The sequence below is a fragment of the Cupriavidus sp. UYPR2.512 genome, from assembly GCF_000379565.1.
GTDB lineage: Bacteria > Pseudomonadota > Gammaproteobacteria > Burkholderiales > Burkholderiaceae > Cupriavidus.
Genome location: NZ_KB903158.1, coordinates 1 through 45,982 on the forward strand (window position 1 = coordinate 1; position 45,982 = coordinate 45,982).

Annotated in this window: 36 protein-coding genes and 4 pseudogenes; 16 read left to right on the forward strand and 24 right to left on the reverse strand. The window is 65.9% G+C overall.

The window, feature by feature from the left end:
* Positions 1 to 259, forward strand: a pseudogene (locus A3A5_RS45130) (transposase); the annotation flags it as partial.
* Positions 260 to 329: 70 nt separating this feature from the next.
* Positions 330 to 1,649, forward strand: coding sequence for an oxalate/formate MFS antiporter (gene oxlT, locus A3A5_RS0127160; RefSeq protein ID WP_018313619.1), 1,320 nt, complete (start codon positions 330 to 332; stop codon positions 1,647 to 1,649).
* Positions 1,650 to 1,764: 115 nt separating this feature from the next.
* Here oxlT and A3A5_RS0127165 read toward each other — a convergent pair whose 3' ends face one another.
* From A3A5_RS0127165 to A3A5_RS40400, 4 genes and pseudogenes are all read right to left on the reverse strand, one after another.
* Positions 1,765 to 2,982, reverse strand: coding sequence for a polysaccharide pyruvyl transferase family protein (locus A3A5_RS0127165; protein ID WP_018313620.1), 1,218 nt, complete (start codon positions 2,980 to 2,982; stop codon positions 1,765 to 1,767).
* Between the two features lie 10 nt (positions 2,983 to 2,992).
* Positions 2,993 to 6,397, reverse strand: coding sequence for an adenylate/guanylate cyclase domain-containing protein (locus A3A5_RS0127170; RefSeq protein WP_026201180.1), 3,405 nt, complete (start codon positions 6,395 to 6,397; stop codon positions 2,993 to 2,995).
* Between the two features lie 131 nt (positions 6,398 to 6,528).
* Positions 6,529 to 7,142, reverse strand: a pseudogene (locus A3A5_RS40600) (chromate transporter).
* Between the two features lie 24 nt (positions 7,143 to 7,166).
* Positions 7,167 to 7,391, reverse strand: a pseudogene (locus A3A5_RS40400) (chromate resistance protein ChrB domain-containing protein); the annotation flags it as partial.
* A gap of 94 nt (positions 7,392 to 7,485) precedes the next feature.
* Between A3A5_RS40400 and A3A5_RS45135 the strand changes: the two are divergent.
* From A3A5_RS45135 to A3A5_RS0127210, 6 genes are all read left to right on the forward strand, one after another.
* Positions 7,486 to 7,638 carry a hypothetical protein gene (locus A3A5_RS45135; protein ID WP_232431474.1) on the forward strand — a complete coding sequence of 51 codons (153 nt, stop codon included), beginning with the start codon at positions 7,486 to 7,488 and terminating at the stop codon, positions 7,636 to 7,638.
* A gap of 154 nt (positions 7,639 to 7,792) precedes the next feature.
* Positions 7,793 to 10,117, forward strand: coding sequence for an FdhF/YdeP family oxidoreductase (locus A3A5_RS0127190; RefSeq protein WP_026201181.1), 2,325 nt, complete (start codon positions 7,793 to 7,795; stop codon positions 10,115 to 10,117).
* Between the two features lie 139 nt (positions 10,118 to 10,256).
* Positions 10,257 to 11,102 (forward strand): formate dehydrogenase accessory sulfurtransferase FdhD, encoded by an 846-nt coding sequence (gene fdhD / locus A3A5_RS0127195; RefSeq protein WP_018313626.1) that lies wholly within the window; start codon positions 10,257 to 10,259, stop codon positions 11,100 to 11,102.
* Entirely contained in the window at positions 11,096 to 12,307 is a 1,212-nt protein-coding gene (locus tag A3A5_RS0127200) for a molybdopterin molybdotransferase MoeA (RefSeq protein WP_018313627.1), read from the forward strand. Before fdhD ends, A3A5_RS0127200 begins: the two co-directional genes overlap by 7 nt.
* Before the next feature lie 63 nt (positions 12,308 to 12,370).
* A complete protein-coding gene (locus tag A3A5_RS0127205) occupies positions 12,371 to 13,816 on the forward strand; it encodes a PLP-dependent aminotransferase family protein (RefSeq protein WP_018313628.1) in 1,446 nt (481 codons plus the stop codon).
* 1 nt (position 13,817) lies between these two features.
* Entirely contained in the window at positions 13,818 to 14,084 is a 267-nt protein-coding gene (locus A3A5_RS0127210; RefSeq protein ID WP_018313629.1) for an Rrf2 family transcriptional regulator, read from the forward strand.
* 24 nt (positions 14,085 to 14,108) lie between these two features.
* Here the strand turns inward: A3A5_RS0127210 and moaA are convergent, their stop codons facing one another.
* The 9 genes from moaA to A3A5_RS0127255 form a co-directional block, all read right to left on the reverse strand.
* Positions 14,109 to 15,209, reverse strand: a complete 1,101-nt coding sequence (gene moaA / locus A3A5_RS0127215; protein WP_018313630.1) for a GTP 3',8-cyclase MoaA — start codon at positions 15,207 to 15,209, stop codon at positions 14,109 to 14,111.
* 148 nt (positions 15,210 to 15,357) lie between these two features.
* A complete protein-coding gene (locus A3A5_RS0127220; protein ID WP_018313631.1) occupies positions 15,358 to 16,191 on the reverse strand; it encodes an HlyD family secretion protein in 834 nt (277 codons plus the stop codon).
* Positions 16,188 to 16,400: a DUF1656 domain-containing protein gene (locus tag A3A5_RS0127225; protein ID WP_018313632.1), complete on the reverse strand. Its 213-nt coding sequence runs from the start codon at positions 16,398 to 16,400 to the stop codon at positions 16,188 to 16,190. Before A3A5_RS0127225 ends, A3A5_RS0127220 begins: the two co-directional genes overlap by 4 nt.
* Positions 16,387 to 18,477, reverse strand: coding sequence for an FUSC family protein (locus A3A5_RS0127230; RefSeq protein ID WP_018313633.1), 2,091 nt, complete (start codon positions 18,475 to 18,477; stop codon positions 16,387 to 16,389). The genes A3A5_RS0127225 and A3A5_RS0127230 overlap by 14 nt, the downstream gene beginning before the upstream one ends.
* Before the next feature lie 4 nt (positions 18,478 to 18,481).
* The gene (locus tag A3A5_RS42250; protein ID WP_018313634.1) at positions 18,482 to 18,619 is read right to left on the reverse strand and encodes a DUF2474 family protein; all 138 of its coding nucleotides are present in this window, start codon (positions 18,617 to 18,619) and stop codon (positions 18,482 to 18,484) included.
* Positions 18,619 to 19,626 carry a cytochrome d ubiquinol oxidase subunit II gene (gene cydB / locus A3A5_RS0127240; protein WP_018313635.1) on the reverse strand — a complete coding sequence of 336 codons (1,008 nt, stop codon included), beginning with the start codon at positions 19,624 to 19,626 and terminating at the stop codon, positions 18,619 to 18,621. The genes A3A5_RS42250 and cydB overlap by 1 nt, the downstream gene beginning before the upstream one ends.
* Before the next feature lie 13 nt (positions 19,627 to 19,639).
* Complete coding sequence (locus A3A5_RS0127245; protein WP_018313636.1) at positions 19,640 to 21,079, reverse strand: cytochrome ubiquinol oxidase subunit I; 1,440 nt, start codon at positions 21,077 to 21,079, stop codon at positions 19,640 to 19,642.
* A gap of 302 nt (positions 21,080 to 21,381) precedes the next feature.
* Positions 21,382 to 21,504, reverse strand: coding sequence for a hypothetical protein (locus A3A5_RS45435; RefSeq protein WP_010809255.1), 123 nt, complete (start codon positions 21,502 to 21,504; stop codon positions 21,382 to 21,384).
* Positions 21,505 to 21,547: 43 nt separating this feature from the next.
* On the reverse strand, positions 21,548 to 22,978 hold the full coding sequence (locus A3A5_RS0127255) for an OFA family MFS transporter (RefSeq protein WP_018313637.1): 1,431 nt from the start codon (positions 22,976 to 22,978) through the stop codon (positions 21,548 to 21,550).
* A 300-nt stretch (positions 22,979 to 23,278) separates the two neighbouring features.
* On the opposite strand from A3A5_RS0127255, the gene A3A5_RS0127260 reads away from it, so the two are divergent.
* Both A3A5_RS0127260 and A3A5_RS0127265 read left to right on the forward strand, forming a co-directional pair.
* Positions 23,279 to 24,682: a sigma-54 dependent transcriptional regulator gene (locus tag A3A5_RS0127260; RefSeq protein ID WP_018313638.1), complete on the forward strand. Its 1,404-nt coding sequence runs from the start codon at positions 23,279 to 23,281 to the stop codon at positions 24,680 to 24,682.
* Positions 24,655 to 26,718, forward strand: a complete 2,064-nt coding sequence (locus tag A3A5_RS0127265) for a cache domain-containing protein (RefSeq protein ID WP_026201182.1) — start codon at positions 24,655 to 24,657, stop codon at positions 26,716 to 26,718. Before A3A5_RS0127260 ends, A3A5_RS0127265 begins: the two co-directional genes overlap by 28 nt.
* Before the next feature lie 32 nt (positions 26,719 to 26,750).
* On the opposite strand, the gene A3A5_RS0127270 is transcribed toward A3A5_RS0127265, so the two are convergent.
* Positions 26,751 to 27,545, reverse strand: coding sequence for an alpha/beta fold hydrolase (locus A3A5_RS0127270; RefSeq protein WP_018313640.1), 795 nt, complete (start codon positions 27,543 to 27,545; stop codon positions 26,751 to 26,753).
* Between the two features lie 97 nt (positions 27,546 to 27,642).
* Positions 27,643 to 29,148, reverse strand: a complete 1,506-nt coding sequence (locus A3A5_RS0127275; protein ID WP_018313641.1) for a DASS family sodium-coupled anion symporter — start codon at positions 29,146 to 29,148, stop codon at positions 27,643 to 27,645.
* A gap of 194 nt (positions 29,149 to 29,342) precedes the next feature.
* Here A3A5_RS0127275 and A3A5_RS0127280 point away from each other — a divergent pair, with 194 nt between their 5' ends.
* The 4 genes from A3A5_RS0127280 to A3A5_RS0127295 all read left to right on the forward strand — a co-directional run bounded on the left by A3A5_RS0127280 (position 29,343) and on the right by A3A5_RS0127295 (position 33,457).
* On the forward strand, positions 29,343 to 29,981 hold the full coding sequence (locus A3A5_RS0127280; RefSeq protein WP_026201183.1) for a 2Fe-2S iron-sulfur cluster-binding protein: 639 nt from the start codon (positions 29,343 to 29,345) through the stop codon (positions 29,979 to 29,981).
* A gap of 14 nt (positions 29,982 to 29,995) precedes the next feature.
* Positions 29,996 to 31,645 carry an FAD-binding protein gene (locus A3A5_RS0127285; protein WP_018313643.1) on the forward strand — a complete coding sequence of 550 codons (1,650 nt, stop codon included), beginning with the start codon at positions 29,996 to 29,998 and terminating at the stop codon, positions 31,643 to 31,645.
* Between the two features lie 19 nt (positions 31,646 to 31,664).
* On the forward strand, positions 31,665 to 32,909 hold the full coding sequence (locus tag A3A5_RS0127290; RefSeq protein ID WP_018313644.1) for an NADH-quinone oxidoreductase subunit F: 1,245 nt from the start codon (positions 31,665 to 31,667) through the stop codon (positions 32,907 to 32,909).
* A 146-nt stretch (positions 32,910 to 33,055) separates the two neighbouring features.
* Positions 33,056 to 33,457, forward strand: coding sequence for a hypothetical protein (locus A3A5_RS0127295; protein ID WP_026201184.1), 402 nt, complete (start codon positions 33,056 to 33,058; stop codon positions 33,455 to 33,457).
* Positions 33,458 to 33,495: 38 nt separating this feature from the next.
* On the opposite strand, the gene cax is transcribed toward A3A5_RS0127295, so the two are convergent.
* Both cax and A3A5_RS0127305 read right to left on the reverse strand, forming a co-directional pair.
* Positions 33,496 to 34,569 carry a calcium/proton exchanger gene (gene cax / locus A3A5_RS0127300; RefSeq protein WP_018313646.1) on the reverse strand — a complete coding sequence of 358 codons (1,074 nt, stop codon included), beginning with the start codon at positions 34,567 to 34,569 and terminating at the stop codon, positions 33,496 to 33,498.
* 126 nt (positions 34,570 to 34,695) lie between these two features.
* Positions 34,696 to 35,100: a VOC family protein gene (locus tag A3A5_RS0127305; RefSeq protein WP_018313647.1), complete on the reverse strand. Its 405-nt coding sequence runs from the start codon at positions 35,098 to 35,100 to the stop codon at positions 34,696 to 34,698.
* A gap of 89 nt (positions 35,101 to 35,189) precedes the next feature.
* Here A3A5_RS0127305 and A3A5_RS0127310 point away from each other — a divergent pair, with 89 nt between their 5' ends.
* Complete coding sequence (locus tag A3A5_RS0127310) at positions 35,190 to 35,768, forward strand: NnrU family protein (protein WP_026201185.1); 579 nt, start codon at positions 35,190 to 35,192, stop codon at positions 35,766 to 35,768.
* A 45-nt stretch (positions 35,769 to 35,813) separates the two neighbouring features.
* Here the strand turns inward: A3A5_RS0127310 and fdhE are convergent, their stop codons facing one another.
* Genes fdhE through fdnG form a run of 4 tightly spaced genes read right to left on the reverse strand, consistent with a single transcriptional unit; the run spans position 35,814 to position 41,338 of the window.
* On the reverse strand, positions 35,814 to 36,677 hold the full coding sequence (gene fdhE / locus A3A5_RS0127315; RefSeq protein ID WP_026201186.1) for a formate dehydrogenase accessory protein FdhE: 864 nt from the start codon (positions 36,675 to 36,677) through the stop codon (positions 35,814 to 35,816).
* Positions 36,674 to 37,348: a formate dehydrogenase subunit gamma gene (locus A3A5_RS0127320; RefSeq protein ID WP_018313650.1), complete on the reverse strand. Its 675-nt coding sequence runs from the start codon at positions 37,346 to 37,348 to the stop codon at positions 36,674 to 36,676. Before A3A5_RS0127320 ends, fdhE begins: the two co-directional genes overlap by 4 nt.
* Positions 37,349 to 37,361: 13 nt before the next feature.
* A complete protein-coding gene (gene fdxH / locus A3A5_RS0127325) occupies positions 37,362 to 38,252 on the reverse strand; it encodes a formate dehydrogenase subunit beta (RefSeq protein WP_018313651.1) in 891 nt (296 codons plus the stop codon).
* Positions 38,249 to 41,338 carry a formate dehydrogenase-N subunit alpha gene (gene fdnG / locus A3A5_RS0127330; protein ID WP_018313652.1) on the reverse strand — a complete coding sequence of 1,030 codons (3,090 nt, stop codon included), beginning with the start codon at positions 41,336 to 41,338 and terminating at the stop codon, positions 38,249 to 38,251. The genes fdxH and fdnG overlap by 4 nt, the downstream gene beginning before the upstream one ends.
* 786 nt (positions 41,339 to 42,124) lie before the next feature.
* Here fdnG and A3A5_RS0127335 point away from each other — a divergent pair.
* On the forward strand, positions 42,125 to 42,448 hold the full coding sequence (locus A3A5_RS0127335) for a hypothetical protein (protein WP_018313653.1): 324 nt from the start codon (positions 42,125 to 42,127) through the stop codon (positions 42,446 to 42,448).
* Positions 42,449 to 42,603: 155 nt separating this feature from the next.
* Here the strand turns inward: A3A5_RS0127335 and A3A5_RS0127340 are convergent, their stop codons facing one another.
* From A3A5_RS0127340 to A3A5_RS43635, 3 genes and pseudogenes are all read right to left on the reverse strand, one after another.
* Positions 42,604 to 44,187 carry an MFS transporter gene (locus A3A5_RS0127340; RefSeq protein WP_018313654.1) on the reverse strand — a complete coding sequence of 528 codons (1,584 nt, stop codon included), beginning with the start codon at positions 44,185 to 44,187 and terminating at the stop codon, positions 42,604 to 42,606.
* 58 nt (positions 44,188 to 44,245) lie between these two features.
* Complete coding sequence (locus A3A5_RS0127345; protein ID WP_018313655.1) at positions 44,246 to 45,094, reverse strand: class I SAM-dependent methyltransferase; 849 nt, start codon at positions 45,092 to 45,094, stop codon at positions 44,246 to 44,248.
* Between the two features lie 686 nt (positions 45,095 to 45,780).
* Positions 45,781 to 45,982: pseudogene (locus A3A5_RS43635) on the reverse strand (IS5/IS1182 family transposase); the annotation flags it as partial.

Genomic DNA, 45,982 nt, shown 5'->3' on the forward strand with positions numbered 1-45,982 from the left:
CCTGCACGCTCTATGCTGCTTCAGCGCCGTGCAGGAACATGAGATTGACTCGAACTATCGGATCATCCGAACCTACGCCATCACCGCTCTCAAACCTGTCCTGCCAGCGGCGCTACTGGGACTGCGCTGGGCCAAGGCTGCGCTGAATGAGACCTTGGCCTTGATCGCAACACGTACCCATCGCGTGCGACCGGATCGCGCTAAACCACGTCCGCCTCGCCAGAAACCTCATCGACATGCCGCCTATAAGGCTTGCTGATGTCCTTATCTTGGGTGGATTGGCCCGCACCCCCGCAATTGAATGGCCAAATGATTCAAGGAGCGCGCAAATGAGTAATCCATCGGCAGCGCTGGGCGCTAATCGCCAGATCCCGGAAGGCACCCGCTGGCTGCAATTGATTGTCGGTGTGGTCTGCATGATCGCCACCGCCAATATCCAGTACGCCTGGACCTTGTTCGTCCCTGAAATCCAGGGCACCTACGGCTGGTCGCGCGCCAGCATCCAGATCGCCTTCACGGTTTTCGTCCTTGTGCAGACCTGGCTGGCGCCGATCGAAGGCTATTTCATCGACAGGTTCGGCCCGCGCATGATGGTCGCCTTTGGCGCGGTCTTTATCGGCGCGGCGTGGTGCATCAACTCCCAGGCCACTACCCTGATGGGTTTCTACGTCGGCGCAGCCGTTGGCGGCCTTGGCGTGGGCTCGATCTACGCCACCTGCATCAACAACGCGCTCAAGTGGTTCCCGGACCGCCGCGGCCTTGCGGTGGGCCTGACCGCGGGCGGTTATGGCGCCGGTTCTGCGGCGACTATCCTGCCGATCGCGGCCATGATCGAGTCGCAGGGCTTCCAGCACACCTTCCTGTTCTTTGGCCTGCTGCAGGGTGGACTCGCCTTTGTCGCGGCGTGGTTCCTGCGCGCACCAAAGGGTACCGAGGTGCGGGCTTCGCAGAAGCTGGTCCAGGCCACGCGCGACTACACGCTCAAGGAAGCGATGTTCACCAGGCTGTTCTGGCTGATGTTTGTGATGTTCATCCTGGTCGTCACCGGCGGCATGATGGCCGTGGCCCAGCTTGGCGTCATCGCCAAGGACCTGGGCGTGAAGGAGTTCAAGGTCGACCTGCACTTCTTCGTAATGGCCGCACTGCCGCTCGCGCTGATGCTCGACCGGATCATGAACGGCATCTCGCGTCCGTTGTTCGGCTGGATCTCGGACAACATCGGCCGTGAGAAGACCATGGTCATCGCCTTCACCCTGGAAGGCCTTGGCATCATCGCGCTCGGGTATTTCGGCAGCAACCCGTACGCCTTCCTGATCCTGTCGGGCGTGGTGTTCCTGGCCTGGGGCGAGGTCTACTCGCTGTTCTCGGCACTGGCCGGCGATGCCTTCGGCACCAAGCACATCGGCAAGATCTACGGCGTGCTCTACACGGCCAAGGGCATCGGCGCACTGTTCGTGCCGGTCGGCAACCTGATGATGGAGGCGACCGGCACCTGGTCGACGGTCCTCTACACGGTGGCGGGCATGGACCTGACCGCGGCCTTCCTGGCGATCATGGTCTTGCGGCCAGTGCTGGCCAACCATGTTGCTACCTCCAGGAGTCTTTTCTCGAAGGAGACGGCGGCGGCGGGGACGCAGGTGCCAGCCTGACCGGCCGATACACAGGCGTTTAGTAGCAAACCGGGCGGGCTTCTTCGGAAGCCCGCTTTTTTCGTATAGCAGCCGCCATGCCTCGCTGGAGGACTCGGCCGCGCTAGTTCTCCCGCTAGTTCTCCTGAACCAGCTGGAATGCGGTCCTGCATGCCTTGGCCCATTCCCGGGCCAATTCCCTGCGCTGCGCGGTCCGGGTTGCCATCGCTTCGTCCAGGCCGGCCGCCAGATTCTGAACGGTCACCGCGGCCGGCGCCCCGGCCGCGCCCCAGGCCGCGGCGAAGGCGACTTGCTTGCTGGTGCCCGGAAGTTGTGCGGGCCGGAGCAGGCCAAGCCATGGCAGGAAAAACGCGCCGGCGACTATGCCGCCGTGCAGGCTGCTGCCGACAAAGCCCTGGCTGTGCGCAATCAGCGCACAGATATCCCACAGATTGAGCGAGTCGAACAGGACCACAGGCGTGCCGCGCAGTCGTGCCGCCAGGCGCTGGTAGCAAGCCAGGTCGTCGTGCCAGGGTGCGGCGCCGGCGCGAAACAGCACCACGCCCAGGGTCCTGGCCCGGGCGATACGTTCGAGCTGGGCCGCCAGCTCTGAAAGGGTATCGTCATCGCCAAAATCCGCGCTGAACTGCACGGCCAGGTATCCGCCGGAGAACCCTGACACGATGCGGGCGCACTCGCCCTGGCGGGCGCGGCGGCGGATGCAGGCGCCGAACAGCTCGGCCACCAGCACGGCCGGATCGGGCTCCAGGCGGCAGGCAATGCCGTTCTCAGCGAGCATGGCCCGGGTCTGATGGTCTCGTACTCCGACACTGGTGGCGGCACCGAGCTTGGCTGCCACCTCGGCCCGCATGGCAGGCTCAACCGATCCAAGTTCAATGCCGCCGACGGCGTGGACAATGACATGCCGGACGTTGGCAAGGATGCCGGCCGGCATCAGGTAGGGGATCAGGTCCCGCACGCCCAACTGCGCCTGGGCCCAGACCGTCCGCTCGTGCGGCCGGGCATCGAGCAGCGACACCACCGCCCGGGCCTGCTCGGGAGGCTGCAGCATCACGGCCGCCTCCCAGAGCGAGCAGGTCAGGGTTTCGCCACCCACATGGATGACATCGACGGCGCTGTCGCCCACGGTGGCTGCCAGCCGCGCCAGGGTGTGGACCCGATGGCCGCCATGGATGCTCAGGTTGCGCTCGGCCAGGCCCCCGTAGAATGGGTTGGCCTGCCCGCTCAGGCTTCGCATCACATGCGGCAGCAGCAGGTCGCCGAAGTTGTGGCGATCGAAAGCGCCAAACAGGATCGTGGGGAAGCCGGTGGTTCCTGACCGGGATACTGGCATGGCGTCAGCGTCAGGCAAGCACCAGGTCCCGCATGTCGGCGCTGTCGAAGCCTTCGGTGAACCCCGCCTTGATGCCGGCCAACAACTGTGTGGCGGGTTCCACCTTGCCTTGCTGCCGCCACAGGTGTGCGAGGTTCAAGGCAGCCCGCAATTCGAACGACCTGGCGTGTTGCTGACGCGCGATGTCGATCGCCTTGTGGAAGCAAGCTTCTGCTTCCGCTTCCGCTTCCGCATTACCATCAGGCCTGAGACCCGGCGAGCTTTGTCCTTGCAGTATCAATTCACCCTTGATGCGGTGCCACTCAGCTTCGCAATAGTGTTCCCCGGTCTTGTCCACCGCGTCTTTTGCCTCGGCAAGCGCGCTCAGGGCTGACTGTAATTGTCCCTGGCGTCCATAGGCATGGGCGAGGAGACACTGGAAATGCGAATGCCCCAACGCTGCCCCCGTAGCGTGGTAGGCCGCCAGCCCCTCGCGCATCTGCGCGATGCCTGGCTCAGGCTGCCCCTGTTCGGCCAGCGCCCAACCGCGAAGGATGGTCGTCCACGCAAGCCAGAGCGGGAAACCTTGCTCGGTCGAGAGCGTGATGACTGCCTCGGCGTATTCTTGCGTGCGTTGGGGCTCGCGGCGGAAGTGGTGCAGTTCTGCCGTCTGGCACAAGGCATGCGCTAGGCTGAATGGGTGGGACAGCTCCCGTGCCAGCGCAACCGCGTCCTGCGCGCTCTTGCTGGCCTGGTCAGGATAGCCAAGACTCCAGAGGACCAGGGCCGAAGTCGACAGGGCGCGTACCTCCGGATCCACGCCATGGACATTCAGGTGGGTGTGATGCGATCCTGCGCCGTAGAGCGCAAGCGCTTCACGCAAGTGGGCATGCGCCATACTGAATCTTCCCAGGTAATACGAGGTCGTCGCAATCGAGACATGCGCCTCGCCCAACAACTCCGGATCCTTCTTTTGCTCGGCCAGGTGCAGCAGTTGCTCCCCTAGTTCGTAGGCCTTCGCATGCTCTGCACGCAGGGAGAAGTAGGTGCGCAACCCGACCTGCGTCGGAAAGAGCTCTGGTGTGTCCCTGGCCGGACCGCACAGTGCCAGGGCGCGGCGGTAGGTCGCTTCCACCTCGGATGAGGCAAAGCCCCTGGCGGCAATCAAGGCCGGCCCGATAGCAAGCCGCAGCGCGAGCTCCTGGCGGGCACGTTCCGGGGTGTCGGGCTGCCGGCCAAGCAGTACCAGCGCGGCATTCAGGTGGCTGATCGCCTCATGATAGGCAGACCGCTGCACGGCCTGCTGTCCTGTGTATTGCAGGTACTCCACTGCCTTCGGATCGTTGCCGCCCAGGCTGTAGTGCCGGGCCAGTTCACTGTAGTGGTCTTTCAACTGATTCTGGAAGAGCGCTTCGATCGCCTGGGCCGTGCGTTGGTGCAACGTTGTGCGTTGCTCCGTGAGCAGGCTGTTGCCGGCCACCTCCTGGGTCAGTGCATGCTTGAACGTGTATTCGATATCGGGGAATGCTGGCCGCTCATAAATGAACTCCCCCAACTCCAGTTGGGCGAGGAGTGGGCGCAACTGGTCATCCGGCAGCGCGACAACCCGCTGGACCAGGCTCAGGGAAAATTCCTTCCCGATCACGGCCAGGGTTTGCAACAAGTCCTTCCCGGCACGGGACAGCCGATCGATGCGCGCGGCCAGTACGCCCTGTACCGTAGTCGGGATATGCAGCGCGGCGGGCGTCTTCTCGATGCGGTAATGGCCGGGCTCACCCAGCAAGGCTTTCTCCTCGCACAGGGTCTGCACCACCTCTTCCATAAAGAAGGGATTGCCCTCGGTCTTTTCCAGAATGAGGCTCTTGAGGGGCATCAGCGCGGGATCGTCGCCAAGGAGGGCGGCGAGCAGTTGCTGGGCCTCGGCCTGGCCCAATGGATCCAGCCGCAGCGGAATGTATAAGTCCTTCCGGCCCTGGCCATGCTGGTACTCGGGCCGATAGTTCAGCAGCAGCAGGATCCTGGCGCCAGGAAGGCGCTCGATGAGGACATCCAGAAAGGCCTCGGTTTCACTGTCCAGCCATTGCAGGTCCTCGAACAACAGAACAAGCGGCTGATTCCGGCTCTCGCGGCACAGCAGGCTCGTGATCGCCTCGAACGTGCGCTGGCGTCGGATTCTGGCATCCATGTTCGGCAATGCCGAACCGGGCTCGCTGATGCCCAGCAGGTGAAGCAGGTATGGCAGCACGTCCTCCAGTGCCCGGTCGAGCATCACGACCCGGCCTGCAACCTTTTCCCGGTACCTCCGTTCATCGTCGTGGGCTTCGATCTGGAAATAATTCTTCACCAGTTCGATCAGCGGGAGGTAGGCAAAGGCCTTGCCGTGGGACACCGAGAACGTTTCCAGCGTCAGGCAACTGCCGAGCGAGCGCGCCTTGAACTCGTGGAATAGCCGCGACTTGCCGACCCCGGCTTCGCCAACCACTGCGACGATCTGGCCCCGGCCGGCCGCGGACAGTTCCAGTGCCCGTTGCAGCGTCTCCAGTTCGGCCTCACGCCCCACGAAGCGCGCCAGGCCGCGATGCGCCGCCACCTGCAGGCGTGTGCGCAGCGGGCCGGTTCCGGTCAGTTCATAGACAGCCAGCGGCATGGGAATGCCCTTGACCTGGGCAACGCCCAGCGGCTTGAACGCGAAGTATCCTTGCGCAAGCCTGTGGGTGGATTCGCTGACAAAAATGGACGAGAGCGCGGCCATGGTCTCCATCCTCGAGGCGATGTGGATGGTGTGGCCGACCGGGTCATAGTCCGTGTGCAGGTCGTCCTTGCGGATCGAGCGAACGACCACCTCGCCGGTGTGGATGCCGACCCGGATCTGCAGCGAGATGCCTTGCTCCAGCCTGAGCCGGTCGCTGTGCCGCTGCATCGCCTTCTGCATGCGCAGCGCGGCGTAAAGCGCACGCTGGGGGTGGTCCTCATGGGCGATCGGTGCGCCGAACAGCGCCAGGATGCCGTCGCCCAGCGACTTGGCGACATAGCCTTCGTAGTAGTGCACCGCCTCCATCATCAGTTCGATCACCGGCGTGATCAGGCGGTGTGCTTCCTCCGGATCCAGGTCATGGATCAGTGCGGTCGAGCCCGCCATGTCCGCGAACAGGACAGTGATGGTCTTGCGTTCGCCAGCGGGCTCGCCGCGGGCTTCAAGCGCTGCCTGCTCGCTCCGGATGCGCTCGGCCAGATGGGGCGGCGTGTAGGAGACAGGCGAGGTGGGGGCAACTGGTGCCGGATCGCTGCAGGGTTCGCCGCAGGAACTGCAGAAGCGTGCCCCCGGGGGCACGGCGTTGCCGCAGCGCCGGCATTGGCGGATGAGGGATCTGCCGCATTGCTGGCAAAAATTGGCGCTTGCGGGGTTCTCAAATCCGCATTTTGTGCATTGCGCCATGGGACCCTCCTTGGGAACGCCTCCTCCGTAGGATTAGATTCCCCAAAACCGCCCATCGCAAGTGGCTTCGGCCACCAGGGCAGTGGGCCGGCTGTGCGCCAAAGATCGTAAAGCGATTCACGGCGCTCCCGTCAACGATGCATGAGCGGATAGGCCACCAGACCGATCAGCGCCCCGCCGGCCACGATCACGGGTTCAGGCAGCTTCTTGAACCTGAGCAGCAGCGCCACCGTGCAAAGCGCCAGCAGCACCGTAGGCACATCCACGATCGAACGCCTGGCCAGCACGATCACCGCGCCGGTGATGGCTCCCACTGCGGCAGCGGTCACCCCGTCGACAAAGGCCAGGATGGCGGGCAGCTTGCCGTATTTCTTGAAGTAGGGGGCCGGCAGGACGGTGAACAGGTAGCACGGCAGGAGCCATCAGGAATGACGGCAGCACGAACGCGATCCCGGCCAGCGTCGCGCCCGCGATCCGGTAGTGGACATAGCCCAGATAGATGGCCAACTGCGCGGCCAGCGGGCCGGGTGCCAACTGTGCCAGGGCCAGCCCCTCCTTGTAGTCGGCGTCAGTGATCCACTGGCGCCGGTCCACCAGGTCGCGATGCATATAGCCTGCCAGCGCCACCGGACCGCCGAAGCCGAGCGTACCCAGGCGCAGCATATAGCCGACCAGCTGCCAGAGGGTGTAGCGGCCGTTCCGTGAGCGCGGCCGGACGGGTTAGGGCCTGCGAGACGTTGCTCATATGGTGGACCTCAGGGGCATGGTGCTATCGCTTTCCGGAAAAATACACATAAGGGGAATCGAGGGTACGGCCGATTTCGGCCAGCAGCGCGTCGTCATCCGCCAGGCGCTCGCGCGCGCCGGCAAGCACGGCTTCGAACCCGCCGGCTTCGGGCATCTGGGCCCCGCCTATATCCAGGGCGTGGACCATGTTGGCCAGGCGGGTCAGTCCGCGGTCGGCGTCCAGTCCGAAGCTGCCCAGCAGCACCTCCGACCGGCTCGCGGCATTGGGCTACATCTGCTTTGCCGCGGACGTGTACGGCAAGGGCGTCCGTGGTGACGAGCTGGGAGACAACGCATATCTCATGGGCCCTATGACGGCGGATCGCCGCTTGTTGCGCCGGCGCCTGCTGGCCGGGTTCGATGCGGCCACCAGGTTTCCCGGGGTCGATGCGCACCGGATGGCCGTGGCCGACAGCTTGCTGCGCCACGTGGTGAAGGCGTTCCCGCTGGTCTGAAGCAACTGTGCTCCCCGGGCAAGCGCCTGTTTGTATGTACCCGGGGGCACCCGTGAAATCTAATCTGGTGACACCGCAACGATCCGGTCCCCGCCCGTCAGCAGCACTGGCAGGCGGCCGGACAGCGCCCCCGTCGTTACAGGACACCACGCCAATGAGCTCCCCGACCCCTGAAAAAGGCCACATCGCCCCCTACACCCACCCCGCCGCCGGCTGGGGTGCGTTGAAGTACGTTGCCATCAACCTGATCAAGGAGAAGGTTGCCGGAGGCAAGTACAAGATGCTGTTCAAGCAGAACCAGGCGGATGGCTTCGACTGCCCCGGCTGTGCCTGGCCGGACCGCCAGCACGCCTCCACCTTTGAGTTCTGCGAGAACGGCGTCAAGGCCGTGGCTGCCGAGTCCACCAGCATGCGCGTGACCCCCGAGTTCTTTGCGCAGCACACGGTGACGTCGCTGATGGCGCAGACGGATTATGAGCTGGAGCAGCACGGGCGGCTGACGCACCCCATGGTCTATGACGCGCAGACCGACAAGTACCGTGCGATTGCCTGGGCCGAGGCCTTTGCGCTGATCGGGCGCCACCTGCGCGCGCTGCCGGATCCGAACCAGGCCGCATTCTATACGTCGGGACGCGCCAGCAACGAGGCCGCATTCCTCTACCAGCTGTTCGTGCGTGCCTATGGCACCAACAACTTCCCCGACTGCTCGAACATGTGCCACGAGGCCACCAGTCGGGGCCTGCCGCCGACCATCGGCGTGGGCAAGGCCACCGTGGTGCTGGATGATTTCGAGCATGCCGACACCATCCTGCTGTTCGGCCACAACGCGGCCACCAACCATCCGCGCATGCTGGGCGAGCTGCGCGAGTGCGCGCGGCGCGGTGCCACCATTGTCTCGATCAACCCGCTGCGCGAACGCGGGGTGGAACGCTTTACCAGCCCGCAGCATCCGGTGGAGATGCTGACCGGCTCCAGCACCAAGATTGCCTCGATGTTCGTGCAACCCAAGCTCGGCGGCGACTTTGCATTGATCAAGGGCATGGCCAAGCGCCTGGACGAACTCGACGAAGAGGCCATCCGGCACGGCCGCGAGCGCCTGATCGACGTCGATTTCGTGCGCGAGCACACCATCGGCTTCGGCGACTTCATCGAAGACCTGCGCGCGCAGAGCTGGGCCGACATCGTCGCCGAGTCGGGCGTGTCGCAGGAGGATATCGATGCGCTGACCCAGGTCTACGCCAGGGGCAAGCGCGTGATTGCCTGCTGGGGCATGGGCCTGACGCAGCATAAGCATTCCGTGCCGACGGTGCAGATCCTGTCGAACCTGATGATGATGCGCGGGAACATCGGGCGCCCCGGTGCCGGGCTGCTGCCGGTGCGCGGGCATTCGAATGTGCAGGGCGACCGCACGGTGGGTATCGAAGAGAAGCCTGAGCAGGAATTCCTGGACCGCCTGCAGGCCGCCTTCGGCTTCGAGCCGCCGCGCAAGCACGGGTATGACGTGGTCCACACCATCTCGGCGATGCTCGAGGGCAAGGTCAAGGTCTTTGTCGGCCTGGGCGGAAATTTCTCGACCGCCACGCCGGATACGCCGCGCACCTTCGAGGCGCTGCGCCAGTGCGACCTGACCGTGAATATCGCCACCAAGCTCAACCGCAGCCACCTGGTGCACGGCAAGGAGTCGCTGATCCTGCCGACGCTGGGCCGCACCGAGATCGACCAGCAGGACGGCGTGGCGCAGGGCGTGACGGTCGAGGACTCGGTCTGCATGGTCCATATCTCCTTTGGCATGAACGCGCCGGCGTCGCCGCACCTGCTGTCGGAGATTGCCATCGTCGCGCGCATGGCGGCCGCCACGCTGGGCTCGGAGAAGATCGACTGGCTCTGGTATGCGCAGGACTATGCCCGCATCCGCGACGCCATCGAGCAGGTGATCGACGGCTTCGAGCGCTACAACGAGCGCGTGGCGGTGCCGGGCGGGTTCCACCTGACGCCGGCGGCATGCAACCGGGTCTGGCATACGCCGTCGGGCAAGGCGCAGTTTCTGGTCAACCGCATCGACAAGGACACCCCCATCAGCCGGGCGCGCCAGAAGTATGGCGACAAGCTGATGGTGATGATGACCACGCGCTCGCACGACCAGTACAACACCACCATCTATGGACTGGACGACCGCTACCGTGGCGTGTTCGGCCTGCGCCGGGTGGTCTTCATCAGCCCCGCTGACCTGGCGCGGCTTGGCCTGAAGGCGGGCCAGCACGTGGACATCACCAGTGTCTGGGACGACGGCGTGCAGCGCCAGGTCGAGGACTTCGTGCTGGTCGAATACGACATTCCGCAAGGCTGCCTGGGGGCGTACTACCCCGAGACCAATCCGCTGGTGCCGCTGGAAAGCACTGGCGATGGCTGCGGCACGCCCACGTCGAAGTCGGTGCCGGTGTTGCTAACCCCGTCCCGTCTCCAGCCCGCGGCGGCGTGATGATCCTGCGCTAACCGAAATACCGCTTGCCAAGCGACTGACAGCCCTGGTGAACGCTCCCCGCTCCCGCAAGCGGGAGAGGGGGGCCACCGACTGTGTGCAAGCAGGCGCTGAATTCATTTTCTTCAAAAGACCCACCATGGAATGCACTGAACTGGTTGAACACTCAGGCTATGAAGCGCGCGGCATCGTGCGGCACAAGAACTGCGTGGTGCAGCCGGCCACGGACAACGTGGCGGAAGAGCTCCCGGTAGCGCTGGTGTACAACGGCATCTCGCACGCCGTGATGATGGCCACGCCGCTGGACCTCGAGGCGTTCGCGGTCGGCTTCTCGCTGACCGAAGGCATCGTCGGGCGCAATGCGGAAATCCACGACCTGGAAGTGCGCGTGCACCCGTACAGCGCCGAGGTGCAGATGGAGATCAGCGAGCACGCCTTCGCCACCATGCGGGCCCGCCGGCGCGCGCTGGCGGGGCGCACCGGCTGCGGCGTCTGCGGCATCGAGAGCATCGAGTTGCTCGACCTGGAGCCCGCGCGCATGCCCGAGCCGGCCAGCCGGCTGACGCCGTCGCGCGAGATGATCGAGCGCGCCGTCGCGGCGCTGCCGTCGCACCAGCGGCTGATGCAGGCCACCGGGGGCGTCCACGCCGCGGCCTGGTGCGACGCGGGCGGCGAGATCCTGCATGTGTTCGAGGATGTGGGCCGCCACAACGGCCTGGACAAGCTGATCGGCCACCTGGCGATGCAGCGCGTGGCGATGGACGACGGCTTCGTGCTGCTGTCCAGCCGCGCCAGCTATGAACTGGTGCGCAAGGTGGCGCGCATGAATATCCAGATGCTGGCGACGATCTCGGCGCCGACCTCGCTGGCGATACGCATAGCCGAGCAGGCCGGTCTGCGCCTGCTCAGCTTCTGCCGCCAGGATGGTTATGTCGACTATACCGGCGCCACATTGGACACCAACCGCGCAGGCGCAACATGCTGAACTTTGACGAGGCGCAGGCGGTCTTCGCGATGTGCGCGCAGCCTGTGCGCCAGACCGAAACCGTGTGGCTGGGCCTGCTGACCGGCCGCGTGCTGGCCGGCGACGTGGCCGCGGTCATGGACACGCCCGCGGCGGACCGCAGCGCCATGGACGGCTATGCGGTGCGCTGCGAAGACTGCCGCGAGGGCGCCTGCCTGCCGCTGCAGCAGGTTGTCTACGCCGGCACGCAGCCGCAGCCGCTGTTGCCCGGCCGGGCGATCCGCATCTACACCGGCGGCGTGATCCCGCCAGGCGCCGATGCCGTGGTCGCGCTGGAGGATGCCGAAGAGAGCTACCGGGGCGTCGTCTGCGCGCGGGCACCCGTGGCGGGCCAGCATATCCGGCGCAAGGGCGAGGACGCCCGCCGGGGCGATCTGCTGCTGTCGGCAGGAACCCTGCTGCATGCGGGGCATATTGCCGCCCTGGCGTCGCAGGGGCTGACGCAGGCCACGGTCTGCCGGCTGGTGGAGGTGGCCATCTTGACCTCGGGCGATGAGGTGGCGGCGCACGACGAGCCGCGCGATGTGTACCAGGTGCATGATGTCAATGGCCCGATGCTCGAGTCGCTGGTGCAGTCGATGGGCGCCGTGGTCAGTTGCCACCGCCACGTGCAGGACGACGAGCGCGCCTTGCACGACATGCTGCGGGAACTTGCTGCCGACGCCGACCTGGTGCTGGTTACCGGCGGTGCCTCGGTCGGCCAGCGCGACCTGGTGGCGGCGGCGCTGGCTTCGGCGGGCGGCGAGCTGCTTTGCCGTGGCGTCAACATGAAGCCCGGCAAGCCGGTCACGGTGGGGCGCCTGCGCGGCAAGCCCGTGGTGTGCCTGCCCGGCAATCCGGCGGCAGCCTATGCCACCTTCGCGCTGCTGGTGACGCCGCTGCTGCGCCGCCTGCAGGGGCGCGCGGAGCTGTTCCCGCCGGTAGGCCGGGTCAGGGCGGCGCTGGCGGGCACGCGCCCGCACCGTGGCGATGCCTTCTGGCGCGTGGGCGAAATCGGCAATCTCGGCGGCCGCGAGAGTTTCGTGCAGGTCAATGCACAGCAGGGCGCCGCCTCGGTGTCGGCGCTCGGCCAGGCCAGCGGCTTTGTGCGGGTGGAACCCCAATGCGCCGGACAGCTCCAAAATGTGCCCCTGCCGTACTATGATCTCCATCGTTGGCTCAGCTGACGGCGGCCCGGCGCGGTGGCCGGTTCAGGCACCGGCGGGGCGCAAGGGAAAGGGGAGCGCAGCGTGAAACTGTATGAAAAGCTGGCTGCGGACATCGAGGCATTGGTGCAACAGGGCGTGCTGCTGCCCGGCGAGCGGATTCCTTCGGTGCGGCAGACCAGCCAGCACCACCGCATGAGCATCACCACGGTGATCCGGGCCTACGTCATGCTGGAGAGCCGCGGCATCATTGAAAGCCGGCCGCAGTCCGGCTACTTTGTGCGCGCGCGGCCGGGCGAGCCGGTGGTTGAGCTGCGCCCGTCCAGGCCCAGTGCCAAGCCCTCGGCGGTGGATGTCAGCGCGCTGGTGCTTTCCACGCTGCGTTCGATCCGTTCCGACGATGCCGTGCCCCTCGGTTCGCCCTATCCGGACCCTTCGCTGTTTCCGTGGCAGCGCATCAACCAGTACGCCAACAACATTGCGCGCCGCCATGCCAAGTGGACCATGCTCGACGACCTGCCGCCAGGCAGCCCCGAGCTGATCCGGCAGATTTCGCGCCGCTACCTGGAGAACGGCTACGCCATCGATCCGAACGAGGTGATCGTCACCATCGGCGCGACCGAGGCCATCAACCTCTGCCTGCAGGCCGTGGCCAGGCCCGGCGATACCATCGCGGTGGAGTCACCGACCTACTACGCCATGCTCCATGCCATCGAACGGCTGGGCATGCGCGCCATCGAGGTGGCGACCGATCCGGCGGAGGGCATCGACATCGGTGCGCTCGCGCGGCTGATCGATGAAAAGGGCGTGGCCGCCTGCATGGTGATGCCCAATTTCCAGAACCCGCTCGGCTTCCAGATGCCCGACGAGAAGAAGCGCGCGCTGGTGGCCATGCTGACTGGGAAGGACATCCCCGTCATCGAAAACGACGTCTATGGCGAGCTCTATTACGGCGAGGCCCATCCCAGTTCATTGAAGGCGTTTGACAAGGCCGGCATCGTGCTCCATTGCTCCTCGTTCTCCAAGACGCTGACCAATGCCTACCGGATCGGCTGGGCGCTGCCGGGCCGTTACCGCGAGGCGGTGGAACGGCTCAAGTTCCTCAACACGCTGACCACGCCGGCGATTCCGCAACTGGCGATTGCCGAGTTCCTGAAGAACGACGGCTACGACTTCCACCTGCGGCGGGTGCGCAAGGCCTATGCGCAGCAGGCCAGCATCATGGCCGCCGCGGTGCGCAGGTTCTTCCCGGATGGCACCACCACGTCGCGCCCTGCGGGAGGCTATGTGCTGTGGGTGCAACTGCCGGAGGGCATCGATGCGATGGAGATGTACCACGCCGCGCTGGAGCACCGCATCACGGTTGCGCCGGGGCATATGTTTGCGCCCGGGGCCACTTACCGCCATTGCATCCGGCTGAACTACAGCGGGGAATGGTCGCCCGGCATCGAGTCCGCCGTGCAGACGCTGGGCAAGATTGCGCAGCACCTGCTGGCACGCAGCCGGGAACCCGGCGAGGAAGCGCACTAGCATGCCAGACGCTGACATCGATCCCGCCATGGTCGCGGCGCTCCAGGTCCTGTGGCAGGCCGGGCGCGAGGGTGGCACCAGCCCGTGGTCGCTCGCCAGGATCGCGAAGCGGGCACAGCTGCCGATGAGCGTGCTGCGGCGCGTGTTGACGCAGCTGCAAGCCGCCGGACTGGCTGACGTGGCGATCAACGAGGATGGCCGCGGTCACGCGAGCCTGACCCCAGCCGGCGCGGAGCTTGCCGCGCAGGCTTTCCCGAATCCTGACTGAGTGACCGGGCGCCGCGCGCGCGGCTCAGCCCCCGACCAGCGACATGCGCACCGTCGGGTACTGCCGCTCGCCGCTGGCCAGCCGGTCCGCGCGCAGCTCGGAGTAGCGGTCGCCGCGGGCCTGCCACGCTTGCCGTACTGCATCCGCCACGGCTTCATCAGGGCGGGCGGTGCCCAGGTGCTGGCGCAGGTCGACGGAGCTGGTGGCGAACAGGCACAGGTGCAGCCGGCCGTCGACCGAAACGCGTGCGCGGGTGCAATCGCCGCAGAATGGGTGCGAAACGCTGGAGATAAAGCCCAGCTTCAGGCTGCCATCCGCCAGCAGATAGTTACTGGCGGTTTCGCCGTCGCGCCTGGTGACCGGCAGCAGCGCATGCGCACGTTCGACCATGCCGCGGATCTCGTCGGAGGGGACGACGCGTGACTGCGACCACGCGCTCGGGCCTTCCACATCCATATATTCGATAAAGCGCAGCGTGATGTCGCTGCCGCGGAAGTGTTCGACCAGCGGCAGCACCTGGCCGTCATTGGTGCCGCGCTCGACCACGCAGTTGACCTTGACCGGTGCCAGTCCCGCGGCGCAGGCTGCGTCGATGCCCTCCAGCACGCGGCCGACCGGGAAATCCACATCGTTCATGGCGCGGAAGATGCCGTCATCCAGGCTGTCGAGGCTGACCGTGACCCGGCCCAGGCCCGCGTCGCGCAGCGCACGCGCCTTGCGCGCCAGCAGGCTGCCGTTGGTGGTCATGGCCACTTCCACCTGCCGGCCGTCCAGGGTACGCATGGCGGCAATGCGTTCGACCAGAGACTCGATGCCCTTGCGCAGCAGTGGTTCGCCGCCGGTCAGGCGCACCTTCTCCGCGCCCAGGCTGACAAAGGCGCGCACGATGCGCAGCAGCTCCGCATCGGACAGGCGCTGCTCAGGCGCCAGGAACGGATAGCCGCGCCCGAAGCGCTCCTTGGGCATGCAGTAAGTGCAGCGGAAGTTGCACTGGTCGATCACCGAGAGGCGCAGGTCGCGCAGCGGACGGCCCAGCTGGTCCCGGCAGGCGGGTGATGCGTGGTCCGGCTCGGGCGCCTCAGAACCGCGGGCGGCGGGCATTTCTTGCACAAGCGCTGCTTGCATGGCGAATCTCCCGGGGGCAATGGGGTTAGGGCATGGCGCATGCCATACCGTCCATGGTAGGGACCGATGGCCGCCCGGCAGGCGCACAAATCGGCAGGAGCGAAAGCAGAACAGTTCTGGCGGGGCCGGTGTGGCGTCATTGGGAGCCTCATTCGCGCGGCGCCCGGATGCGCACCGTCGCGGTCTGGCCGGCGATCAGGTGGACCCCGGCCGGCACCTGGTCCAGCGCGATGCGCACCGGTATGCGCTGCGCCAGGCGCACCCAGTTGAAGGTCGGGTTGACGCTGGGGAGCATGTTCGGCCCGATGGCGCGGTCCTGGTCCTCGATGCCGGGCGCAATGCTCTGCACATGTCCGCGCAAGGGGGTGCGCTGGCCCATGATGTGCACTTCGGCGGCGCTGCCGACGCGGATCGCGGGCAGCTTGGTTTCCTCGAAATAGCCCTCCACGTACTGCGAGCCGCTGGCCACCACGGACAGGGCCGGCTTGCCGCGCGTGGCAAAGTCGCCGGCGCGCGGCAGGCGGTCGCTGACATGGCCGTCGGCCGGGCTGGTCACGCGGCAGCGGGCCAGGTTCAGCCTGGCCACGTCCACCGCGGCATCGGCTTCCTCGATGCGCGCCTGCGCGGCGGCCAGGGCGGCCACGGCGGCCGCGTTCGCCGCCTGGCGCCGGCCCAGTGCCAGCGCGGCGCGCGCCGAAGCGGCCTCGGCCTGCGCCTGTTTCAGGGCCAGGCTGAAGCGGTCCTGGTCCACCACGAACAGGACCTGGCCGCGTTGCACCCGGGCGTTGTCGCCGACGAGCACGGTCGTAACCAGGCCGGAGACATCCGGCGCGACCTGGATCACTTCTGCGCGCACATGGCCGTCGCGGGTCCAGGGCGCCTCGGTGTAGTACTGCCACAAATGCCAGGCGGCCAGCGCCGCGGCGACCATGGCCGCCAGGGTCACCGCAACGGGGCCGAGCAGCGAAAGCTTGCGAATCATGATGGGGCCTGCCAGACGAGCGCGACGATCGCGCCCAGTACGAGGATATAGAGCGAGAAATTGAACAAGGACCGGTGCCAGACGATGCGGTAGAAGCCGATCCGGGCGAGCACGGCGCGCACGCCGGCGGTGACGGCGAAGGCGGCCAGCATCCACACCACGGTGGCCGGCACGAAGACGCCGTACAGGTCGAACTCAGTGGCGTGCATGGTGGTCTCCTTCATGCGGATGCAGAGCAAGCCGCAGGGTGGCCAGTGCCGCCAGCGCGGTGCGCGGGCTGCCATGCGCCGTCGTGGCCAGCGCCGCGAAGGCCGCGTCGATGTGCGCGGCCAGCGCCGCAGCGGGCGGGCTGGCATGGCCGGTGCGCGCGCACTGGCGGTAGTGGCGTGCGACCCCTGCCAGCACGCGCTCCACGGCACGGCGGTGCGGCGCGGGCACGCCAGCCGGGGCGCGCCGCAGCGCGAGCGCGGCGGATTCGACCAGGAAGTCGGCAACGGCGCTGCCGGCCGGCTTGCCGCTGGCATTGTTGCCGCGGGTCAGCGGCGGCCACTGGCGCAGCAGCCGGTCCAGCATGCGGCCGCGCAGCCGCGCGCTGTTGACCGGCGCGCGCGGGTGCGCCGCCAGCGCGATCTCGTTCCAGTTGGCCCTGGCCAGCCGGTACGCCACCAGCTGCTGGCCGAAGGGCTGCATCAGGACTGCCCACAAGGCCGCGAACACCAGCGCGGCCAGGCTTGCCAGGCTGCTGTTGAAGATGCCGGCGAAACTGGCGGCGCTCAGGTGCTGCGGGCCCGGGAACGACGCCGCCGTGACCGCCAGCAAGACGCCGAACAGCGCATTGCGCGGCTGCGTCGTCATGGCGCCGATGACCAGGTAGGGGCCGGACAGCAGGGCGGCAAGCGAGCCAAAGTCATGGGCCAGCTGCAGCACCACGAACTGGTAGTACCAGGACAGCAACGCACAGCCGATGCTCCATGCAATCACCCGGCCGGCCATCAGCCGCGGCTCCGCGGTGGTGGCGATAAAGCAGCTGGCGAGCGCGGCCAGGCCGACCGGGCCGGCGCCGTCGACCCAGCCCGACACCATCCACAGCAGGCCCGCGACGAAGGTGGCCGAACCGGCAGTGGCGCCGCGGAACAACAGCTGCGCGTGATCATGGTGCCGGGCCTGCCCGGCGGGTTCCACGCGGTACCGCAGCGCGGTGGGCTCGCTCCCGCCCTGGCGCAGGCTGGCCTGCAGCAGGCGGCAGTCTTGCCAGAGGTCGGCCAGTTCATCCAGATAAGTGCAGGTCGCCGCGACCAGCCTTGCATGCCAGTCCGCGGGTGCGGCCGGGGTGGTGCCTGCCGGGTACCAGGAAGGCGGGGGCCGGGACGCGCCGGCGTCGCCGGCGATCCAGGCCAGCGTAGCGCGCATGCGCTGCGCGACGGTGTCAGGCATGCCCGCCGGATGCCGGCGCAAGCCGCTGGCTGCATCGGCAAGCGCGAGCACCAGCGGCAGCAGGGCCGTCATGCGCTGGTGCAGGGCACGTGCGCGCCGCAGGGTCAGGGCGCCGTCGGATTCATAGGTCAGCTGGGCCAGCTGGGTTTCCATTGCCAGGATATCGGCGGCCAGCAGGCTGAAGCTGTCATGGCGCTGGCATGCGCTGGCACCGGCGGCCAGTACGTCGGTGATCCAGCGCGAGGCGTGGTCCAGCCACGCCGACGCGCGTGCGGCCAGCGCCGGCGTGGTGCGCGAGGGAAAGACCACCGCGCTGACCACGCTGGCGCAGACGATGCCGATGATGATTTCCTCGATGCGGGTGAGGGCCACGTCGAAGACCGTGGCCGGGCTGGTGACCGTCGGCAGTGCCACGATCGGCAGCGTATAGGCGGCCAGCAGGCAGATGTAGTTGCGTGGCGCCGGTTCCAGCAGGGACAGGTAGAGCAGGGTGCCGGTCCAGCACGCGATCGCGGCCATCAGCAGCACGGGCTCGTCGACCAGCCAGGGCACCAGCGCCACCGCGCACACGGCGCCCAGCAGCGTGCCGAAGACGCGGTAGGTGCCCTTGGCATAGGTAGCGCCGGCCAGCGGGCTGGACACCAGGTAGACGGTGGCCATGGCCCAGTAGGGCCGCGGCAGCCCGAGCGCCAGCGCCACGTAGAGCGCCAGCATCGCCGCGCCGAACACCTTCAGCGAATGCAGCCAGGGTGCAAAGTCGGCGCGTCCGGCCCAGGCAGCCGCGAGCGTGTCGGGCACGCTGGCGGTGCGCGCGGGCAGCGCGGGGCGGGAGAGCGGGCTTGAGGGCGGCATGGCTTCAGTTGGCAAGCCCGGCAGCGCGCATCAGCAGCTTCATCAGGCTGGCGCAGACGAAGACCATGCCGACCCCTGCCAGCCACAGGGCCAGCAGCCAGCCCAGGCGGGCCGCCAGCCGCGAATGCAGGATCCTGGCCATCAGTGGTACCCCTCCCCGCGCTTGACCTTGCCGCGGAACACGTAATAGGACCAGGAGGTGTAGGCCAGGATGATCGGCACGATGAACAGGGTGCCCACCAGCGCGAAGCCCTGGCTTTGCGGGGGCGACGACGCATCGAAGATCGAGATCGACGGCGGGATGATATTGGGCCAGATGCTGATGGCAAGCCCGGTATAACCCATGAAGATCATCAGCAGCGCATACAGGAACGGCGACACGTTCGGGTGGTTGCGCAGGGACCGGTAGATGCCCAAGGCCGAGAACAGCACCAGCAGCGGCACCGGCAGGAAGAAGAACAGGTTGGGCAGCGCGAACCAGCGTTGCGCGATCTCCGGGTGGGTCAGCGGCGTCCACACGCTCACCGCGGCGACCATCGCCAGCATCACGCCGGTCAGCACGTTGGTCACGCGCAGCATGGTCCATTGCAGGCGGCCCTCGGTCTTCATGATGAGCCAGGTGACCCCGAGGAAGGCATAGGTGATCACCACGCCCGCGCCGCAGAAGATTGGGAACGGCGCCAGCCAGTCGAGTGCGCCGCCGGTGAAGGTGGTGCCTTCCATGGTGATGCCGTCGATATAGGCGCCCAGCGTCACGCCCTGGAAGAAGGCCGCGAGCACCGATCCCCACGTGAACGCGGCATCCCAGTAAGGGCGGCTGCGGTCGCTGGCCTTGAAGCGGAATTCAAAGGCCACGCCGCGGAAGATCAGCCCCATCAGCATGAACATCAGCGGCAGGTAGAAGGCGCTGAGCAGCACCGAGTAGGCCAGCGGGAAGGCACCCAGCAGCGCCGCGCCGCCCAGCACCAGCCAGGTTTCGTTGCCGTCCCAGACCGGCGCCACCGTGTTCATCATGACGTCGCGGTCATGGCGATCGCCGACGAAGGGGAAGAGAATGCCGATGCCAAGATCGAATCCGTCCATGATGACGTACATCATCACGCCGAAGAAGATCAGGGCGGCCCAGATAACGGGAAGGTTGATACCCATGTTGATCACCTGTTCAGGATTCGCGCTGGCCGTGCGGGGCCATCGGGTTGGGTGTGGAAGCCGCGGCGATGGCGGCGGGAATGACGCTGCCGGGGCCGTAGGACGGCTCATCGTGCGGGTGTGCGTCGGGGGCGGGGCCGGCGCTGGCCAGCTTGAGCATGTAGCGGATGCCCACGCCGAAGCAGACGAAGTAGATCACCACGAACAGCGCCAGCGACAGCGCCACCGGGCCAGCGGCATGCGCGGAAACGGCATCATGGGTACGCAGCAGTCCATAGACCACCCACGGCTGGCGGCCGATCTCGGTGGTCATCCAGCCGGCCAGCAACGCGACCAGGCCGGCGGGGCCCATCAGCACCGCGAGGCGCAGGAATGCCCTGGACCGGTACAGGGCGCCGTTGCGGCGCAGCACCCACCCCAGCAGGCCGAACAGGATCATCGCCACACCCAGGCCAACCATGACGCGGAAGGTGAAGAACAGCACCGTGGCATTGGGGCGGTCTTCCTTGGGGAAGTCCTTCAGGCCGCGGATCTGGCCGTCAAGGCTGTGCGTGAGGATCAGGCTGCCCAGGCGCGGAATCTCGATGGCGTAGCGGGTTTCCTCGCGTTCCATGTCGGGGATGCCGAAGGCGATCAGCGGGAAGCCGCCCTTGTCATCCCTGGCGGCGGTGTTCCAGTGCCCCTCCATCGCCGCGATCTTGGCGGGCTGGTGCTCCAGCGTGTTCAGGCCGTGGGCGTCACCCACCACCGCCTGGATGGGCGCCGCGATCAGCACCATCCACAGGGCCATCGACAGCATCTTGCGGGCGGCGGGCACGGCGCGGTCATGCAGCAGCTGCCAGGCCGAGGATGCCGCGACGAACAGTGCGGTCGACAGCAGCGCGGCGATCACCATGTGCGTCAGGCGGTAGGGGAACGACGGGTTGAAGATCACCTCGAGCCAGTCGGTCGGCACCACCTTGCCGGCAACGATGACGTAGCCGGCGGGCGTATGCATCCAGCTGTTGGATGCCAGGATCCAGGTGGAGGAAATCATGGTGCCGAGCGCCACCATCACCGTCGCGAAGAAATGCAGGCCCGGCCCGACCCGGTTCCAGCCGAACAGCATCACGCCCAGGAAGCCCGCCTCCAGGAAGAAGGCGGTCAGGACCTCATAGGTCAGCAGCGGTCCGGTGACGCTCCCCGCAAATTGCGAGAAGCCAGACCAGTTGGTGCCGAACTCATAGGCCATGACCAGGCCGGACACGACCCCCATGCCGAAGTTCAACGCGAAGATCTTGATCCAGAACTGGTACAGGGTCCTGTACACCGTGTCCTTGGTGTAGAGCCAGCGTGCTTCCAGGAACGCCAGGAAACATGCCAGCCCGATCGTGATGGCGGGAAATAAGATGTGAAAGGAAACCGTGAATCCGAACTGGATTCGGGCGAGTTCCAGGGCTGTGAGTCCGTGCATCAATGTGCTCTCCGTGGGGTTGCCGCCGGCACGACGGCGTGTCGCGCGACACTACGGACAAGCGTAAGGACTACAGCCTGCCCGCGAAGGATACAGTTCTTGCGGAACCGCTGAAGCTCAGTTCGCAGAGCCGCAAGAAGCGCTCGCCGGGCGTCACAATGCCAATACAGATAGCGCCATTGCGCGGGATCACAGTCATGGATGGACCCCGCTGCATCGGCGCTCCGGATCCGGCTCCAGGGGCTGCGCCGGCGGCCGCTGCATTGACGGATCGTGATGCAGCGGACGGCCGGCGCGAGCGCTCAGCTGAACAGCTTCATGGCCTTCCCGAGAGTCGACCAGATGCCCGCGCCCAGCGGGATCAGCACATAGGCCCAGAACGCGAGCAGCAGCAGCGTCTTGCCGAAAGTCCGGTCGTCTTGCACGGTGGTGTCTCCTGTGTATTGGTATCGGAAGCCGCGGTGGCGCTCAGGCTGCGCTGGTTGCTTCGCGCAGGTGGTGGCGCTCATGCACCGGCCGGATCAGCAGGTTGCAGACGAATCCCGCCACCAGCAGGCCGGCCATGATGTGCAGGGTGTCGACATAGACCTCTGACCTGGGCACGCCCATGGCCAGCTTGTGCTCGCGGATGTAGTTGACCAGTGCCGGCCCGGCAATGCCGGCGGCGGCCCAGGCGGTCAGCAGTCGGCCATGGATGCCGCCGACGTAGGCCGTGCCGAACATGTCGGCCAGATAGGCGGGAATGGTGCTGAAGCCGCCGCCATACATGGTCAGGATCAGGAAGTAGCAGGCCACGAACAGGGCCACGTTGCCGGACGCGCCGACGGCCGGCACCGCCATGTACAGCGCGGCGCCGAAGGCGAAGAAGATGGCATAGGTGATCTTGCGGCCGAAATAGTCGCTGGCGGAGCTCCACAGGAAGCGCCCCGTCATGTTGCCGATGCTAAGCAGGCCGACGAAGCCGGCGGCGGCTGCCGCAGTAATGCTGCCCTTGAAGGTTTCCTGGATCATCACCGCGGCCTGGCCCAGCACCCCGATGCCGGCGGTGATGTTCAGGAACAGGATCACCCACAGCAGGTAGAATTGCGGCGTCTTCAGCGCCTGGTCGATGTGCACGTTGGCGTGCGTGACCATCTTGCGGGCCCTGGTGGTGGCAACGTAGCCCGGGGGCGCCCAGCCCGGGGCCGGGATGCGAATGGCCAGCGCGCCGATCGACATCGAGATGAAGTAGACCACGCCCATCACCAGGAAGGTCTGTGCCACGCCCGCGCTGGTCGCGCTCTTGAAGTAGTTCATCAGCGCGACCGACAGCGGCGCGCCAATCATCGCGCCGCCGCCGAAGCCCATGATTGCCATGCCGGTGGCCATGCCGCGGCGGTCGGGGAACCAGCGGATCAGCGTGGACACCGGCGACACGTAGCCCAGCCCCAGCCCGATCCCGCCCAGCACGCCGTAGCCCAGGTACAGCAGCCAGATCTGGTGCAGCCAGATGCCCAGCGCCGACACCAGGAAGCCGCCGCCGAAGCAGCACGCGGCCGTGAACATGGTGCGCCGCGGTCCTACCTTTTCCAGCCACTTGCCGGCAAAGGCGGCAGAGATGCCGAGGAAGAAGATCGCCAGCGAGAACACCCAGCCCAGCGTGGTCAGTTGCCAGTCGCCCGGCGCGGACTGCGTGACGCCAAGGATCCGGGTCAGCGGCTCGTTGAAGACCGAGAAGGCATAGGCCTGGCCGATGCACAGGTGCACCGCCAGCGCGGCGGGCGGCACCATCCAGCGGTTGAAGCCGGGGCGGGCGATGATGGCCTCCTTGGAGAAGGCCGACGGGCGTGACCTTGGCCGGGACGGCGACGCGTGTTGGGACTTCTGCGAGGGCGTTTGCGCTTGCGCGGGGTATGGCATGAAGTTGTCTCCTACCTGGAAGTGGCAGCCTCTTCTTGCGCGAGATGCGATGGGCTGGAGTGCGTCGTTCAGCAAAAGCCATGCCCATGGCGGATTCCGTTTGCTGCCAATGGATTGTGCCGCGCTCGGACCGGGCCGTCAGGCGAAGCCGTGGACAAAATGTCCTGGCGGCGGCCCCTGGCGCGGGCCAAACTGTCCATCCCTGGCCGCGGTTTGCGGGGCTGGCTCGGTTTACTCCCAATACAGGCCGATAGCGCACTGTCGCTAGACTCTTCCCTTGCCCCCGCAACCAGTAAAGTGATGAACGAAAGACAAAGCAACGCAGCTGAAGCCGACAACTGGCAGCGCCGGACGATCCTGGTGGTGGACGATGAGGCCGGCATGCGTTCGTTCCTGTCTCGCGCGCTAGAAGGCAAGGTGGGCAGCGTGGTGGCGGCCGACAGCGCCGAAGCGGGTGCCGCGCTGCTGGAGCAACGCCATTTCGACCTGATCCTGCTCGACGTGGCGCTGCCCGGTGTCAGCGGGATCGAGTGGCTCAAGGCACTGCGCGCGGCCGGCAACCCCGCCGATGTGATCCTGATGACGGCCTTCGCCGATATGGACACGGCGATTGCCGCGCTGCGCTCGGGCGCGGCGGACTTCATCGTCAAGCCGTTCCGCGTCGACCAGATGCTCAATGCCATCCGGCGCTGCTTCGACCGGACCCGGCTTGCGCGTGAGAACTACCTGCTGCGCCGTGAGCTGGACAAGTACACCATCCACAAGCACTTTATCGGCGAGTCCGAAGCCATGAAGAAGGTCATGGCGCTGGTGGCACGGGTGGCACCGATGCCATCGACGGTACTGGTGACGGGCGAGTCCGGCACCGGCAAGGAAGTGGTGGCGCGCGAGTTGCATCGCCTGAGCGGACGGCAAGGCCAGTTCGTGCCGCTGAATTGCGGCGCGATGGCGCCCGAGATCATTGAAAGCGAATTGTTCGGACACGCCAAGGGTGCGTTCACCGGCGCGGCCGGGGGGCGCCATGGCTTGTTTCTCTATGCCGACGGCGGCACGCTGTTCCTGGACGAGATCTCGGAGCTGCCGCTGCCGATGCAGGCCAAGCTGTTGCGGGTGATCGAGGACCGGCGCATCCGGCCGCTCGGTACCGAACGCGAGATTGCGGTGGACGTGCGCATCGTCGCGGCCTGCAACCGCAATCTGGCCAACGAGGTCGCCGCCGGGCGCTTCCGCCAGGACCTGTACTACCGGCTCGACGTTGTGTCCGTCGCCATCCCGCCGTTGCGCACGCGGCCGGAAGACATCGTGCCGCTGGCCGACCATTTCTCGGAGCAGCTGTCGGCGCAGCTCGGACTGCCCGCGGTGCCGCTCTCGCCTTCATTGGTCCGGGTGCTCAAGGGCTACGACTGGCCAGGCAATGCGCGCGAGCTGCGCAACCTGGTGGAGCGGGCGCTGATCCTTGGCGAATACCCGGTCGAGTTGCTGGCGCACCAGGCCGATCCGGCTCAAGCCAACCAGCCGGAAGAGGAGCGCGAGGACGCAGCCATGCCGGCCGACGACGGCACGCTGCTGGAGGCGGTGGAGCGGCGGCACATCCTGCAGGTGCTGGCGGCCGAGGGCGGCAACCGGGTGGAAGCGGCGCGCCGGCTTGGCATCTCGCGCCGCACGCTGGACCGCAAATGCCTGCAGTGGGGCCTGCGTCCTTGAGCCCGGCTGCGCTGCTGCGCCGCTATCGCGCCTCGCTGCGGGCCAAGCTTGTGTCCATCGTGATCGCGCCCCTGCTGGTGGCGCTGCTGGCACTGCTGCTGATCATGGGGTTGTGGGGCGATCGCGCGTTCCAGGCCTTGCTGGCCTACAAGGTCAACAGCGACCTGCTGGTCGCCCACGAGTACTTCGAGCATATGGTGCGTGGCGTGGAAGACCGGGTCCTGCAGGAGGCGCGGTCACATGCGCTGGTGGCCGGGCTTGGCCGCGGCAACGCCATGCCCGCCATCCTGGCCGACGCGCGACGCACGCACGGGCTGGATTTCCTGCAACTGCTGGATCCGCAAGGGCGGCTGCTTGCCGCTGCGCCCGCTGGCGCAGGGGCCGACCCTGCCGCCTGGCGCATAGTGAGCAGCGCCGCGGCGGGCCGCGCGGCGGCCGCCACCGACGCCTGGTCCGCGGCACAGCTGGCAGCCGTGTCCGCCGAGCTTGCCCGGCGCGCACAGGTGGCGCTGCGACCTACCGCCAATGCGGTGCCCACCGACAAGACCCTGGAAACCCGCGGCATGGTGGTGCACGCCGCGGCGCCGGTGTTCGATGAAGCCGGCACACTGGTGGCGGTCCTGCACGGCGGCACCCTGCTGAACAACAACCTCGGCTTTATCGATACCATCAACGCGCTGGTCTACCAGCCGGAGTCATTGCCGCGCGGCAGCCAGGGCACGGCGACCCTGTTCCTGGACGACACGCGCATCGCCACCAACGTGCGGCTGTTCCATGGCGAGCGGGCGCTGGGCACGCGGGTCTCGCGCCAGGTACGCGACAAGGTGCTGCTGCGCGGCGAGAAATGGCTGGACCTGGCTTTCGTGGTCAACGACTGGTACATGAGCGCCTATGAGCCGATCACGGACAGCCGCGGCCAGCGCATCGGCATGCTGTACGTGGGCTACCTGGCCAAGCCAATCAGCCAGGCCAAGGACCTGGCCCTGGGCGTGCTGGTAGGCCTGTTCCTGCTGCTGGGCGTGGCGGGGGCGCTGTTTTCCCTGCTGTGGGCCAGGCGCGTGTTTGCGCCGATGGCGCGGATGGTCGGCACCATGCGCGCGCTCGAGGCCGGCAACACCGGGGCACGCGTAGGCCCGGTGGGCAGTGAAGACGAGCTGGGCCAGCTTGCCGGCCAGTTCGACCAGTTGCTGTCTGACCTGCAGCAGCGCAACGCCCAGCTCAAGGACTGGGCGGACTCGCTCGATCGCAAGGTGGCCGAACGCACCCGCGAGCTGGAAGAATCCAACGCCGACCTGCGGGCGGCCCGGCAGCAGCTGATCACGTCGGAAAAGCTCGCCGTGGCGGGACAGCTCACCGCCGGCGTGGCCCATGAGGTCAACAATCCGATTGCCGTGATCCAGGGCAACCTGGACGTGGCGCGCGAGATCCTGGGCCCGGCCGCGGAGCCGGTCCGCCATGAGCTGCGGCTGATCGACGAGCAGGTCCGGCGCATCCAGCAGCTGACCAGCCGGCTGCTGCAATTTGTCCGGCCAGAGGCCTACGCCGGCAATATGGAGCGCCTGGATGTGGGTGAAGTGGCGGCTGGCTGCGTCGACCTGGTCCAGCACATGCTGAAGGGCGCGTCGATCCGGGTCGAGCTGGACTGCCTGGCCACGCGGCAGGTGCGCATCAGCCGCAGCGAGTTGCAGCAGGTGGTGGTCAACCTGCTGACCAATGCCATCCACGCCATGCCCGAGGGCGGCACGCTCACGCTGGGCACGCGCGACTGGGACGGGCAGGGTGTGACGCTGCACGTGCGCGACACCGGCCACGGCATCCGGGAAGAAGACCTGCCCAACCTGTTCAACCCGTTCTTCACGACCAAAAAGCAGATGGGGACGGGCCTCGGGCTTTCCATCAGCTATGCGCTGGTGGAGCGCTACGGCGGCCGCATTACCGTGGAGAGCGCGGTGGGACAGGGCGCCGAGTTCATTGTCTGGCTGCGCGAGGACGGGGCGGCCCCGGCGCAGGCAGAGGCGGGCGGCGGCGTGCCATGACATGGCATGTTGGTGCCGTGCCCTCGAACCGATCATCGTTCGTGCCTGGCAATGAAGGCTTCCACAGTGTCATGCAGTAGTGCGGGCTTCTCGAGGAAGATGAAGTGGCCACCGTCCAGGGTGGCAAATTCCGCTCCCGGAATCCGCGCTGCAAGCTCAGCAGAGAAGTACGGCGGGGCGCAGAAGTCGCGTTCGCCCACCAGTACCAGCGTCGGCGTCGTGATCGATGGAAGATCATCGAAGGCATCGTGCCCTACGATCATGTTGATCCGGGCAAAGCCGATCTCCGGGTCGAAGGTGCCAGCCGATGCGGCGTTCACCCACGCCTGCACCTGCTCCGGGTGCTCGCGACTGAATTTCGGGTCGAACAGGAAAAGTGCGTTCGCCTCGGTGGACGCGCGCAGGCCGGAATCGGTCAGCATGCGTCGCCGCATATCGAACTGGCGGCGGTAGAACGCGTCCGCGCGAGCAATCGAAGAAACAATGGTCGCGCTGCGCAATCGTTCGCGGTGATTGATCGCCAGCAGCTGCGCGATGGCGCCTCCGGTCGAGGACCCGACCACATGGACCGGTCCACACCCGACTGCCTCGATGACCCGCGCCATGTCCCGCGCGTGTTGCGTAATCGTCATGTCGCGCGCGGTGCGCTCGGACTGACCGGTGCCGCGGTGATCCGGCACGATCACCTGGTGATGCCCGGCGAACAGGTCGATCTGTGGCCCCCAGGATGCCCCCACTCCCGCAAGCCCCGCCAGGAGAAGCACGGGCGAACCCTGGCCCTTGACCTCGTAGTGGATCGAAACACCGTCGGACGTTACGAATGGCATTTTGCGTCTCCGGGTTCAGAGCGAGGCGAAGAAGCGGCCGAACGCGTTGACCTGGCGGGATCACGAGCGGTTCATAGGGCGTCGTCCGGCTGCGTGTTCACCAGAAGCCAAGCACCTTCCACCAGACGCTCCCGACCACGGCGAAGATCAGCAGCTCCACCACGCACATCACAAAGCCGACGCGCCACCAGGTTCCCATCGTGACAAAGCCGCTGCCGAAGATGATCGGCGAGGTGCCTGTCGCATAGTGGGTCAGCGTCATCATGATCGCCGAGCCGGCCGCCATAAGCAGCATGAACGGCACCACATACTCTGGCGGCAGCAGATGGACTCCGACCGTCAGGAAGGCGAGCATCATCGCACTGATATGCGCGGTCGTGCTGGCGAACAGGTAGTGCGAGAACACGAAGACCGCCACCAGGATCGCAGCCGTGCCACCCCAGCCGATGCCACTGGCCACGATCGCGTCGCTCATGCCCTTCGAGAACCACCCGATCACACCCTGCTTGTTCAGTTGCTCGGCCAGCATGATCAGCGCACCAAACCATATCAGCGTGTCCCAGGCGCTCTTCTCGGACAGCACGTCGTCCCAGTCGAGGGTGCCAGTGATGATCAGCACGAACAGGCCGACCAAGGCGACCACCGTCGGGTCCAGCGTGAGCGAAGGACCGAACACCATCGCCGGAACGTTGGCCCATAGCAGCAGCAGCAGCGCGAAGGTGAATATCATGACCATTTCCTTCGGCGACACTGGACCCATCTTCGCCATTTCGGCGTGCGCATACTCCACCGCATTGGGTGTGGCCTTGAGCTGCGGCGGCGACAACACAAAGATCACCAGCGGCATCACCAGCATGCATAGCAGGCCGGGCACCAACATGCAAAGTGCCCAGCTCGTCCAGCTCAGATGCAGACTCTGGTTGGTCGCCTTGGCGACGTAGTCCACCACCAGCGGATTCGGGGCGGTGGCGGTCACGAACATCGCCGAGGAGATAGGATTGGCGTGATAGTTGACCAACGCCAGGTAGGTGCCGACCTTGCCCTCCGTGCCCTTGGCCGGGTCCGAGTCGAATGCATTGGCGATCGACTTCATGATCGGATGCACGATGCCGCCACCGCGCGCGGTATTGCTCGGTGTGAAGGGCGCCAGCACCAGCTCGCAGGTGGCCAGGCCATAGCCGATGCCTATCGTTCGTTTCCCCATCAGGGCGATGAACATCAGGCCGATACGGGTGCCCAGGCCGGTCTTCTTCACGCCGCGGGAGATCAGGATGGCCACCACGATCAGCCAGATCAGCGGGCTGTCGAAGGCGGTCAGCGCATCGGCGATCGCCCCCTTGGACGAGGTCGAGGTCACCTGCGACAACGAGAGGACCACGATGGCCATCATCGCCATCACCCCGATCGGCATGACCTTCAGGATGATCGCAACGATTGTGGTCAGGAAGATGGCAACCAGGCCCCAAGCCTTGGGCGTGAGCCCCTCTGGCACAGGCAGCAGCAGCAGGGTGATCAGCACCACCGTCGTGATCAGGGCGGGGCCCAGCCGGAATGGGACCACGCTATTGAAGTAGAGGAACGCCGCTTTCAGTTTGGTGAGCATCTTGCGATCCTTCCCAGAAGAGTTGATGGCGGCAATGGCCCCGCCCAGGCCCCAATGGCGGCGGTGTCCAGCAAGGCCTGGATGCGGCGCCCCCTTCGCAATGACCTCCCTTGTGCTAAGGTTTATATGACCTTTTCTGTGGAAATGCCAGTGTGGCGCTGACGACGCCGGGCAAAAGAGGCGACGCGATGGGACTGGTACGCTTGAGCATTGAAGGACGCTCGGTTGAAGCACCGGCAAACTGCTCCATCCTGCAGGCCTTCCTGCATGCGGGGGAAACGCTTGTCGAAGGCGTCGGCTGCATGGGCCAGGGGGTGTGCGGCTCATGCCGCGTCATGGTGCGGCGCAACGGCGAGCAGGATGTCAAGACTGCGCTCGCCTGCGAAACGCTGGTCGAAGATGGCATGCAGGTCGCGTTCCTGGATTACTTCACTGCGTCGGAGCGGCACGTCTATCGCATCGAGGAGATCGGCGACAGCTGGGATGCTTTGCAAACAATCTCTGAAGTGTTCCCGGAAGCTGCCCATTGCCGTCACTGCAGCGGATGCGATCGGGCCTGTCCGAAGGGACTCGATGTTCAGGAGGGCGTGAGGTTCGCGGTGGAGGGCAAGCTGACCGCCTCGGGCCAGGTGTTCGACGAATGCGTCATGTGCAATCTCTGCACGCTGGCCTGCCCCGAGCATATCCGGCCCAACCATCTCGGCCTGTTTGTGCGGCGGATAATCGCGGCGCAGACACTGCGGCCGGCCAATCTCATGCTGCGCCTGCAGCAGATCGAGAGCGGCGCGATGACGATTGACTTTGACGCACCCGGCGCGCAGCCGCCGCGCTGACGGGACGAACCATCATGCCAGCTGGCATCCCCTACGAAGAGGCGCGCAAGCGCTACCGTCCAGGTGTGGCGCCGGCGGTGCGCGGCGATGACACCTCCATCGAAGCACTGCTAAAGGCCTACCACCCCGACCACGGGTCCAATGCGCGCGTTGCGCTGAGCGTCGGCGTCAACCGCGGCGAGCCTTGTCAGCCGGATCTCGCCCGCTATCTGCAAGCCAATGCGCTGATCGACGACGTCGACATTGCCGGGGCGCAACTCGTGTCCACCGATGTGCTGATCATTGGCGGGGGCGGTGGCGGCTGCGCGGCGGCGCTGACCGCGGCCAGGCAAGGCGCGCAGGTGATTCTCGCCACCAAGCTGCGCCTCGGTGACAGCAACACCGTGATGGCTGAAGGCGGGATCCAGGCGGCCATCGGCGAGGACGACAGTCCCCAGTTGCACTTCGAGGATACCTTGCGCGCCGGGCACTTCTGCGGCGAGCCCGAGCTGGTCGCGCAGATGGTGATGGATGGGCCCGACGTGATCCGATGGCTGATCCGGCTGGGCATGATGTTCGACCAGGAGGAAGACCGGCCCCTCGGCGGCAATCTCCTGCGCAAGAAGCCAGGGGGGGCATCGGCCGCGCGCATTCTCTCCTACCGGGACTATACCGGCCTGGAAATGATGCGCGTGCTGCGCGAGGCGGTGGACCTCGAGGCCGGCATCGCGGTGTGGAACCGCTGCCCCGCAGTCGAGTTGCTGTCCGACGAGCGGGGGCGCTGCGCCGGGGCGGTGATCTACAACCTCGAATGGCGCACCTTTATGCTGGTGCGAGCGCGCGCCGTGATTCTCGCCACCGGCGGGGCGGGGCGCCTGCACCTGAATGCCTTCCCGACGTCCAACCATTACGGGGCTACCGCAGACGGCCTGGTGCTGGCCTATCGGATCGGGGCGCGCCTGCGCGAGCTGGATTCGTTTCAATACCATCCCACCGGCATCGCCTACCCGCCGCACCTGGCGGGCGGCCTGATCTCGGAAGCCGCCCGCTCGGCCGGCGCGAAGCTGATCAACGGCGAGGGCGAGCGTTTCGTCGATGAACTCAAGCCGCGGGACATCGTGGCCTCGGCAATCCTGCGCGAATGCGCGCAGGGGCGCGGCATCGAGCGGGGTGGCCAGGTCGGTGTCTTCCTCGACACGCCGACGCTGGAAATGGAGAACCCCGGCATCCTGGCCAAGCGGCTCGTGACGCTGCGCCATCTTGCCGACAAGTGCGGCCAGGATGCGTCCCAGGAGCCTTTCCTTGTCTACCCGACCCTGCACTACCAGAACGGCGGCGTTGCCATTGACAAGGAGGGCGCGACCAGCGTGCAAGGGCTCTATTGCGTTGGCGAGGTCACGGGCGGCATTCATGGGCGCAACCGGCTGATGGGCAACGCGTTGCTCGATATCCTGAGCATGGGCCGGCGCGCCGGTGCCAGCGCGGCGCAAGCCGGGCGCAGCGCCATCGCCGCACGCGCCGGCATCGGCCACGTGCACGCCTGGCAGCGGGAATTGACGCTGGCCGGGCTGCCCCTGCATGTCAAGGCACCGCAGCTCTTCCCCGGCTACGCAAATTTCGATCTGCGCGTCGACGCAGGGTTGCACTCCGGCGCGTGGGGGCGGGCGGTCGGCGGCACCCGGTAAGCGGGGCACGGAGCGCGCGATGGAACAGTTCAATCAGGTTCTGCTCAACGAGGACATCCGGGTCGGCGCCGACCTCGATGCGTGGTTGGCACGCGGCGGCGGAGAGGGGCTGGCCCGGGCGCTGCGCGAGCCGGCCGTGGTCATTGCCGAGATCGAGCAGGCGGACTTGCGCGGGATGGGCGGCGCCGGTTTCGCGACGCATCGCAAATGGGCACCGGTGGCTGCCGCGGCGGCCGGCGACAAGTACATCATCTGCAATGGCAACGAAGACGAGCCGGGAACGTTCAAGGACCGCTTCCTGCTTGAGCACACGCCGCACCAGGTGATCGAGGGCGCGCTGATCGCCGCGGCGGCCACTCGCGCCAACCATGTCGTGCTGTATGTCAATCCCCATCAGCCGCTGTCGCTGGCGCGGACGCGCGAGGCGGTGCAGCAATGGCAGGCACACCCGCAGTTCGCCGAGCTGGCCGGGCTGGTCGGCGGACCGGTGTCGCTTCGCGTCCTACCCAGCTCAGGCTTGTATATCGGCGGCGAGGAAACCGCGGTCATCGCGAGCGTCGAGGGCGGGTTCCCGTTTCCGCGCCGCAAGCCGCCATTTCCCGCCGAGCATGGCGTGCATGGCGCGCCGACCGTCGTCAACAACACCGAGACGCTGGCCCACGTCCCGGGCATCCTGCGCAACGGTGCCCAATGGTATCGCGGCCTCGGCATCGGCCATGCCTCGGGAACCAAGCTGTATTCGCTCTCGGGCGATGTCTTGCGGCCTGGCCTGTATGAGCTGCCGATGGGCACGAGCCTTGAGACCCTGGTGTTCCGACATGGCGGCGGGATGCTCCAGGGCAAGGAGTTCAAGGCGGTCTTCACGGGCGGGCCCTCCAATATGCTGCTGACCAAGCGCGATCTCGATGTGGCGCTGGACTTCGACTCCGTGCGGCAACGGCGTTCGCGGCTGGGAACCGGTGCGATGATCGTGGTGTCGGAAGGGACCAGCATCGTCCGCAAGGTGGCAGAGTACGTCAGCTTCTTCGCCCAGGGCTCATGCGGCCAGTGCCCGCCGTGCAAGGGCGGGACCTTCCAGTTGATGCGCCTGCTGAACCGGATCGATACGGGCCGCGGCGTGCGTGCGGACCTGGAATCGTTGGAGAACCTGTGCCGCATCCTTCCCGGCAGCGGGCGCTGCGGCCTGATCGACGGCGCCGTGACGGTGGTGGACAGTTCCCTCCATCAGTTCCGGGAAGAATACGAGGCGCTCCTGATGGCATAGGGCCAGCATCGAACATCCGGTTTGCGAGGCGCCGCGCCATGCGTGCGCGCTGCCGCGCAGCGATGTCTTGGCGTCTTGTAGGTTCGCCGAACGGCGGCCAGGTGGCTTTTCCAATGGATGCGATGGGCGAGATCACGGAGCCAACCATGCACTACTTTGCACCTTATGCGCTGTGCTTGTCGATGGCTTTGGTCGGGGCATGCGGCAACCGCGAGCAGCCGCCACCCCCGGCAAGCGGTAAAACACCCGTCGCCGCCGGCAGTGAAGCGGTTGCCATTCCGCCACCCCAGCGAGCCGATGATATGCCGCAGCAGGCTGGACCTGGCCGCTATCAGATCGTGAGTCAATCCCAGGTCCGCGCAGGCCCCTTCTTGCTCGACACGCAGACGGGTCGCATCTGGCAGTTGCGGGAATTCCCCGGACTCGAAGGCGCGCCGAGTGCGTGGCGCGAGATGACGATCATCGATGACAGGGGCGCAATGGGGATCACGACGGCACAGTTCCAGAAGCTCTATCCGCCGCGGCATGCTGCGCCGCGGCGGCGGTAGCGGGCGTGCCCTGATGCCAATGTCGCCGACGGCAGTCTTTAGCGCGGCAGGAAGAAGAAGGTGAGGGCGAGGGCAAAATACACGATCAGGAGCTGCGTGCCCTTGAACCAGTCGGCGTGCCCGTCGCTCGCCATTTGCGCCGTGACCAGCACGGACAGGACTACCATCAGGACCAGGGCGGGACGAAAGGCCAGGTCCATCGGGGCCGGACCGAGAAAGTGGCTCGTCAGTACCAGCACCGGCGCGACAAACAGTGCCACCTGGACGCTCGAGCCGACCGCAATGGAAAACGACAGGTCCATGCGATTTCTCATGGCTGCGGTAATGGCCGATGCATGCTCGGCCGCATTTCCGAGGATCGCCACCACAAAGGCACCGACGAATATGTCGCTGAGGGCGTAGTCGCGCATCATGGGGCCGAGCGCACCCACCATGATCTCGCTCATCCACGCCGTCCCTACGGTGGCTGCCGCCAGTATCGCTATCGCCCGCGCTACGGACGAGGAGGGCTGGTCCTCCACGCCTTCCCGGGCAACCGCCTTGGCTTCGTATGCGCCGCGGAACAGCGCGGGGTGAGTGACCAGCGAGAACACCAGGTACAACGCATAGACGACCAGAAGCGCGATGGAAATCCAGGCGCTGAGCCGGTACAGCACGGCTGTCGTGCTGCCTTCTACCGCTTCAAAGCTGGCAGGCAGGATCAGCGCGATCGCCGACAGTATGAGCATGGTCGCCTGGGAACGCGCGCCGCGCGGGTTGAAGCTTTGCTCGGGATAGCGAATGCCGCCTGCGAGCATCGCGGCGCCAAACACCAGCAGCATATTTCCGACAATGGAACCGACGATGGAGGCTTCCACCACCTGATGGAGGCCGGCACGCAAGGCGACAAGTGCGATGATAAGTTCAGCCGCATTGCCGAATGTCGCATTGAGCAGTCCCCCGACCGCCTCGCCCATGCGCTCCGCGAGTTGCTCGGTGGCATGGCTCATCCGTCCGGCAAGCGGCAGGATGGCCAGGGAGGAAGCGATAAAGATCAGGAGGTGGTGATCGGAAGCAAGGAATTCCAGGGCGATTGCGATCGGCACAAAGATCAGAAGCAAATTCATCCACATGGATTGCCTCCTGCTTCCGGTGATGACAGCTCGTCCTCGAACAGTCCTTTTATCTCCCACCGGGGTTGCAGGCAAGAGACAAGACAGCTTGGTACAGCCGCGGGTAGTTCGATCAGGCCGATGGACTCACCTGATCGGTTGCCCGATGGCAAGGAGGTTGCCCTCGCTGTCTCTGAACCAGGCACCTTTCTCGCCTATGCCACCCTTGGACGGGTAGTTCCCCTGGACCTCGGCGATCCCATTGATGGTCTTGAGGCCGGGAAGATCGTATTCTTCGAACACGACTCCCAGGTGCCGCAGTTCGCTAACGGTTGCCTGGATGTCATCGACCTCCCAGGCCATTTGTGTGTGAGTGCCGGAGGCCGAGCCAGCCGACTCGAAAAGTACGAAGTAGCTGTTGCCGCACTTGTAGCGCAGGCCGCCGGGCCGTTCCTCGACTGGCTCAAGCCCGAGCTTGCTCGAGTAGAAGGATCTCGCTCGTGTGAGGTCTTGCGCAGGAATCCTGGCCGCGACGTTACCGTTCTGAAGCATGGGGAAATCCTCCTGAACAAGGCTGGACCGCTGAAATGCAATATGTCTAGCATAGGCGTGCGGCGGGCCCTAAAGAAAGAGGTGGCAGCATGACGGTACTGGTTTTGGGATTGCTCATTTTTCTGGGTGCGCACTCGGTACGCATGGTGGCTGACCCATGGCGCACCGCGCAGGTTGCCAGGCTCGGCCCCCGTCGCTGGAAAGGCTTGTACACCCTGGTTTCGATTGCCGGCCTGGCGCTGGTTGTATGGGGCTACGGCCTGGCCAGCGCGCATCCTGTGCTGGTCTGGACGCCGCCGGTATGGGGGCGGTACGTTGCCGCATTACTCACGGTCCCGGCCTTTGTGCTGATTGCGGCGGCATATGTGCCTCGCAACCGCATCAAGGCTGCGCTTGGTCATCCGATGCTGGCAGGCGTGCAGGCCTGGGCCCTGGGGCACCTGCTTGCCAACGGAACACTCGCCGCAGTGGTGCTGTTTGGCGCGTTCCTGGCGTGGGCGGTGGCGGACTTCGTGTCAGCGCGCCGGCGGGACCGGGAAGCGGGAACCAGCTACCCGACCGGGACACCTGCGCGCGATGCGATGGTGGCGGTCGTCGGGCTGGCAGGCTGGGCGCTGTTCGGATTCGTGCTTCATGAATGGATGACCGGCGTGCGGGCGTTCGGGTAAGCGAAAGAATCTGGCGGTTAGCACATGGATATGTCGGGCAGCGCCTCAGCCCGGCAGCGCGAAGGGATTGAATCCGGTGCGTTGATAGCCCTCCGCCGTCACCGCATCATCCAGGGCCAGGGTGGCAAGGTCATCGGCCACGGCCTCGGCCTGCGGGTCGCGTTCCAGTGAGATGACTTTCAGATAGCCGTGGCACACTCCGCAGCTTTCGGCGCGCACCGTGGCTTCGGCGGTGTCGAAGCTGAGGTAGTCAAGCTCCGAGGCTGTGCCGCAGTTGGTGCATTTCGCCCGCACCATGTGCCACTGGCTCTCGCAGAGCGCGCAATGCAGATAGCGCATGCCCTGGCTGTCGCCGATCAGGATCAGGCTTGCCACGGGGGCAGTGCCGCAGACCGGGCAGCACGCGTGCTCGGCCGGGCCGCTGTCGGGCACGGGCGCCGCCCGCGCGGCGCTGGCACATTGCAGCGAGAGCGCAGCCCAGAGGAAGGGCGCGATTGCCGCCGGCACCGCATCAAAGCGGCCCTCGGTCAGCGCCTGGGCAGCATCAAGGCGCGCATCCGCAGGGAGGGCGCGCAGCGCCGCAAGATGCGGGGCGACCGGGGCGGGAGCATCGTGCTTGAGCCGCTCGATCAACCGATCAAGCAGGGCGCCCCAATTCCCCTCCCGCGGGATGGCCCTGGCGTCTGCCGGGCCGGGCCCACCGGCCTCGGGCACCAGCGACGCCTGCACCTCGGCCACGCGGGCGGCCAGGCGCAGATAATCGGCAAGGTCGTGCCCGTCGGCCAGCGCGCGCAGGCGCGCGGCGCGGCGGCTGTAAAGACCGGCAAGGTCCGGCTGGATCAGCGGCATGAAATGCCGCGAGGCCTCGTCCGATGGCGGTATTCCCGGCGTTGTCTGATGCTGGTTCATGCCTCGTTCCCCTTCGCTTCCGCCGCTTTCGACTGATTCGACTCCTTCGCCTTCAACTCGCCATACCAGCGGTCATGGTGCTGCCTGGCCCAGGCGCGCGAGACGTAGCCCGTCACCATGCCCGTGATCGAGCCGCGCACCCAGATTGCCAGATAGATGTGGCCCACGATCAGCAGGATCAGGCCGATCCCTGCGACGGAATGGGCCAGGATCGCCAGACGGAGCACGGGGATCGGGAAGTACTCGGCGAAATAGGCACGCCACATGATCAGCCCGGAGATCAGCAGGGCCAGGATTGAAGCCATGATTAGCCAGAACAGCACCTTCTGGCCGGCGTTGTATTTGCCGATCTGCAGCGGTTCGCCGCCATGCTGGTTCAGCAGCACTTCCCTGGCGCGGCGGAACCAGATCGCGTCGGTGCACGCGGGCATGTTGTAGCCCACGAAGCGCCAGCCCATGTAGCAAAGCCCGACGAAGACCGCGATGCCCAGGAACGGGTGGAGCAGCCGCGCCATCTGCGGCGTGCCAAGGAAGCCGCTCAGCCAGCTCACCGTCGGGAAGAACCACGAGATTCCCGAAACCGCCGCGAGGAAGAAGCAGAGCACGATCGCCCAGTGACACAGCCGCTCGGCGAATTTCGTGCGCAGGATCATGTCGTTGTTGGTCGCCATTCCCGGTCTCCGCTTATGCCGCGCCGTCAGTCGGGGCGTCGTGGTCGTCTGTTTCGGTGGTGTTGGGGCCGACCGCCATGAAATGTGCCGCCATGCCCACGACTGCCGCCGCGCCGGCGAAAGCGGCGACGGGTTTCAGGCCATCCTTCCAGCCCGAGACCACCGAGCTGATCTCCGGGTCCTTCGGCAAGCCCGCGTAACGCTTCGGGTCGTCGGCATGCTGCAGCACATACATCACGTGGGTGCCACCGACCCCCGCCGGGTCATACAGGCCGGCCTTGGCATAGCCGCGCTCGTTCAACTCGGCCACGCGCTCGGCGGCGAGGGATTGCATCTCTGCCTTCGAGCCGAAGGCGATGGCGCCGGTCGGGCAGGTCTTGACACAGGCAGGCTCCTGCCCGACCGAGACGCGGTCCGAGCACAGCGTGCACTTGTAGGCCTTGTTGTCCATCTTGGAAATACGCGGCACGTCGAAGGGGCAGCCCGCAACGCAATAGCCGCAGCCGATGCACAGGTCGGACTGGAAGTCGACGATGCCGTTGGCATACTGGACGATGGCGCCGGGCGCCGGGCAGGCTTTCAGGCATCCGGGATCTTCGCAATGCATGCAGCCGTCCTTGCGGATCAGCCATTCCAGCTTGCCCGCCTGGTCCTCATGCTCGGTGAAGCGCATCAGGGTCCAGGTGTTGGGCGACAGGTCGCGCGGATTGTCGTAGACGCCGACATTCTCCTGGACGTCGCCGCGCAGGTCGTTCCATTCATTGCAGGCGACCTGGCACGCCTTGCAGCCGATGCAGATCGACACGTCGATCAGCTTGGCCACTTCCATCTGATGGTCGCGGATGCGAGGGGCGGGTGTCAGCTCCGACGAGGCCGAGCGACGGATGATGTTTTGCGAGTTCATGCCTGGGCTCCCGCCACTTTTTCAATGTTTACGAGAAATGCCTTGAATTCCGGCGTTTGCGAATTGGCGTCGCCGACACCCGGCGCAAGCGTATTGGCGAGATAGCCCTTGCGGGTCGCCCCCTCGAAGCCCCAATGGCAGGGGATGCCGATCTGATCGACCGCCTGCCCGGCCACCTGGAGCGTGCGCATGCGCTTGGTCACCACGGCCTTGGCCGTGATATGTCCGCGCTTGGTCGTGATCTTCACCGTGTCGCCATGGGCGATGCCCTTGTCCGCGGCCAGCTTCTCGCCAATCTCGACGAATTGCTCGGGCTGGAGCATGGCGTTCAGGTGCGAGTGCTTGGTCCAGTGGCGGAACAGTTCCGTAATCGAATAGGTCGTGGCGACATAGGGGAACTCGGTGCGGTTGCCCATCCGCTGCGCGTCGTTCTGGAAGATGCGGGCGGTCGGGTTGTGGGTGACCTTTCCGTGCAGGGGGTTCTTGGCGATCGGGCTCTCGACCGGCTCGTAGTGCTCGGGGAACGGGCCGTCGATCATGCCGCCGACGGAGAACAGGCGCCCCACGCCTTCGGGCAGCATGATGAAGGGTCCGACGGGCGTGCCAGGCGCCGCAGTGAGCGGAAAGTCGGGCACGTCCGCGCCCACCCATTTCTCGCCGTTCCAATGCAGGATCTGGCGCTTGGGGTCCCAGGGGTTGCCCATCTCGTCCATCGACGCGCGGTTGTAGAGGATGCGGCGGTTCGCCGGCCAGGACCAGGCCCAGCCCGGCGTGTTCCCCAGGCCGGTGTCGGTGTTGTCGCGCCTGGCCATCTGGTTGCCCGCCTCGGTCCAGGAGCCGGCGAAGATCCAGCAGTAGCTTGAGGTCGTGCCGTCGTCGCGCAGTTGCGCGAACGAATCCAGCAGCTGGCCCTTGCGCAGGATCTTCTTTCCGGTCTCGTCGAACACGTCTGCCAACGCGTAGCCGTTGGCTTCCTTGGCCATTTCCTCGGGATGGGGGCTGTGGGGATCGTGATAGGTCGCCTCGTCCCAGGTCATGTGCAAAACCTGTTCCGGGCAGGCGCCGCCTTCCTTCTCGTAGAGCCGCCGCAGCTCCATCATGATGCCGCCGAGGATGGCCGGATCATGCCGCGCCTCGCCCGGCGGCTGCTGGCCCGCGTAGTGCCATTGCAGCCAACGGCCCGAGTTCACGACGGTCCCGTCTTCCTCGGCAAAGCAGCTCGACGGCAGCCGGAAGACTTCGGTCATGATCTCTTCGGTCTTGACGTCGTTGAACTTGCCTTCGTTGCGCCAGAAGTTGGAGGTCTCGGTCACCAGCGGGTCGATGACCACCAGGAACTTCAGTTTCGACAGCGCGGCCGAGGACTTGTTCTTGTCAGGCATCGCCGCCAGCGGGTTGAACCCCTGGACCACATAGCCGTTGACCTTGCCCTCGTACATCAGGTCGAAATAGGCCAGCATGTCGTAGCTGCGATCCCATTTCGGCAACAGGTCGAAGGCCCAGTTGTTTTCCGCCGTGGCATGCTTGCCGAACAGGTTCTTCTGCAGCGAGACGAAGAAATTGGGCAGGTTCTTCCAGTAGTTCACCTGATCAGGCACCACGGCTTTCGGCGTGGCATCGGCCAGGTATTGCTTCAGCGTCTGCTGCCTGTCGGTAGGCAGGTCCATGTAGCCCGGCAGCCGCAGCGACAGTAGACCAAGGTCGGTATAGCCCTGGATGTTGGAGTGTCCGCGCAGCGCGTTCACGCCGCCGCCGGACATGCCGACATTGCCCAGCAGCAGCTGGATCATCGCCGCGCCGCGAATGATCTGTGCGCCGCCGGTGTGGTGCGTCCAGCCAAGCGCGTAAAGCCAGGTCAGTGTTTTGTCCCTGGCCGAGCACGAACCGACGATCTCGGCGATCTGCAGGAAGTCGGCCTTCCTCACACCGGTGATCTCCTCGACCTTCTCGGGCGTGTAGCGTGAGACGTGCTGCTTCAGCAGGTTCAGCACGCAGCGCGGATGGCGCATCGAGGGATCGCGTTTCGCGTTCCCCGCCGCGTCGAGTTCATAGGCCCAGGAGGATTTGTCGTAGGCGAGCTTCTCGGGATTGAAGCCCGAGAACAGCCCTTCGTCGAAGCCGAAATCCTCGCGCACGATCAGCGGCGCGTTGGTGTACGCGCGCACATAGTCGTGCTGGATCTTGTCGTGCTGCAGAAGCCAGTTGACCATGCCCATCAGGAAGGCCGTGTCCGAGCCCGCCCGGATCGGCGAGAAGATATCGGCAACCGAGGCGGTGCGGTTGAAGCGCGGATCGATGACGATGACCTTGGCCTTGTTCCTGATCTTGGCCTCGATCACCCATTTGAAGCCGACCGGATGGGCCTCGGCCGGGTTGCCGCCCATGACGATGACGACATTGGCGTTCTTGATGTCCACCCAGTGGTTCGTCATCGCGCCGCGGCCGAAGGACGGCCCCAGTGCCGAAACCGTTGGCCCGTGGCACAGACGCGCCTGGCAGTCCAGCGCCAGCATGCCGAGCGAGCGGGCAAACTTGAAGTCGAGCACCCCGGTTTCGTTGGACGCCGCTGACGAGGCGAGCATGCCCGAACTCAGCCATCGGTTCACCAGCTGGCCCTTCTCGTTGCGCGCGATGAAGTTCTTGTCGCGGTCGTCTTTCAGCAGGCGGGCGATGCGCCTGGTCGCATCGTCCCAGCTGATGCGCACCCACTCCTTCGACCCTGGCGCGCGGTATTCCGGATACTGCAGCCGGTTTTTCGAATGGACGATGTCCAGCAGGCCCGCGCCCTTTGGGCAGAGCGAACCACGGCTGACCGGGTGATCGGGATCGCCCTCGATGTGGAAGATGCGGGGCTTCGCATTCCTGGCGCCGTCACCCAGCGAATACATCAGGAGGCCGCACCCGACCGAGCAATAGGTGCAGTTGTTGCGCGTCTCTTTCGCACGCAGCAGCTTGTAGGGGCGCACGCCGGCAGGCGCCTGCGCCCGGGCTGTACCCAGGCCCAGGGCCGAGGCCGAGACGGCAACAGATCCAAAGCCAAGTATCTTGAGGAACTGTCGACGTCCGATATTGGTGGTGTAAGTCATCGTGGTCTCATCGTCATTTCTTCTTCCGCCCATCCCTGCTGCCAGGAGTGGGGGCGATCGCATTCGAGACCCGTAGCGTCATTTGGGCGCACGTATCCCCGGGCCGCCCGGATCGCGATCGATCACGGAGATGCCCCGTCCGGTACGTCCCTGAGGCGCACGCGCAAGAGGATGACCAACCACAAATGACGTCGCGTCGCCGGTCACGACGCGACGTCATCCGTGCCGGTTTCCCGCGCGCACGGCGCCACGAGCGGAGAAATGCCGCTCAGGTTCGAATGCAGATAAATTTGGATAAGCGATGAGAATGAGCCCGAAACGCCCTGCGGATTGCCCTGCAGATGCGCGGCCCCACCGGGGCACGACGTCGGGACGGGTATCGCTCGCTGAGGAGCGTAGCACGACCAGCCCATTACTCCAAATAGGGGAAAATCCCGTTCGGCGCGGGCAGCTTATGCCCAAGGGGGTCTTGCCATCCGAGTCATCGGCAGTATTGCTGCCGTGATCACGGCCATGAGAGTCGGCGCAACCGCATCGTCTGCCAAGTCAGGCCAAATCGCTGGCCGGGTTCCAGTGCGCCTGCCCATTGCGCTGCGGCGCAGCAGTGCCACCCCGTGGCCGTCCTGTGCCGGCAGCGATTCTCGTCACGCTTGACTTCCGTGCCGGGCGTTTCTACCAATGACATTGAACAGAACGGTAATTGGCCTGCGCCGCTGGCATCCGGCCTGCGCTGTGGGATTGAATGACCTTTACACTCCACAGGCTGGCGCGGCCAAAGGAGTGATCATGCAAGAGCAGACCTTTCGCGCCCTGCTGTACCGCTACTTTTTCTTCAGTTGGCTGTACCGGGACGCCAGCCAGGGCAACCGCGCTGAACGAGCCCTCGCCTGGCATTTCAACAAGGCGCGCGCGCATTGGCTGCTAACGTACATGCGGCGCTGGCTCTGGTGCGGTGTCTGCTGCTATGGGCTGGGTAGTGTGGTGGAACTTGTGCTGTCCGCGCCTGCGCTGTCCGCGCTCTTCTACGTGCCCGGCGCGCTCTGCGTACCGGTCAATGTTGTCATCGTGGTGCTCTGGATCGGCCTGAAGACGCTGCCCGGGCCGCTGTAAGCGGCGACCGGCTGCTCCTGCGCCCGGGCTGGCATCCGGCTGCGACGCCAGGAATGGCGCCAGCGGCACGACATCCCCCGGCTTCTTGACCCATCTGCCTTCGTCGCGGGGAGGGCGCCGATAGGCAACGGACGCGCCCGGCGACACGAGCCATATCACCCGCGGGGTCGGATGGTCGCCACCGCGAGACCCGCTCCGGCGAACGCGCACACAGCGGACACCAGCGCAACGGCGCGCAGCGCGTCGGTGATAGCTTCGGCTTCCGCCAGCGCCACGGGTGTCCGAGTCGGCAAATGGGCGTCGCCCGCTGCCGCCCCGGCTTGCGCGCCCGGCTCCAGCAACTGCCCGGTCCCGCGTGCGTCCCTGGGAACGTCCAGTTCATCGAGCCGCGCCGACAGCGCCGCTTGGTGCGACCACACGAACACGATGCCGAGCACCGCAATTGCCAGCAGGCTCGCCACACGCGCAACCGCATTGTTGATGCCGGATGCAACGCCTGCGTGGTCAGCCGGCACCGAGTCCATCACAATCGTCGTGAGTGGCGCGACGGTGATCGTCATGCCAAGCCCGAGCACGATGAGCGCAGGGAAGAATCCGGCCCAATAGCCGCCGCGCACGAACGGCAACGCCAGCATCAGGAACCCGATTCCGGCGACACCCGGGCCAGCGCTCAACAGGATGCGCGAACCGAAGCGGCTCGTCAGGCCGCCGGTGAAGCGCGACAACAAGCCGATGATGACCGGCACCGGCAGCAGCGCCGCGCCCGCTTCGGTTGCGGTGTAGGCATGTGCGCGGATCAGCGTGAACGGCAGGAAGAACAGCGCGCCGCTCAGGCCGAAGTAGAGCAGCAGTGTGACGAGGTTGGCGCCGGTGAAATCGCGTGAGCGGAACACGTCGAGCGGCATCATGGGGTGACGGCTGTTCGCTTCGATCATCACGAATGCGACCAGCACGAACGCGCCGGCGCCGATCGCGCACAGGACAAGCGGATCTGCGAAACCGCGCGCAGACGCCTCGGTCAGACCATAGGTGAGGGCAGCGAGCCCCGCTGCGACGCTAAGCGCGCCGGGCCAGTCCAACTGTTGAGGCGCATCGAGCTTGTGGCTGTTCGGCACCGACGAAATCGCGAGCGCGATCGTCATCGCAGCAAGCGGGACGTTAAGGAAGAATATCGCGCGCCACGACAACATGTCGACGAGCCAGCCGCCCGCCACCGGCGCCGCCGCGGACGTGATCGCCCCGACGGCCGCCCAGGTGCCGATGGCCCGTCCGCGCGCTTCGCCTTCGTACACGGCGCCGATGATCGCGAGACTACTGGGTACGAAGAGTGCTGCACCAATGCCCTGCACAGCGCGCGCGGCGATCAGCGAATTCGCGTCCGGCGCGAACCCGCACGCGGCCGACGCCAGCGTGAAGACCCCGATGCCCGCAATGAACACCGTGCGGCGGCCGAGCTTGTCGCCCATCGATCCGCCCACCAGCACGAGGGACCCGAGAAAGAGCAGGTAGGCGTTAACGATCCACTGCATTGCCGCGACGCTCGCGCCGAGTTCGCTCTGAATGGCGGGTAGCGCGACATTGACGACGGAGCCGTCGATGAACGCCATGCTTGAGCCGAGGATCGTCGCGGCGAGTGCCAGACGCTTGCGCCGGCACGGGCGGTCGACCGCGGTGGGCTGCGAGCGGATGACGAGTTCGTCGCACGGGCTTGCTTGTGCAGCGACGACGTGCGCGGTCATTGGGTCGCTATCGGGAAGATCCGGGTGTAGGCGACCGTCAGTCTCCAACGGGCGAAAACTATCTTGGCTTGGCACCCGACCCGATGATGAGTTCAAGCTCTGCCTTGAAGCCTTCATCGGCGTCGAACTGCTTTAGGCATTCATAGACATCGTTCCAGGCCTTCAATCTCGCCGCGGCGTCGAGGTCCGCTACCACAGCCCGGTATGCCCCGGCGGCTTCCTGCATCAGTTGCAGAGCATCGGACGCGCTCGGCAAGACGAGCTGCGCTCGAACGTGCTGTGTTCTCACATCTCCAAAACCGCTGTCGTTCATCAGGCGTTCCATCACGCCATCGCCTCCCAGCGCGAAGATTCCAGGTTGTCCGGGCGCGGGAGGAGACTTGCCCGCGTGGCGTAGAAGGATCGCCATCGGCTGGGCCATAAAGGGATTCTTGGCCGGCGTCGTGAAGACCAGCGCCGCGAAACGCGCGCCAGGCTTGAGTGCGCGTTGGACAGCTTCCAATGCCTCGCTAGGTGACGGGAAAAGCATCAACCCCAATCGGCACATCGCCGCGTCGAACGGGGCCAGTGTCTCGTCCAATTCTTCTGCGGCGCATTCCAGCGTTTCGATATTCTGAAGACCGGCGCGAGCGGCATTTCGGCGGACATGCTCCAGCATGGTGCCCGATATATCACAGGCGACCACTTCGCCGCCGGCACCCACTCGCATTGCTGCCTGAATGCTCTGGCTGCCGGCACCGCAGGCCAGATCGAGAACGCGCATGCCCGGCCGGATACCGGCCATATCGATGAGCATGTCCGTGGCGCCCGAAAGATTGGTGGCGAACACATGCTCCCACTTCGCCCAGCCGGGTGCTGCCGACTCCCACGTATTGCGAAGATTGGATTTCACTCTGCTGTCGGTCATTTGGAGACTCCCTCAGGACCCGCCGCCGCCTGTACAGGAGCATTGTACGCAAGCGATCGTGGGGGCAGTGTTATGCAGCGCTCGTAAGTTGGCGGCTTCCGCGCAGAGGGTTACTTTCTGCGCACAATTGGAGGCTGCGCGAGTGAGTGACCGCCTTCCTGAACGGATCCAACGGTTGACTGGCCGTTTGATCGGGGCCGGCCTATGAAGCGAAACCGGGGCCGCAGCCGACGTCTGAACGTCCGACCGACGGTATGAGTGGAATGACGCCTCATGGCCGAGAGCTGCCTGTGTGCCTGTGTTTCCTCGGAGCCCGTGAGCCTGGATGGAGCGGGGCGCCCATAGTCGGGCACTGGCCCCGGGGTTGTCGTAGTGTCCGGCCATTATCGCAATGGCAATATCAGCGGCTCCGCTTTTAGCCCCGCTCCAATCGCGAGCGGGGCTTTCGGTCGTTCCCGGCTTCTAGCGGTCGCCATTTCTCACCGGCCCGGATCTTGTCCCTAACCGACCGAGGCCGTGTGGAAACGTCTCTCGAATCGCACTAATGCGCGTCTCCTCCGGGGCGTAGCCTGTCTTATCGAATTTTCGGCCAATCTGGTCATGGGACGACGCCGAAACGGGTGCGAACAGCGCCAATGAGCTCCTGAGGGCGATCTTCAGCCCATTTTTTAGGCGCAAATGGGTGCTTACGCACCCACCAGGCGCATTGCCNTCATTGTTTTCGAGAACCCGAGAATTCGAAGGACGCGCTTCAGGTTGTACGCCAGAACATGCAGGCTCATTTCAGTACCTACATTCGGTAGCGTGCGCGTCAGGAAGTGCGTGTAGCCCATCCAATGTTTGAAGGTTCCGAAGACATGCGGTTCGCCTGCGAACCGTCATTGCATC

Excerpts from the sequence above, each read along its gene's own strand:
- oxlT (WP_018313619.1), top strand. The coding sequence starts at position 330 with ATGAGTAATCCATCGGCAGCGCTGGGCGCTAATCGCCAGATCCCGGAA.
- A3A5_RS0127165 (WP_018313620.1), bottom strand. The coding sequence starts at position 2,982 with ATGCCAGTATCCCGGTCAGGAACCACCGGCTTCCCCACGATCCTGTTT.
- A3A5_RS0127170 (WP_026201180.1), bottom strand. The coding sequence starts at position 6,397 with ATGGCGCAATGCACAAAATGCGGATTTGAGAACCCCGCAAGCGCCAAT.
- A3A5_RS45135 (WP_232431474.1), top strand. The coding sequence starts at position 7,486 with ATGGGCCCTATGACGGCGGATCGCCGCTTGTTGCGCCGGCGCCTGCTG.
- A3A5_RS0127190 (WP_026201181.1), top strand. The coding sequence starts at position 7,793 with ATGAGCTCCCCGACCCCTGAAAAAGGCCACATCGCCCCCTACACCCAC.
- fdhD (WP_018313626.1), top strand. The coding sequence starts at position 10,257 with ATGGAATGCACTGAACTGGTTGAACACTCAGGCTATGAAGCGCGCGGC.
- A3A5_RS0127200 (WP_018313627.1), top strand. The coding sequence starts at position 11,096 with ATGCTGAACTTTGACGAGGCGCAGGCGGTCTTCGCGATGTGCGCGCAG.
- A3A5_RS0127210 (WP_018313629.1), top strand. The coding sequence starts at position 13,818 with ATGCCAGACGCTGACATCGATCCCGCCATGGTCGCGGCGCTCCAGGTC.
- moaA (WP_018313630.1), bottom strand. The coding sequence starts at position 15,209 with ATGCAAGCAGCGCTTGTGCAAGAAATGCCCGCCGCCCGCGGTTCTGAG.
- A3A5_RS0127220 (WP_018313631.1), bottom strand. The coding sequence starts at position 16,191 with ATGATTCGCAAGCTTTCGCTGCTCGGCCCCGTTGCGGTGACCCTGGCG.
- A3A5_RS0127225 (WP_018313632.1), bottom strand. The coding sequence starts at position 16,400 with ATGCACGCCACTGAGTTCGACCTGTACGGCGTCTTCGTGCCGGCCACC.
- A3A5_RS0127230 (WP_018313633.1), bottom strand. The coding sequence starts at position 18,477 with ATGCCGCCCTCAAGCCCGCTCTCCCGCCCCGCGCTGCCCGCGCGCACC.
- A3A5_RS42250 (WP_018313634.1), bottom strand. The coding sequence starts at position 18,619 with ATGGCCAGGATCCTGCATTCGCGGCTGGCGGCCCGCCTGGGCTGGCTG.
- cydB (WP_018313635.1), bottom strand. The coding sequence starts at position 19,626 with ATGGGTATCAACCTTCCCGTTATCTGGGCCGCCCTGATCTTCTTCGGC.
- A3A5_RS0127245 (WP_018313636.1), bottom strand. The coding sequence starts at position 21,079 with ATGCACGGACTCACAGCCCTGGAACTCGCCCGAATCCAGTTCGGATTC.
- A3A5_RS0127255 (WP_018313637.1), bottom strand. The coding sequence starts at position 22,978 with ATGCCATACCCCGCGCAAGCGCAAACGCCCTCGCAGAAGTCCCAACAC.
- A3A5_RS0127260 (WP_018313638.1), top strand. The coding sequence starts at position 23,279 with ATGAACGAAAGACAAAGCAACGCAGCTGAAGCCGACAACTGGCAGCGC.
- A3A5_RS0127265 (WP_026201182.1), top strand. The coding sequence starts at position 24,655 with ATGCCTGCAGTGGGGCCTGCGTCCTTGAGCCCGGCTGCGCTGCTGCGC.
- A3A5_RS0127270 (WP_018313640.1), bottom strand. The coding sequence starts at position 27,545 with ATGCCATTCGTAACGTCCGACGGTGTTTCGATCCACTACGAGGTCAAG.
- A3A5_RS0127275 (WP_018313641.1), bottom strand. The coding sequence starts at position 29,148 with ATGCTCACCAAACTGAAAGCGGCGTTCCTCTACTTCAATAGCGTGGTC.
- A3A5_RS0127285 (WP_018313643.1), top strand. The coding sequence starts at position 29,996 with ATGCCAGCTGGCATCCCCTACGAAGAGGCGCGCAAGCGCTACCGTCCA.
- A3A5_RS0127290 (WP_018313644.1), top strand. The coding sequence starts at position 31,665 with ATGGAACAGTTCAATCAGGTTCTGCTCAACGAGGACATCCGGGTCGGC.
- A3A5_RS0127295 (WP_026201184.1), top strand. The coding sequence starts at position 33,056 with ATGCACTACTTTGCACCTTATGCGCTGTGCTTGTCGATGGCTTTGGTC.
- cax (WP_018313646.1), bottom strand. The coding sequence starts at position 34,569 with ATGTGGATGAATTTGCTTCTGATCTTTGTGCCGATCGCAATCGCCCTG.
- A3A5_RS0127305 (WP_018313647.1), bottom strand. The coding sequence starts at position 35,100 with ATGCTTCAGAACGGTAACGTCGCGGCCAGGATTCCTGCGCAAGACCTC.
- A3A5_RS0127310 (WP_026201185.1), top strand. The coding sequence starts at position 35,190 with ATGACGGTACTGGTTTTGGGATTGCTCATTTTTCTGGGTGCGCACTCG.
- fdhE (WP_026201186.1), bottom strand. The coding sequence starts at position 36,677 with ATGAACCAGCATCAGACAACGCCGGGAATACCGCCATCGGACGAGGCC.
- A3A5_RS0127320 (WP_018313650.1), bottom strand. The coding sequence starts at position 37,348 with ATGGCGACCAACAACGACATGATCCTGCGCACGAAATTCGCCGAGCGG.
- fdxH (WP_018313651.1), bottom strand. The coding sequence starts at position 38,252 with ATGAACTCGCAAAACATCATCCGTCGCTCGGCCTCGTCGGAGCTGACA.
- fdnG (WP_018313652.1), bottom strand. The coding sequence starts at position 41,338 with ATGACTTACACCACCAATATCGGACGTCGACAGTTCCTCAAGATACTT.
- A3A5_RS0127335 (WP_018313653.1), top strand. The coding sequence starts at position 42,125 with ATGCAAGAGCAGACCTTTCGCGCCCTGCTGTACCGCTACTTTTTCTTC.
- A3A5_RS0127340 (WP_018313654.1), bottom strand. The coding sequence starts at position 44,187 with ATGACCGCGCACGTCGTCGCTGCACAAGCAAGCCCGTGCGACGAACTC.
- A3A5_RS0127345 (WP_018313655.1), bottom strand. The coding sequence starts at position 45,094 with ATGACCGACAGCAGAGTGAAATCCAATCTTCGCAATACGTGGGAGTCG.